At 69.2% G+C, this 56108-nt stretch carries 55 protein-coding genes; 36 read left to right on the top strand and 19 right to left on the bottom strand.

The genetic code is table 11. The annotated features are described in order from the left end of the window. Nucleotides 1-39: 39 nt before the first annotated feature. On the bottom strand, nt 40-933 hold the full coding sequence (locus IEZ15_RS26450; RefSeq protein ID WP_189279673.1) for a phosphatidylinositol-specific phospholipase C: 894 nt from the start codon (nt 931-933) through the stop codon (nt 40-42). Between the two features lie 129 nt (nt 934-1062). Here IEZ15_RS26450 and IEZ15_RS26445 point away from each other — a divergent pair, with 129 nt between their 5' ends. From IEZ15_RS26445 to pstB, 12 genes are all read left to right on the top strand, one after another. After that, nucleotides 1063-1473 carry an HIT family protein gene (locus IEZ15_RS26445; protein ID WP_189279672.1) on the top strand — a complete coding sequence of 137 codons (411 nt, stop codon included), beginning with the start codon at nt 1063-1065 and terminating at the stop codon, nt 1471-1473. Between the two features lie 381 nt (nt 1474-1854). Beyond that, entirely contained in the window at nt 1855-2778 is a 924-nt protein-coding gene (gene mshD / locus IEZ15_RS26440) for a mycothiol synthase (RefSeq protein WP_189279671.1), read from the top strand. A gap of 90 nt (nt 2779-2868) precedes the next feature. Further along, nucleotides 2869-3279, top strand: coding sequence for a GntR family transcriptional regulator (locus IEZ15_RS26435; RefSeq protein ID WP_114245740.1), 411 nt, complete (start codon nt 2869-2871; stop codon nt 3277-3279). Then, nucleotides 3276-4172, top strand: a complete 897-nt coding sequence (locus IEZ15_RS26430; protein WP_189279670.1) for an ABC transporter ATP-binding protein — start codon at nt 3276-3278, stop codon at nt 4170-4172. Before IEZ15_RS26435 ends, IEZ15_RS26430 begins: the two co-directional genes overlap by 4 nt. Then, entirely contained in the window at nt 4169-5167 is a 999-nt protein-coding gene (locus IEZ15_RS26425; RefSeq protein ID WP_189279669.1) for an ABC-2 membrane transporter-related protein, read from the top strand. Before IEZ15_RS26430 ends, IEZ15_RS26425 begins: the two co-directional genes overlap by 4 nt. A 276-nt stretch (nt 5168-5443) precedes the next feature. After that, the gene (locus tag IEZ15_RS26420) at nt 5444-7699 is read left to right on the top strand and encodes an RNA degradosome polyphosphate kinase (RefSeq protein WP_189279668.1); all 2256 of its coding nucleotides are present in this window, start codon (nt 5444-5446) and stop codon (nt 7697-7699) included. Continuing rightward, a complete protein-coding gene (locus IEZ15_RS26415) occupies nt 7686-8681 on the top strand; it encodes a CHAD domain-containing protein (protein WP_229846129.1) in 996 nt (331 codons plus the stop codon). The genes IEZ15_RS26420 and IEZ15_RS26415 overlap by 14 nt, the downstream gene beginning before the upstream one ends. An 11-nt stretch (nt 8682-8692) precedes the next feature. Beyond that, nucleotides 8693-9091: an NUDIX hydrolase gene (locus IEZ15_RS26410; protein WP_229846128.1), complete on the top strand. Its 399-nt coding sequence runs from the start codon at nt 8693-8695 to the stop codon at nt 9089-9091. Between the two features lie 241 nt (nt 9092-9332). Further along, on the top strand, nt 9333-10469 hold the full coding sequence (gene pstS, locus IEZ15_RS26405) for a phosphate ABC transporter substrate-binding protein PstS (protein ID WP_189279666.1): 1137 nt from the start codon (nt 9333-9335) through the stop codon (nt 10467-10469). 184 nt (nt 10470-10653) lie between these two features. Further along, the gene (gene pstC / locus IEZ15_RS26400; RefSeq protein WP_114245734.1) at nt 10654-11649 is read left to right on the top strand and encodes a phosphate ABC transporter permease subunit PstC; all 996 of its coding nucleotides are present in this window, start codon (nt 10654-10656) and stop codon (nt 11647-11649) included. Continuing rightward, nucleotides 11646-12731 (top strand): phosphate ABC transporter permease PstA, encoded by a 1086-nt coding sequence (gene pstA, locus IEZ15_RS26395; protein WP_114245733.1) that lies wholly within the window; start codon nt 11646-11648, stop codon nt 12729-12731. The genes pstC and pstA overlap by 4 nt, the downstream gene beginning before the upstream one ends. 28 nt (nt 12732-12759) lie before the next feature. Next, entirely contained in the window at nt 12760-13536 is a 777-nt protein-coding gene (pstB, locus tag IEZ15_RS26390; protein WP_114245732.1) for a phosphate ABC transporter ATP-binding protein PstB, read from the top strand. Between the two features lie 269 nt (nt 13537-13805). Here the strand turns inward: pstB and IEZ15_RS26385 are convergent, their stop codons facing one another. Further along, nucleotides 13806-14804 carry an inorganic phosphate transporter gene (locus IEZ15_RS26385; RefSeq protein ID WP_114245731.1) on the bottom strand — a complete coding sequence of 333 codons (999 nt, stop codon included), beginning with the start codon at nt 14802-14804 and terminating at the stop codon, nt 13806-13808. Nucleotides 14805-14809: 5 nt separating this feature from the next. Beyond that, nucleotides 14810-15430 (bottom strand): DUF47 domain-containing protein, encoded by a 621-nt coding sequence (locus IEZ15_RS26380; protein ID WP_114245730.1) that lies wholly within the window; start codon nt 15428-15430, stop codon nt 14810-14812. Between the two features lie 199 nt (nt 15431-15629). Here IEZ15_RS26380 and IEZ15_RS26375 point away from each other — a divergent pair, with 199 nt between their 5' ends. Further along, nucleotides 15630-15968, top strand: a complete 339-nt coding sequence (locus IEZ15_RS26375; RefSeq protein WP_093899729.1) for a metal-sensitive transcriptional regulator — start codon at nt 15630-15632, stop codon at nt 15966-15968. 74 nt (nt 15969-16042) lie between these two features. Here the strand turns inward: IEZ15_RS26375 and IEZ15_RS26370 are convergent, their stop codons facing one another. Further along, on the bottom strand, nt 16043-16237 hold the full coding sequence (locus IEZ15_RS26370; protein WP_114245729.1) for a hypothetical protein: 195 nt from the start codon (nt 16235-16237) through the stop codon (nt 16043-16045). A gap of 99 nt (nt 16238-16336) precedes the next feature. Next, nucleotides 16337-17293, bottom strand: coding sequence for an SCO4651 family lipoprotein (locus IEZ15_RS26365; RefSeq protein WP_189279665.1), 957 nt, complete (start codon nt 17291-17293; stop codon nt 16337-16339). A 133-nt stretch (nt 17294-17426) separates the two neighbouring features. Between IEZ15_RS26365 and IEZ15_RS47195 the strand changes: the two genes are divergently transcribed. Both IEZ15_RS47195 and IEZ15_RS26360 read left to right on the top strand, forming a co-directional pair. Next, nucleotides 17427-17612, top strand: a complete 186-nt coding sequence (locus IEZ15_RS47195) for a hypothetical protein (protein ID WP_373302623.1) — start codon at nt 17427-17429, stop codon at nt 17610-17612. A gap of 66 nt (nt 17613-17678) precedes the next feature. After that, complete coding sequence (locus IEZ15_RS26360) at nt 17679-19313, top strand: FAD-binding oxidoreductase (RefSeq protein ID WP_189279664.1); 1635 nt, start codon at nt 17679-17681, stop codon at nt 19311-19313. Between the two features lie 102 nt (nt 19314-19415). On the opposite strand, the gene IEZ15_RS26355 is transcribed toward IEZ15_RS26360, so the two are convergent. The 6 genes from IEZ15_RS26355 to IEZ15_RS26330 all read right to left on the bottom strand — a co-directional run bounded on the left by IEZ15_RS26355 (nt 19416) and on the right by IEZ15_RS26330 (nt 27660). Continuing rightward, complete coding sequence (locus IEZ15_RS26355; RefSeq protein WP_114249185.1) at nt 19416-20147, bottom strand: phosphatase PAP2 family protein; 732 nt, start codon at nt 20145-20147, stop codon at nt 19416-19418. A 328-nt stretch (nt 20148-20475) separates the two neighbouring features. Continuing rightward, nucleotides 20476-21441, bottom strand: a complete 966-nt coding sequence (locus IEZ15_RS26350; protein WP_269812586.1) for a bifunctional lytic transglycosylase/C40 family peptidase — start codon at nt 21439-21441, stop codon at nt 20476-20478. 156 nt (nt 21442-21597) lie between these two features. Further along, nucleotides 21598-22194 (bottom strand): hypothetical protein, encoded by a 597-nt coding sequence (locus tag IEZ15_RS26345; protein ID WP_189279663.1) that lies wholly within the window; start codon nt 22192-22194, stop codon nt 21598-21600. Then, nucleotides 22191-24548, bottom strand: a complete 2358-nt coding sequence (locus IEZ15_RS26340) for an alpha/beta hydrolase (RefSeq protein WP_229846126.1) — start codon at nt 24546-24548, stop codon at nt 22191-22193. Before IEZ15_RS26340 ends, IEZ15_RS26345 begins: the two co-directional genes overlap by 4 nt. 842 nt (nt 24549-25390) lie before the next feature. Next, nucleotides 25391-27262, bottom strand: a complete 1872-nt coding sequence (locus tag IEZ15_RS26335) for an alpha/beta hydrolase (protein ID WP_189279661.1) — start codon at nt 27260-27262, stop codon at nt 25391-25393. Further along, a complete protein-coding gene (locus IEZ15_RS26330) occupies nt 27259-27660 on the bottom strand; it encodes a hypothetical protein (RefSeq protein WP_189279660.1) in 402 nt (133 codons plus the stop codon). Before IEZ15_RS26330 ends, IEZ15_RS26335 begins: the two co-directional genes overlap by 4 nt. Before the next feature lie 264 nt (nt 27661-27924). Between IEZ15_RS26330 and IEZ15_RS46795 the strand changes: the two genes are divergently transcribed. Beyond that, nucleotides 27925-29208, top strand: a complete 1284-nt coding sequence (locus IEZ15_RS46795; RefSeq protein WP_189279659.1) for a WD40 repeat domain-containing protein — start codon at nt 27925-27927, stop codon at nt 29206-29208. Here IEZ15_RS46795 and IEZ15_RS26320 read toward each other — a convergent pair. The 3 genes from IEZ15_RS26320 to IEZ15_RS26310 all read right to left on the bottom strand — a co-directional run bounded on the left by IEZ15_RS26320 (nt 29150) and on the right by IEZ15_RS26310 (nt 31709). Further along, nucleotides 29150-30229 carry a serine hydrolase domain-containing protein gene (locus IEZ15_RS26320; RefSeq protein ID WP_229846124.1) on the bottom strand — a complete coding sequence of 360 codons (1080 nt, stop codon included), beginning with the start codon at nt 30227-30229 and terminating at the stop codon, nt 29150-29152. The genes IEZ15_RS46795 and IEZ15_RS26320 overlap by 59 nt on opposite strands. Before the next feature lie 622 nt (nt 30230-30851). Beyond that, on the bottom strand, nt 30852-31217 hold the full coding sequence (locus IEZ15_RS26315) for an iron chaperone (protein ID WP_189279658.1): 366 nt from the start codon (nt 31215-31217) through the stop codon (nt 30852-30854). 9 nt (nt 31218-31226) lie between these two features. Continuing rightward, complete coding sequence (locus tag IEZ15_RS26310) at nt 31227-31709, bottom strand: ATP-binding protein (protein WP_189279657.1); 483 nt, start codon at nt 31707-31709, stop codon at nt 31227-31229. Between the two features lie 196 nt (nt 31710-31905). Between IEZ15_RS26310 and IEZ15_RS26305 the strand changes: the two genes are divergently transcribed. Genes IEZ15_RS26305 through IEZ15_RS26295 form a run of 3 tightly spaced genes read left to right on the top strand, consistent with a single transcriptional unit; the run spans nt 31906 to nt 33159 of the window. After that, a complete protein-coding gene (locus IEZ15_RS26305; protein ID WP_114245716.1) occupies nt 31906-32757 on the top strand; it encodes a helix-turn-helix domain-containing protein in 852 nt (283 codons plus the stop codon). Between the two features lie 11 nt (nt 32758-32768). Then, the gene (locus IEZ15_RS26300) at nt 32769-32960 is read left to right on the top strand and encodes a DUF397 domain-containing protein (RefSeq protein ID WP_229846123.1); all 192 of its coding nucleotides are present in this window, start codon (nt 32769-32771) and stop codon (nt 32958-32960) included. Next, a complete protein-coding gene (locus tag IEZ15_RS26295) occupies nt 32953-33159 on the top strand; it encodes a DUF397 domain-containing protein (protein ID WP_189279656.1) in 207 nt (68 codons plus the stop codon). Before IEZ15_RS26300 ends, IEZ15_RS26295 begins: the two co-directional genes overlap by 8 nt. Nucleotides 33160-33229: 70 nt before the next feature. Here the strand turns inward: IEZ15_RS26295 and IEZ15_RS26290 are convergent, their stop codons facing one another. Both IEZ15_RS26290 and IEZ15_RS26285 read right to left on the bottom strand, forming a co-directional pair. Further along, complete coding sequence (locus IEZ15_RS26290; RefSeq protein ID WP_189279655.1) at nt 33230-34450, bottom strand: sensor histidine kinase; 1221 nt, start codon at nt 34448-34450, stop codon at nt 33230-33232. After that, nucleotides 34447-35103, bottom strand: a complete 657-nt coding sequence (locus IEZ15_RS26285) for a response regulator transcription factor (RefSeq protein ID WP_189279654.1) — start codon at nt 35101-35103, stop codon at nt 34447-34449. Before IEZ15_RS26285 ends, IEZ15_RS26290 begins: the two co-directional genes overlap by 4 nt. A 171-nt stretch (nt 35104-35274) precedes the next feature. Here IEZ15_RS26285 and IEZ15_RS26280 point away from each other — a divergent pair, with 171 nt between their 5' ends. Genes IEZ15_RS26280 through IEZ15_RS26265 form a run of 4 tightly spaced genes read left to right on the top strand, consistent with a single transcriptional unit; the run spans nt 35275 to nt 38856 of the window. Further along, nucleotides 35275-35802, top strand: a complete 528-nt coding sequence (locus IEZ15_RS26280) for a hypothetical protein (protein ID WP_189279653.1) — start codon at nt 35275-35277, stop codon at nt 35800-35802. A 2-nt stretch (nt 35803-35804) separates the two neighbouring features. After that, nucleotides 35805-36941, top strand: a complete 1137-nt coding sequence (locus IEZ15_RS26275; RefSeq protein ID WP_189279652.1) for a peptidoglycan-binding protein — start codon at nt 35805-35807, stop codon at nt 36939-36941. Next, nucleotides 36938-37666: an ABC transporter ATP-binding protein gene (locus tag IEZ15_RS26270; RefSeq protein ID WP_189279651.1), complete on the top strand. Its 729-nt coding sequence runs from the start codon at nt 36938-36940 to the stop codon at nt 37664-37666. Before IEZ15_RS26275 ends, IEZ15_RS26270 begins: the two co-directional genes overlap by 4 nt. Then, nucleotides 37663-38856, top strand: coding sequence for an ABC transporter permease (locus IEZ15_RS26265; RefSeq protein WP_189279650.1), 1194 nt, complete (start codon nt 37663-37665; stop codon nt 38854-38856). The genes IEZ15_RS26270 and IEZ15_RS26265 overlap by 4 nt, the downstream gene beginning before the upstream one ends. Before the next feature lie 160 nt (nt 38857-39016). On the opposite strand, the gene IEZ15_RS26260 is transcribed toward IEZ15_RS26265, so the two are convergent. Next, the gene (locus IEZ15_RS26260; RefSeq protein ID WP_189279649.1) at nt 39017-39382 is read right to left on the bottom strand and encodes a hypothetical protein; all 366 of its coding nucleotides are present in this window, start codon (nt 39380-39382) and stop codon (nt 39017-39019) included. 103 nt (nt 39383-39485) lie between these two features. Here IEZ15_RS26260 and sigJ point away from each other — a divergent pair, with 103 nt between their 5' ends. Then, nucleotides 39486-40385 carry an RNA polymerase sigma factor SigJ gene (gene sigJ / locus IEZ15_RS26255; protein WP_189279648.1) on the top strand — a complete coding sequence of 300 codons (900 nt, stop codon included), beginning with the start codon at nt 39486-39488 and terminating at the stop codon, nt 40383-40385. A gap of 194 nt (nt 40386-40579) precedes the next feature. Here the strand turns inward: sigJ and IEZ15_RS26250 are convergent, their stop codons facing one another. Further along, on the bottom strand, nt 40580-42703 hold the full coding sequence (locus tag IEZ15_RS26250; protein ID WP_189279647.1) for a serine/threonine-protein kinase: 2124 nt from the start codon (nt 42701-42703) through the stop codon (nt 40580-40582). Nucleotides 42704-43145: 442 nt separating this feature from the next. On the opposite strand from IEZ15_RS26250, the gene IEZ15_RS26245 reads away from it, so the two are divergent. The 8 genes from IEZ15_RS26245 (at nt 43146) to IEZ15_RS26210 (ending at nt 51548) form a co-directional block, all read left to right on the top strand. Continuing rightward, entirely contained in the window at nt 43146-43385 is a 240-nt protein-coding gene (locus tag IEZ15_RS26245; protein WP_189279646.1) for a hypothetical protein, read from the top strand. Nucleotides 43386-43392: 7 nt separating this feature from the next. After that, entirely contained in the window at nt 43393-44019 is a 627-nt protein-coding gene (locus IEZ15_RS26240; RefSeq protein ID WP_114245707.1) for a ribonuclease FAU-1 family protein, read from the top strand. A gap of 284 nt (nt 44020-44303) precedes the next feature. Then, nucleotides 44304-44612, top strand: a complete 309-nt coding sequence (locus IEZ15_RS26235) for a DUF8827 family protein (RefSeq protein WP_018101695.1) — start codon at nt 44304-44306, stop codon at nt 44610-44612. Nucleotides 44613-44791: 179 nt separating this feature from the next. Beyond that, nucleotides 44792-45667: a DUF8175 domain-containg protein gene (locus IEZ15_RS26230; RefSeq protein WP_189279645.1), complete on the top strand. Its 876-nt coding sequence runs from the start codon at nt 44792-44794 to the stop codon at nt 45665-45667. After that, the gene (locus IEZ15_RS26225; RefSeq protein WP_189279644.1) at nt 45657-47027 is read left to right on the top strand and encodes a hypothetical protein; all 1371 of its coding nucleotides are present in this window, start codon (nt 45657-45659) and stop codon (nt 47025-47027) included. The genes IEZ15_RS26230 and IEZ15_RS26225 overlap by 11 nt, the downstream gene beginning before the upstream one ends. Continuing rightward, a complete protein-coding gene (locus IEZ15_RS26220) occupies nt 47024-48574 on the top strand; it encodes an SCO6880 family protein (RefSeq protein WP_114245704.1) in 1551 nt (516 codons plus the stop codon). The genes IEZ15_RS26225 and IEZ15_RS26220 overlap by 4 nt, the downstream gene beginning before the upstream one ends. 42 nt (nt 48575-48616) lie before the next feature. Beyond that, on the top strand, nt 48617-50035 hold the full coding sequence (locus tag IEZ15_RS26215) for an ATP-binding protein (RefSeq protein ID WP_114245703.1): 1419 nt from the start codon (nt 48617-48619) through the stop codon (nt 50033-50035). A 1-nt stretch (nt 50036) separates the two neighbouring features. After that, nucleotides 50037-51548: a type IV secretory system conjugative DNA transfer family protein gene (locus IEZ15_RS26210; RefSeq protein WP_189279643.1), complete on the top strand. Its 1512-nt coding sequence runs from the start codon at nt 50037-50039 to the stop codon at nt 51546-51548. A gap of 24 nt (nt 51549-51572) precedes the next feature. Here IEZ15_RS26210 and IEZ15_RS26205 read toward each other — a convergent pair whose 3' ends face one another. Further along, entirely contained in the window at nt 51573-52133 is a 561-nt protein-coding gene (locus IEZ15_RS26205; protein ID WP_189279642.1) for a GNAT family N-acetyltransferase, read from the bottom strand. Between the two features lie 149 nt (nt 52134-52282). Here IEZ15_RS26205 and IEZ15_RS26200 point away from each other — a divergent pair, with 149 nt between their 5' ends. From IEZ15_RS26200 to IEZ15_RS26185, 4 genes are read left to right on the top strand one after another with little or no spacing between them, the layout of a single operon-like run. Continuing rightward, nucleotides 52283-53221, top strand: coding sequence for an ABC transporter ATP-binding protein (locus IEZ15_RS26200; RefSeq protein WP_189279641.1), 939 nt, complete (start codon nt 52283-52285; stop codon nt 53219-53221). Continuing rightward, nucleotides 53218-54027, top strand: coding sequence for an ABC transporter permease (locus IEZ15_RS26195; RefSeq protein WP_189279640.1), 810 nt, complete (start codon nt 53218-53220; stop codon nt 54025-54027). The genes IEZ15_RS26200 and IEZ15_RS26195 overlap by 4 nt, the downstream gene beginning before the upstream one ends. 31 nt (nt 54028-54058) lie before the next feature. Beyond that, on the top strand, nt 54059-55333 hold the full coding sequence (locus IEZ15_RS26190; protein WP_229846122.1) for a sensor histidine kinase: 1275 nt from the start codon (nt 54059-54061) through the stop codon (nt 55331-55333). After that, entirely contained in the window at nt 55330-55995 is a 666-nt protein-coding gene (locus tag IEZ15_RS26185) for a response regulator (protein WP_189279639.1), read from the top strand. The genes IEZ15_RS26190 and IEZ15_RS26185 overlap by 4 nt, the downstream gene beginning before the upstream one ends. Nucleotides 55996-56108 lie beyond the last annotated feature (113 nt).

Genomic DNA, 56108 nt, shown 5'->3' with positions numbered 1-56108 from the left:
ACGATTCGAAAGAAACGCAAGCGCCGCATCCGTCAGGTCTCAGACCCCCGGGTTGTGCCGGATCAGTGACTCCACCAGGCCCGACCGGGTGGCGGGGAAGTCCAGCGGGACGATGCCGAGGCCGGTCCAGCCCGCCGCCTCCGAGCCGTCCAGGAACGACCGGACCTGCGGGTTGAGCCGGTCCGCGTTCCAGCGCGGCGGCATCAGGGCGGCCGTGCTGACGTAGTTCATGTACAGCTTCCCGGGCTGCTGGGCCGCCTTTCGGAACTGCGACTCGATCTTCGGGTACTTGGCGAACGGCTCCGCCATGTAGTCGTCCTGGATGTCGAAGAGCGCGGAGTCGGCGTAGCGGACACCGGGCAGCCCGCCGTTGTCGGCCAGCAGCACGACCTTGCCGCGCGCCTCGCCCAGCGAAGGCAGCGCCGGGTCGATACGGAACAGCGGCCGCCAGCCCCTGCCGTCGAGGTAGTCGTCGAAGATCGCCCGGAACGTCGCATCGCTCTCCTCCGAGTACTCCTGCTTGACCCGCATCAGCACGGTCTCGGTGGGGTGAGCCGCCAGGAAGTCCCAGCAGGCGCCCAGCACATCGCCGAACATCAGGTTCTGGTACGAGGCGCCGTGATGGATCGCGAAGGAGTCACCGGTGACCCGGCACCGCACGTCGAGGAAGCGCAGCCCGCTGTTCAACTGCTCGGCGATCGTGGTGTTCTGGCACTCGGTCCAGGGGCCGCCGTAGCGGGCGCCGGAGTCGTGCGAGCCGGGGATCGTGAGGCGTCGCAGCGCGGTGGCGTCGGGGATGGCGCCCATCCAGTCCTGGGTGGCGAGGACTTGGCGGGACCCGGCGGTGGCGGGTGGCGCGCCCACGAGGACGGTGGCGGTGGCGGCGAGGGCGCCGGTGAGGAAGTTCCGGCGGGTAGCGGTGTACGGGCTCATGCGGGGGTGCCTCCGTCTGCCGTGGGGGGTCAGCCCTGGGATTATGACGGGTGCACGTCACTACTGGAACAGGGCGGCCGGGATGGAGAGGTACGGCCTCGGAGGCGGACCGGTGCGATCATCGGCCGGATGACAACCTGTGTCTTCTGCCAGATCGTTTCTGGCCGACTGCCCTCCCACCGCGTCCTGGAGGACGATCACACCGTGGCTTTCCTCGACATCGCGCCGGCCTCTGAGGGCCACACCCTGGTCGTCCCGCGCGAGCACGCCCGGGACATCTGGGAGATCTCCGAGGCCACGCACGGGCACGTCGCCCGCATGGTGCACCGAGTCGCCGCTCTGCTGAACACGGCCCTCGCCCCCGACGGCGTGAACATCGTCCATTCCACCGGCGAGGCCGCCTCGCAGGAGGTCTTCCACTTCCACGCCCATGTGGTGCCGCGCCGGCACGGCGACAACCTGCACCCGATGTGGAATTCCCGGCCGGCCCCGGGCCAGGATCTCGAACAGGTGCTGGCCCGGGTCACCGCGGTTCGATGAGGGCACTCGCAGGCTGACCGAAACACACGGCGGGGCGGTGGGCCCGCCGGCCCACCGCCCCTCTCACCCGCGTACGGGAGTTACCGGATGACCGTGATCCGGTCCGTCGCCGGCGGGGCCGGCGGCGCGGCGGCCGTGGAGTGGGGTGTCGCTGACATCGGTCCCCTTGCGAGTTCAGCGGGAGGTCTGAGAGTGGTGGCGAGTCTGGAGACTTCGTGCCGCAGCCTGGAGTGACGCGCGTAGCGCGACAGATGTTCGGGGTTACGAACCGGTTGCCATGCGGTCGGCGGGCAGCAGCTCGTTGCCCAAATTGTTCGACGCCCGCTCGAAAGCCCGTCGCCCTCGCCCCCCACCCACCTCACCCCCCGTACGCTCGTACACATGACGACTGACGTACCTCTCCCCGCCCCCGGACGCGAGATCCAGACGCTCGAAGTACTCTCCCCCGAGCAGGCCGGAGCCGTGTCCGACCTGCTCGCCGAGGCGGCCCGGTCCGACGGCAGGCAGGCCGTGTCCGAGCAGGGGCGGCTGCAGCTGCGGGGCGGGCGGCGTGAGGGAGTGCGGCATCTGCTGCTCACCAGTGGGCCGACCCTGGTCGGGTATGCGCAGCTGGAGGACACCGACCCCGTCGAGGCGCCGGCCGCCGAGCTGGTCGTACATCCGGCGTACCGCGGGCAGGGGCACGGGCGGGCGCTGGGTGCGGCGCTGCTCGCCGTTACGGGCAAGCGGCTGCGGGTGTGGGCGCACGGCGGGAAGTCCGCGGCCCGGCATCTCGCGCAGGTCCTCGGCCTCTCCCTCTTCCGCGAACTGCGTCAGCTGCGGCGCCCGCTGAGCCCGCTGGACATCGCGGAGCCGGTGCTGCCGCCCGGCGTCACCGTCCGCGCCTTCGTGCCCGGCGAGGACGACGCCGCCTGGCTCGCGGTGAACCGCGCCGCCTTCGCCCACCACCCCGAACAGGGTTCGCTGACCCAGCGCGACCTGGACGACCGCAAGGCGGAGCCCTGGTTCGATCCGAAGGGCTTCTTCCTGGCCGAGCGCGACGGCGAGCTGATCGGCTTCCACTGGACGAAGGTGCACGCCGATGAACACCTCGGCGAGGTGTACGTCGTCGGCATCTGGCCCGACGCGCAGGGCGGCGGACTCGGCAAGGCGCTCACCGCGATCGGGCTGCGCCACCTGGCCGCCGAGGGGCTGCCGACCGCGATGCTCTACGTCGACGCGGACAACAAGGCGGCCCTGGCCGTCTACGAGCGGATGGGCTTCGCGACGCACGAGGTGGACCTGATGTACCGCACGGAGTCCTGAGCAGCCACAACTCGCCCGGGGGCGGCGTCGCTTGACGCCGCCCCCGCTTTACGCCACCATTCCACTACTTGATTAGTGAAAGGGGTGAACATGGCAGAGTCCGCAGCGGTCGAATACCGCATCGACCGGCGCAGCGGCGTCGCCACGTACCTCCAGATCGTCCAGCAGACCAAACAGGCCCTCCGCCTCGGCCTGCTGGAGCCCGGCGACCGGCTGCCCACCGCACGCGAGGTCGTCGAGGCCACCGCCATCAACCCGAACACCGTGCTCAAGGCCTACCGGGAGCTGGAGCGCGAGGGCCTCGTCGAGGCCCGGCGCGGGCTCGGCACCTTCGTCACGCGGACCCTCGGCGGCGCTGCGGCCGCCGACGACGCGCCGCTGCGCGCCGAGCTCGCCGACTGGGCCCGCCGGGCCCGCGCGGCCGGACTGGAGAAGGACGACGTGAGCGCGCTCTTCACCGCCGTACTGGACAAGACTTTCGAGGGGGATCAGGCCGGATGACAGGCGCTGCGATCGAGGCCACCGGCCTCGGCATGAAGTACCGGGGCAGGGATGGGGGCTGGGCGCTGCGCGACTGTTCGTTCCGGCTGCCCGCCGGGCGCGTGTGCGCCCTCGTCGGGCCCAACGGCGCGGGCAAGTCCACGCTGCTCGCCCTCGCGGCGGGCTTCCTGCGGCCCGCGGAGGGCACGGTACAGGTGCTGGGCGGGGCACCCGGGGAGGCAAGGGCCAAGATGGCCTTCGTGGCCCAGGACAAGCCGCTGTACCCGCAGTTGACGGTCGCCGCGACGCTCTGGGCGGGCGCCGAGCTGAACCCCGCCACCTGGGACCAGGACACCGCCGAACGCATCGCCGGGGAGCTCCCGCGCGACGCCGGGGTCCGCAGCCTCTCCGGCGGCCAGCGCACCCGGCTCGCACTGGCCCTCGCCCTCGGCAAGCGGCCCGAACTGCTGCTGCTGGACGAACCGATGGCCGACCTGGACCCCCTTGCCCGCCACCAACTGATGGGCGCGCTGATGGCCGAGGCCGCCGAGCACTCCACCACCATCGTGATGTCCTCGCACATCCTCACCGAGCTGGAGGGCGCCTGCGACTACCTCCTGCTCGTCGACGGCGGCCGGGTCCGCCTCGGCGGCGAGACGGACGACCTCCTCGCCGCGCACACCCTGCTCACCGGTCCGGTACGGGACACCGACCCGCACACCGTCGTCGAGTCCCGCACGGCGGGGCGTCTGCAGACCACACTCGTACGGAGGCAGGGCCCCGTGGACACCACCGTCTGGGAGGCCACCGAGCCTTCGCTGGAGGAACTGCTGCTGGCGCATCTGCGGTCGCCGGAAGCACCCGCGCTGCTGACGCCGAGCGCCGAGGCCGGCAAGGAGGTGGCTGCCGTATGAGCGCCATCGGTCTGCGTGCGCCCGTCGCACCCGCCGCCGGGCTGCGGGGCCCCGTCCGCGTCCTTCTCCGCCAGCACCGCCGCTCCCTGTGGGTGGCCGGCGCACTCCTGGTGCTGGGCATCGCCATCGTGGTCGGGCTCCGGATCTGGGTCGCGGTCGCGAGCTCGGACGAGCTCTGCGCCGACGGCGACATCACCCGCTGCGGCGACGACACCTACCAGCCCACCTACGCCCGCGCCGCCGCCGAGGGATATCTGTCAGGCGGTGGGACCGTCGTCCTGCTGCTCGCCGCGCTCATCGGCGTCTTCGTCGCCGGACCGCTGATCGCCCGCGAGCTGGAGAGCGGTACGTTCCGGCTCGCCTGGGCCCAGTCGGTCTCCCCGGCCCAGTGGCTGGCGGCCCGGCTCGCCCTGCCCGCGGCTCTGGTGACCGCCGGGACGACCGTGCTCGTCCTCGTCTACCGATGGGGCTGGTCGGGCTTGCAGAGCAAACCGTACGCCTCCGGACTGGGCTGGTACGAGAACGGTATCCATCCCGCCCTCGGCCCGACCGCCGTCGCCTACGCCCTGCTGGCCCTGGCTGTGGGCGCCCTGTGCGCCGTGGCCGTACGCCGTACCGTCCTGTCCATGAGCCTCACAGCCCTCGTCCTGGGCACGGTCATGCTGGGGTTCGGCAAGCGCCGCTACGAGCTCTGGCCGACCACCCGCTTCTTCGGCGACGACGGGCCGGGCAGTGACGCCTGGCACATCGAGTCGGGCATGCTCACCGCCTCCGGCAAGGAGATCTACTGGAAGGACTGCTTCAAGGCCGGCACGACGGTGCCGGAGGACCCCACGAGCTGCCTGCGCAACCAGGGCGGCATCACGTACTTCGCCGACTACCACCCCGCCTCGCATTTCTGGCCGCTCCAGCTCGTCGAGACCGGCATCCTGCTCGCCCTGGCCGCGCTCGCCGTCGCCCTCGCCTTCCGGGTGCTGCGCCGCCGCCACGGCTGAGACCGCTTCCAGGCACTGTGTCCGGGCCCTCCGGGGGCCCGGACACTGCTCATATGACCAATCCGCCCACGGCACACCGCTTCCTGCACGTCATGTCGCCGTTACCGGCCATTCAGAAGGGCTTGCGACCCTCTCAAAATGCAGCCAGCTGTGCCGACCCCCCACAACGGGAGAAATCCCGGTGGAGACCGTGCGAACCACACGAACCGTGAGTTTCCCGCGATCTCCGCACTCTCCGGCGCGCCCTCGGAGCCTTCGAAGCGGAAGAATAGGGCCATGAGCCAGCAGCCCAGCTCCGAGGTCCCGGTCCGGCCCGCCGTGCAGCCGTCGGTCGGCTCGCTCGCCGCGCACCGGCCGCACGCCGTCGCCTCGTCGGCGTCCAACAGCGCCATACTGTCGACCCGGGCCGACCTCGATCCCGACATCGACGCCGACGTCGACGCGTACGAACCCGACGTCGACGGCAGCGAACTGCCCCACGGCCGTTTCCTGGACCGGGAACGCAGCTGGCTCGCGTTCAACGAACGGGTGCTCGAACTGGCCGAGGACCCGGCGACGCCCCTCCTCGAGCGGGCCAATTTCCTCGCCATCTTCGCCTCCAACCTGGACGAGTTCTTCATGGTCCGGGTGGCCGGACTGAAGCGCCGTATCGCCACCGGCGTCGCCACCCGCTCCGCCTCCGGACTCCAGCCCCGCGAGGTCCTCGACCTGATCTGGACCCGCTCGCGCGAACTCATGGCCCGGCACGCCGCCTGCTACCAGCAGGACGTCGCCCCCGCCCTGTCCGACGAGGGCATCCAGCTGATCCGCTGGCCCGAGCTGACCGAGAAGGAACAGGCCCGCCTGTTCACCTTCTTCCGGCAGCGCGTCTTCCCCGTGCTGACCCCCCTCGCCGTCGACCCGGCGCACCCCTTCCCGTACATCTCGGGTCTCTCACTCAACCTCGCCGTCGTCGTGCGCAACCCGGTCAGCGGCCACCGCCACTTCGCCCGGGTCAAGGTGCCGCCACTGCTGACCCGCTTCCTGGAGGCGTCGCCGCAGCGGTACGTGCCCATAGAGGACGTCATCGCCGCCCACCTCGAAGAGCTCTTCCCGGGCATGGAGGTCCTCGCCCACCACATGTTCCGGGTCACCAGGAACGAGGACCTGGAGGTCGAGGAGGACGACGCCGAGAACCTCCTCAAGGCCCTGGAGAAGGAGCTCATGCGGCGCCGCTTCGGCCCGCCGGTCCGCCTGGAGGTCGAGGAGTCCATCGACCCGTACGTGCTGGACCTGCTGGTACGCGAGCTGAAGGTGTCCGACGCCGAGGTCTACCCGCTGCCCGGACCGCTCGACCTCACCGGGCTCTTCGGCATCGCGTCCCTGGACCGGCCCGAGCTGAAGTTCCCCAAGTTCATCGCGGGCACCCACCGCGATCTCGCCGAGGTCGAATCCGCCTCCGCGCCCGACATCTTCGCCGCCCTGCGCGAACGCGACGTGCTCCTGCACCACCCGTACGACTCGTTCTCCACCTCCGTCCAGGCGTTTCTGGAACAGGCCGCGAGCGACCCCGACGTCCTGGCCATCAAGCAGACCCTGTACCGGACTTCGGGCGAATCCCCGATTGTGGAAGCCCTCATAGACGCTGCCGAATCCGGCAAGCAGGTCCTCGTACTCGTCGAGATCAAGGCCCGCTTCGACGAGCAGGCCAACATCAAGTGGGCGCGCAAGCTGGAGGAGTCCGGCTGCCATGTCGTCTACGGGCTCGTCGGCCTCAAGACCCACTGCAAGCTCTCGCTCGTCGTCCGCCAGGAGGGCGACACACTGCGCCGCTACGCCCACGTCGGCACCGGCAACTACCACCCCAAGACCGCCCGGCTGTACGAGGACCTCGGCCTGCTGACCGCCGACCCCCAGGTCGGCGCGGACCTCTCCGACCTCTTCAACCGACTCTCCGGCTACTCCCGCCGCGAGACCTACCGCCGCCTCCTGGTCGCCCCGAGGTCTCTGCGCGACGGGCTGATCGCCCGTATAAACAAGGAGATCACGCACCAGCGGGCCGGGCGCAGCGCCTACGTCCGCATCAAGGTCAACTCGATGGTCGACGAGGCGATCATCGACGCCTGCTACCGGGCCGCGATGGCAGGCGTACCGGTGGACATCTGGGTACGCGGCATCTGCGCGATCCGCCCGGGCGTCCCCGGCCTCTCCGAGAACATCCGGGTCCGCTCGGTACTGGGCCGCTTCCTCGAACACTCCCGGATCTTCTCGTTCGGCAACGGCGGCGAACCCGAAGTGTGGTTCGGCAGCGCCGACATGATGCACCGCAACCTCGACCGCCGGATCGAAGCACTGGTCCGGGTCACCGACCCCGCCCACCGCGCCGCGCTCAGCCGGCTCCTGGAGACCGGCATGGCCGACACCACCTCCTCCTGGCACCTCGGTTCCGACGGGAACTGGACCCGGCGCGCCACGGACGCGGACGGCCAACCGCTGCGGCACGTACAGGAAATGCTCATTGACGCCCGGAGGCGCCGGCGTGCGACGCCATGACCACCAGACGACGCAGGCGGACCTTACGGCAGGAGCGGTGCTCGCGCCCTACCTGCAGGAACAGGCCGCCGAATTCCTGCGCAGCCTGCGCCTGCACCACGAGAACAGCGCCCCCACGGACGCCGGAACCCACGCCGCCGAGGAGGCCGCCGGTGCCCTGCGCCGCTCGTCCCGCCGGATCGGCGGCACGCTGCACACCTTCCGGGCGGCGCTGGACCCGGCCTGGGCCGAGCAGCTCCGCACCGAACTGGCCTGGCTGTCGGGCACCCTGGCCCGGGAGCACGCCTACGCGACCCGGCTGAACCGGCTCCTCGAAGCTCTCCACGCCCTGTCCGGCACCTCACTGCCCACCGCCCGCACCGGGTCCCGCTCCGATGCCGCCGGTGACAAGGAGCGCGCCGCCCTCGGCGTCGGCGCGGCCCGCGCCGGGGCGCTGCTCGAACGACAGCTGACCCTCGCCCGGACCCGCGCCCACTCCGCGGCGCTCCAGGCGCTCGGCTCCTCCCGCTTCCATGCGGTGGCCGACGCCGTCGCGCTGCTCGCCTCCGAGGTGCCGCTCGCCGCGGCAGCCACGGCTCCGGCCGAGGAGATGCTGCACGGGCCCGCCGACCGGGCCGAACAGCAGCTGCTCGGTGCGGTGGCCGCGCTCCCCCCGAACGGGGCGGTCGAGCCGTACAACGAGGCTCAGGACGCGCCCTGGCACCGGACCCGGCTGCTGCTGCGCCTGCACCGGTACGCCCACGAGGTGGTACGGGGCGCCCCCGATCCGGTCCTGGTCGCGCCGGGGCACGCGCTCGATACGCACCGGGATGCATCGGAGGCGGCCGCGGCAGCGGCATCGGCGGCCCGCACGCCCCGGATCGCGCCCGCGACCGCGTACGCCCTGGGGGTGCTCCACGCCGATCAGCGGCACGAGGTGGAGGCGGCGCGCAGTGTGTTCCGGGAGAGCTGGCCGTACGCGACGGCGGTGATCGCACCGTGAGGAGCGGGCCTGTGCTCGCCGCGGGGTGCGTGCTGTGGCGCCGGTCGGACCTCTCCGGCGAGCTGGAGATCTGTCTGGTCCACAGGCCCCGTTACGACGACTGGTCGCATCCGAAGGGCAAGCTGAAGCACGGCGAGTCCGCGCTGGACGGCGCCCGGCGCGAGGTCCTGGAGGAGACGGGCCACCACTGCGCACCGGGTGCCCCGCTGCCCACGGTCCGGTACGCCGTGAACGGCCGTCCCAAGGAGGTCGCCTACTGGGCGGCCGAGGCGACCGGTGGCGCCTTCGTACCGAACGCAGAGGTCGACCGGGTGAGCTGGCTCTCCCCGGCGGCGGCCCGTACCCGCCTCACCCGGCCGCACGACCGGGATGTGCTGGACGCCTTGCTCGCCGGCCTGCCGAGCGCCTGACCGGGACGGGGATCAAGCCCGTCCGGCGTCGAGGACGTAACCCTCGCCCCGGACGGGGCCCCAGAACCGCACCGTACGACACGGTTCACCTCCCGTTCACCCTCCCCCGTAAACGGCTTCACCTGTTCTGCCTAACTTCGGCAGTGCACGGTGCGCGGCGCAACGCCAAAGCACCCACCACATCGCACGCCGTCGTAGAACGAAAAAGACCTCGGCGGCTCCTGGAAGGAACACCCGAAAAGTGAAGCTTCAGCGCAAGAACCGGCTTCGTGCCACCGCGCTCGGTGCCCTCGCCGTCTCCGGCGCCCTGGTCCTCACGGCGTGCGGTTCGGACAACAACAGCGACGGGTCCACCGGCGGCAACGGCGGCAAGACGAGCGCCGCGTCGGACATCAAGTGCGACGACGCCAAGGGGCAGCTGCTCGCTTCCGGCTCCAGCGCGCAGAAGAACGCCATGGACCTCTGGGTCAAGAACTACATGGCCGGCTGCTCGGGCGTCGAGGTCAACTACAAGTCGTCCTCCTCCGGTGAAGGCATCGTCGCCTTCAACCAGGGCACGGTCGGCTTCGCCGGTTCCGACTCGGCGCTGAAGCCCGAAGAGGTCGCCGCGTCGAAGAAGATCTGCAAGGGCGGCCAGGGCATCAACCTCCCGATGGTCGGCGGCCCGATCGCCATCGGCTACCACCTGGAAGGCGTCGACAGCCTCACGCTGGACGCCCCCACCCTCGCCAAGATCTTCGACGGCAAGATCAAGAAGTGGAACGACCCCGCGATCGCCAAGCTCAACAGCGGCGCGAAGCTCCCGGACAAGGCCATCCAGGCCTTCCACCGCTCCGAGGACTCCGGCACCACGCAGAACCTCGGCAAGTACCTGGGCGCAGCCGCCCCGAGCGACTGGAAGTACGAGGCCGAGAAGAAGTGGCCGGCCCCCGGTGGCCAGGCCGCGTCCGGCTCCTCCGGTGTCGCCGCCCAGGTGAAGCAGGTCGACGGCGCGATCGGCTACTTCGAGCTCAGCTACGCCACCTCGCAGTCGATCTCCACGGTCGACATCAACACCGGTGGCTCCACCCCGGTCAAGGCGACCCCGGAGAACGCCTCCAAGGCCATCGCCGCCGCCAAGATCAAGGGCACCGGCAAGGACCTGGCGCTCGACCTCGACTACACCACCAAGGCCGAGGGTGCGTACCCGATCGTCCTGGTGACGTACGAGGTCGTCTGTGACAAGGGCAACAAGGCCGAGACCCTGCCCACGGTCAAGTCCTTCCTGAACTACACCGCCGGTGACGACGGCCAGAAGCTCCTCACCGACGCCGGTTACGCGCCGATCCCGACCGAGATCAACGCGAAGGTCCGCGAGACCATCGCCTCCCTCTCGTAACCGAGGAACGCAGCCGGGGCACGCAGCCCGAAGGCACGCAAGCACCACCCAGCAACACCCGTAGCAACGTCAGCAACACCTGGCGGGCCGGTCCGGTGCACCCCTCCGGACCGGCCCGCCACCACCCATCCGGTGCACCGCCGCCAGGGGAGCCCACGGCTCCCCCACACAGACCGGAAAGACCATGGCTTCCACCACACCGATAGACACGCCGCCGGCATCGCCGGTGGCGCGCGAGCGCGCCAGGCCGAAGACCGGGCGCGCGGGCGACAAGATCTTCCTGGGCCTCTCAAGGGGCTCGGGCATTCTGCTGCTTGTGATCATGGCGTCGATCGCCGTGTTCCTCACCTACCGCGCCGCACTCGCCGTCTCCAAGGACGAAGGCAACTTCCTCACCACCTTCGACTGGAACCCGGCCGGCGACCCGCCGGTCTTCGGCATCGCGGTGCTCCTCTTCGGCACGATCGTCAGCTCGATCATCGCGATGGCCATCGCCGTCCCGGTCGCTGTCGGTATCGCCCTGTTCATCTCGCACTACGCGCCGCGCAAGCTGGCCGCGCCCCTCGCGTACGTCGTCGACCTGCTCGCCGCAGTGCCGAGCATCGTGTACGGCATCTGGGGCGCCCTCTTCCTGGTCCCGTACCTGGAGGGCCTGAACCTCTGGCTCGACCAGTTCTTCGGCTGGACGTACCTCTTCGAGAAGACCGAGGTCGGCGTCGCCCGCTCGCTCTTCACCGTCGGCATCCTGCTCGCGATCATGATCCTGCCGATCGTGACCAGCGTCAGCCGCGAAGTCTTCCTCCAGGTCCCGAAGATGAACGAGGAAGCCGCCCTCGCCCTCGGCGCCACCCGCTGGGAAGTCATCCGCCTCTCGGTGCTCCCCTTCGGCCGCTCGGGCGTGATCTCCGCCTCGATGCTGGGACTGGGCCGTGCGCTCGGCGAGACGATGGCCGTCGCCACGGTCCTGTCGCCGAGCTTCGTCATCTCCGGGCACCTGCTCAATCCGGGTGGCGGAACGTTCGCCCAGAACATCGCCGCGAAGTTCGACGAAGCCGACGCGTTCGGGCGCGACGCCCTGATCGCCTCCGGCCTCGTGCTCTTCATCCTCACCCTGCTGGTCAACGGCGCGGCCCGGCTGATCATCGCCCGCCGCAAGGAATACTCGGGGGCCAACGCATGAGCCAGGCAGCCAACACCGGCATCCAGAAACGCCCCACCCCGATGGCGCCCACACGCAAGACCAGCCTCAGCAGCCGGGCCCTGCCCCGCTGGGCCCCCCTCGCCTTCGCGGCCGTCGCGATCGCGCTGGGCGTGGGCACCGGCGCGGCGGCGGGCTGGCACAGCCACACCCAGTGGGGACTGTTCTCCGCCCTGCTCTTCGTCGTCATCTCGTACGTCACGACGACGGTCGTCGAGAACCAGCGCCAGGCCAAGGACCGCCTCGCCACCAGCATCGTCTGGGTGTGCTTCCTCCTTGCCGTCGTCCCGCTGTTCTCGCTGATCTGGACCACGGTCAGCCGCGGCGCCAAGATCCTCGACGGTTACTTCCTGACCCACTCCATGGCCGGTGTCCCCGGCATCGAGGCGGGCGGCGGCGTCTACCACGCGCTGATCGGCACCCTGGAGCAGGTCGGCCTCGCCACGCTGATCTCCGCCCCGATCGGCCTGCTGACCGCCGTCTACCTGGTGGAGTACGGCAAGGGCGCGCTCGCCAAGGCCGTCACGTTCTTCGTCGACGTGATGACGGGTATCCCGTCCATCGTCGCCGGTCTCTTCATCCTGTCGATCATGCTGATGGCGCAGCTCCAGCCATCCGGCCTGATGGGTTCGCTGGCCCTGTCGATCCTGATGATGCCGGTCGTGGTCCGCTCCACCGAGGAGATGCTCAAGCTCGTCCCGAACGAGCTCCGCGAGGCATCGCTCGCCCTCGGCATCCCGAAGTGGCGCACCATCCTGAAGGTGGTCATCCCCACCGCGATCGGCGGCATCACCACCGGTGTGATGCTCGCGATCGCCCGGATCGCCGGCGAGACCGCGCCGATCATGCTGCTGGTCTTCGGCAGCCAGCTGATCAACACCAACCCCTTCCAAGGTGCACAGTCCTCGCTCCCGTTCTACATCTGGGAGCAGTACAAGATCGGCAGCGAGCCGTCGTACGACCGTGCCTGGGCCGCCGCTCTGGTCCTGATCGCCTTCGTCATGATCCTCAATCTGGTGGCCCGCGGCATCGCCCGCTGGAAGGCCCCGAAGACCGGCCGCTGACCGCGGCACGAAAGAAGCAGTGATTCAGATGGCCAAGCGCATCGACGTCAGCGGCCTGTCCGCCTACTACGGCTCCCACCTCGCCATCGAGGACATCTCGATGACCGTGGAGCCCCGCTCCGTGACCGCCTTCATCGGCCCGTCCGGCTGCGGCAAGTCCACCTTCCTGCGCACCCTGAACCGTATGCACGAGGTCACCCCCGGTGGCCGCGTCGAGGGCAAGGTGCTGCTGGACGACGAGAATCTGTACGGGGCGAACGTCGACCCGGTCACCGTGCGCCGCACGGTCGGCATGGTCTTCCAGCGTCCGAACCCGTTCCCGACCATGTCGATCTTCGACAATGTCGCGGCGGGCCTCAAGCTGAACGGCTCGTACAAGAAGAACGAACTGTCGGACATCGTCGAGAAGTCCCTGCGCGGCGCCAACCTCTGGAACGAGGTCAAGGACCGGCTGAACAAGCCCGGCTCCGGTCTCTCCGGCGGCCAGCAGCAGCGCCTGTGCATCGCCCGCGCGATCGCGGTCGAGCCGGAGGTGCTGCTGATGGACGAGCCGTGCTCCGCCCTGGACCCGATCTCCACCCTCGCCATCGAGGACCTGATCGGCGAGCTGAAGGAGCGCTTCACGATCGTCATCGTGACGCACAACATGCAGCAGGCGGCCCGTGTCTCGGACCGTACGGCGTTCTTCAACCTCGCGGCGGTCGGCAAGCCCGGCAAGCTCGTGGAGATCGACGAGACGGAACGCATCTTCTCCAACCCGTCCGTTCAGGCAACCGAGGACTACATCTCGGGACGCTTCGGATAGTCACCCGGCAACGGGGCTGACGTGGGCCGGGGGCGTGGGTGGTTACGCCCGGTGGTGGGTTTCCACCGGCGAACCGCGTCACCCCTCCGGCGAACCGGCCTCGTCCCCAGACTGCCTTGAGGTGCTGCATGGCGGTGCCACCGCAAGGCGAAGGGGCCGCCCCCACTCCCCGCAGAGGGAGTGGGGGCGGCCCCATTTCCGTACAACCACGATCGCGCCGGGCAAAGGACGAAGCGGCCACCGGACGACCCCGGCAACCCCACCGCCCGTCACCCGAACAGCAGCACCACAACCCCGTAACTTCCGGCAGCGACCAACCCCGCGGCCGGCATCGTGATGAACCACCCCAGGATGATGTTCTTGGCAACACCCCACCGCACCGCGTTCACCCGCTTCGTGGCGCCCGCACCCATGATCGCCGAGGTGATCACATGCGTCGTGGAGATCGGCGCGTGAAACAGGAACGCCGAGCCGAACATGATCGACGCGCCCGTCGTCTCCGCGGCGAACCCCTGCGGCGGGTCCAGCTCGATGATCTTCCGGCCGAGCGTCCGCATGATGCGCCAGCCACCCGCGTACGTGCCCAGCGAGAGCATCAGCGCGCAGACGAGCTTCACCCAGACCGGAATCGGGTCGCTCGGGCTCTCGACATCGGCGATGACCAGGGCCATCACGACGACACCCATCGTCTTCTGCGCGTCCTGCAGACCGTGACCGAGCGCCATGCCGGCGGCCGAGACCGTCTGGGCGATCCGGAAGCCGCGCTTGGCCTTGTGCGGGTTGGCCTTCCGGAACATCCACATGATCGCGACCATCACCAGATAGCCGACGACCAGGCCGATGACCGGCGAGACGAACATCGGGATGACGACCTTGTCGAGCACCCCGTCCCAGTGCACCAGCGTCCCGCCGGCGAGTGCCGCACCGACCATGCCGCCGAACAGTGCGTGCGAGGACGAGGACGGCAGCCCGAAGTACCAGGTGATGAGGTTCCAGATGATCGCACCGACGAGCGCGGCGAAGAGGATTCCCATCCCCTTGTCCCCCTGGGGGGTCGCGATCAGACCCTCACTGACGGTCTTGGCGACACCGCTGCCGAGGAATGCACCGGCAAGGTTCATCACCGCGGCCATCGCCAGTGCCGCACGTGGTGTCAGCGCACGGGTGGAGACGGACGTGGCGATGGCATTCGCCGAGTCGTGGAAGCCGTTCGTATATGTGAAGCCGAGCGCGACACCGATGGTCACGATCAGCGCAAAGGTGTCCACGTGGTTCAGGACTCCTTGACCGCGATGGTCTCCACCGTGTTGGCGACATGCTCGAACGCGTCGGCGGCCTCTTCCAGCACGTCCACGATCTGCTTGAGCTTCAGCACCTCCATGGCGTCGTACTTGCCATTGAAGAGATGGGCCAGCAGCTTGCGGTGGATCTGGTCGGCCTGGTTCTCCAGACGGTTGACCTCGATCCAGTACTCGGTGAGGTTGTCCATCGTCCGCAGACCCGGCATCGCCTCGGCGGTCAGCTCGGCCGCCCGGGCCAGTACCTCGATCTGCTGCGCCACACCCTTGGGGAGCTCTTCGACCTGGTACAGCACGACCAGGTCGACGGCCTCCTCCATGAAGTCCATGATGTCGTCGAGCGACGATGCGAGGTTGTAGATGTCCTCGCGGTCGAACGGCGTGATGAAAGAGGAGTTCAACTGGTGGAAGATCGCGTGGGTGGCATCGTCCCCCGCGTGCTCCGCTGCCCGCATGCGCTCCGCGATCTCGACTCGGGAGGCAGAGTCCGCCCCGAGCAGTTCCATCAGGAGTTTCGAGCCCGTGACGATGTTGTCCGCGGATGCGGAGAACATGTCATAGAAGCTCGTCTCCCTGGGGGTCAGACGAAAGCGCACGTGGGGTCCTCGGGGTGCTTTGGATTCGGTCAGGCTGATGCTAGGTGCATCATCCGGCCACGGCTAACGGGCATTCTTCAGTGTCGCGCATCGGGCACTGTGATCAGCACGGGCCCCCGGTCACGTTTCGGCAGAATTAGTTAGGATATACCCACCAGGGGTATATAACGGCAGGGTAGAGGGAAAACGGGAGGCAGCAATGACCACCACCGAGGCCGCGGAGACGGAACCGGTCGTCACCGACCACGACCGGGGTATTCACGGCTATCACCACCAGAAGGCCGAGCACCTCAAGCGGCTGCGCCGGATCGAGGGCCAGATCCGCGGTCTGCAGCGCATGGTCGACGAGGACGTCTACTGCATCGACATACTCACCCAGGTCTCGGCGTCCACGAAGGCGCTCCAGTCCTTCGCGCTCCAGTTGCTGGAGGAGCACCTGCGGCACTGCGTCGCCGACGCGGCGGTCAAGGGAGGCGACGAGATCGACGCGAAGGTCGAGGAGGCCACGAAGGCCATCGCCCGCCTGCTCCGTACCTGATACGGGGAGATGCCTGGTGCCGGCGGGAGATGCCCGGTGCGGGGCAGGGCCTGGTGCGGGGCAGGGCCCCGCACTCACCCCCGGGGGTCGGCCTGCCGGGGGACGGCGGTTCGTTCGGTGATCACCCGGACGTTCAGCACCTCGTCGATACGGTCCGCACTGAGCCGTTCCCCGATCGCGGCCGACGCGGCGATCATCAGCTCACCGCAGAGCTCGATCTCGGCGAGGGCCACATGGTCAGATACGGTCCGCGTGCCGAGCGTCACCACGTCACTCACCTCTCACTGCCGTCGCCGACTTCCTAGCGTAGGGAGCGGACCACACGCCGCGCATGGCACGGACGGACCATTTCGCGCCCGCCGGCATGCCTACGCCCCCGCCTTCGTCCGTGCCCTCGCCCGTGTGCCGCCCGGCTGTCTCTGCCGGATCTTCCCGGTGTAGATGTCGCGATCGTCCGGCAGTCGTACGGAGACCGGTACCCCGAATCCGTACAGCAGCGTCGTCGACACCACCTCCACCGCCGGCCCCTCGTTGGCGAAGCTGAACCGGTGGCGCACCTTGCGCAGCCGCCCCTGCTCGTCCAGATACGCGTCGAACGGCACCGTGTCCGTGCGGAACCCTTTCGCCGCCGCGGCCAGTGCCCCGCGCGATTTCGGCGAGGCCTCGCGCGCCGCCCGGCCGATGTCCGAGATCCCCCGGTAGTGCCGCACGGCCACCCCGGCGAGCTCGGTCCTTCCTACGTACGTCACCTGCCGCGCCCCGCGCAGCAGTTCGGCGGCGGCCATCGGATCGGTCACTCCACCGGTGACCAGATTGCCGTCCTCCAGGGTCGTCGTGTCGATCCTGACCCATTTGTCCGCGGGCACTCCGGCGCCGCGGTTCATCATGTAGAGCGCGCCGGGGGCCAGCAGCTCGGTGATGGGACGGTGCCTGTCCTCGCCGGCGGCGTCCTCGGGCAGCGCGACCTCGAGCCGGCCCACCTGGTTGCGGAAGTCGTACGCCCCCCGGCCCCTGATCGTCACCCGCGTCCCGCCCGCCGCGGTCTCCATCGACGTACGCACCTCGGCGCTTCCGGCGACGGACCGGGCCCCGGCCCCGGTCGCCGTCCCGGTCCCGGTCCCGGTCCCATGCACCGTCCCCGCGAGCACCGCGGCCGCGCGGTGGACCACGTCGAGGGAGTCGGCCCCGCCCCGTTCATCGGCCATGGCACGGTCGTCGCCGCCACCGCCGCCCGAGCATCCGGCGGTCGCCGCCATCACGCCCACCACGGCAAGGGCGCAGACAGCGCGCACCCCGACTCCGGACCTGTGCTGCTGCACCACCATCGCCTGCCAACCCCCAACGCCGTACCGCTTGCCCGAGCCCCCCATCCGTTCCGCATAACGACAGCCCGTGTCCCCCGTCACGCCGCTCCCGTACGCCACACCGCCGGGTGGCCGTGCCCAGTACCGTGGACGGGTGTATGTCCAACACACCGATGAGATCCCGCAGACTCCCCCCACCTCCACGTCCTCCGGGCACGAGCCCACGACCGTGGATCGCGGCTCGTTCTGCACCGCCCGCTGCAGCTGCGGCTGGTCCGGGCCGGCCCGCCGCTCCCGGGACCGGGCCCGCACGGACGCCGCGGAACACAGCGCGTCCTGACTTCCTCTCCACTCTCCCGACCTCTCCCCCACCGACCGGCCCTGAGCGTCACGACCCGGAGGTCCGATGAACCTGCCGCCCCTGCCCGACCGGCGCACCCTGCTCACCGCGGGCGCCGCGGCAGCACTCACCGGCGTCACCGCGACCGCCTGCAGCGGCGCATCCGGCTCCGGTTCCGCAACCGGCGACGGGGGCAACTCCTCGGGCCCGTCAGGCACCATGGGCGGCACCACTCCTGCCTCACGCGCCTCGTCGGTCCCGTCGAAACCCTCGCCCTCCGGCCCAGCGAACTGGTCCGCCCTGGCCAAGAGCCTCGACGGCACCCTCGTACGCCCGCAGGACGCGGCCTACCCGACCGCCCGTCAGCTCTACAACACCCGCTTCGACGGCCAGCGGCCCGCTGCCGTCGCTTACGTCAGGCACGGGGCGGACATCCGCGAGTGCCTGGCCTTCGCCCGCCGCACCGCCACCCCCGTGTCCATCCGCAGCGGCGGTCATTCCTACGCCGGCTGGTCGAGCGGCAACGGACGCCTCGTCCTTGACGTCTCGTCACTGTCCCGCGTCAACAGGAACGGCACGATCGGTGCGGGCGCCAAGCTCATTGATGTCTACCAGGGCCTCGCCCGCCACGGCCTGACGATCCCCGGCGGCTCCTGCCCCACGGTCGGCATCTCCGGCCTCACGCTCGGCGGCGGCCACGGTGTCGCCTCCCGTGCGTACGGTCTGACCTGCGACAGCCTCACCGCGGCGACCGTCGTCACGGCCGACGGCAAGACCCTCACCGTGGACGCCAAACACCACCCGGACCTCTTCTGGGCGCTGCGCGGCGCGGGCAACGGCAACTTCGGCGTGGTCACCGAGCTGACGTTCCGTACCCGCCCGGCCCCGCAGACCGTCACCGCGTACATGTCCTGGCCGTGGTCGCGCGCCCGGGCCGTCATCCAGGCCTGGCAGGAGTGGGGACCGTCCCAGCCCGACGAGATCTGGTCCTCGGCGCATCTCGCCGCGGGCCCGGGCGGCGGCCGCCCGACCGTTTCGGTGGCCGCGTTCAGCCTCGGTACGTACGGCGACCTGCAGAACGCCGTCGACCGCCTCGCCGACCGGATCGGTGCCCCGGCCTCCTCCGTCTCGCTGCGCCGCCGCAGCTACCAGGAGTCGATGCTCGTGTACGCGGGCTGTTCGGGCATCACCGACGCCCAGTGCCATCTGCCGGGCACGACGCCCGGCCGCACCCCACAGGGCACGCTCCAGCGCGAGACGTACGCCGCCGCGTCCGACTTCTACGACCGCTCCCTGTCCCCGGCGGGCGTGAGTGCCCTGCTCGACCGGGCCGAGGCATTCACCCGGATTCCCGTCACCCAGGGCGGAGGCGGCGGCTCCATCGCGCTCACCGCACTCGGCGGGGCGATCAACCGGGTCTCCCCGCAGGCAACGGCCTTCGTTCACCGCCGCTCACGCGTACTCGCCCAGTACATCGGTGCCTGGAGACCCGGCACAACGGGCAGCACCCAACAGGACTGGCTGAAAAAAACCCACGCGGCGATGCGCCGGTACGCGTCCGGAGCGGCGTACCAGAACTACACGGACCCGACGCTGACCGACTGGCGCCGGGCCTACTACGGCTCGGCGGCCGACCGTCTCACCCAGCTGAAGAAGCAGTACGACCCCGGCCGCCTCTTCGCTTTCCCGCAGGCTCTCTGACCGACGTACGGTGATGCCCGTGACGTACGGTCACGGGCATCACGAATGGCCACGGGCTCGACGTCCGGCCACAGCACCGGCACCGATGGTCCCGGTCGCCTCCTACGCGGCCAGGCCCTTCTCGCCGTCCCCGCCGCCCGTCCGCGGCCGCGGCTCGGGAATCCCGAACGCCCCGGCCCGCCCGTCCGCCGTTGCCGACGGCTCCGGCCGGCGCGACCGTACGAGCCACCCGAGCCGGTCCGAACGGGAGACGGCCGCCACCAACGGGGTCAACAGCATCATCGCCAGCGGGGCGAGCAGCAGAGCGGCTGCCGTGCCGAGCGCGAACCCGCCGATGACGTCGGTCGGGTAGTGGACACCCATGTAGATCCGGCAGAAGCCTTCCAGCAGGGCGAGCGCGATCGCGGCGATGCCGAACTTCCGGTTGGCCACGAAGAGCCCGACGCCCAGAGCCATCGCCATCGTGGCGTGGTCGCTCACGAAGGAGAAGTCGTTCTTCCCGTCCACCAGGACATCCAGCCCCTGGTGATCCCGGAACGGACGCGGCCGCTCCACGAAGCCGCGGATCGGGATGTTGATGAGCAGCGCGATCCCGGCGGCGAGCGGCGCCCAGACGATCCCTGCGACCGCGGTCACCGAATCATCGGCCGTGCCGCGCCGACGGACGCTCCACCAGCACCACAGGACCACCAGGGCCATGCCGAGCATGATCCCGTACTCGCCGACGAACTCCATGACCCGGTCGAACCAGGTGGGAGCGGACTTCGCGAGTCCATTGATGTCGTAGAGCAGGCTGACGTCGGGGTTCGACCCATCCAGTGCGAGTCCAGCCATCTGCTGCGGCCCCTTGCCTTGTCTGCTGCCGCGGTCCACACCCATGTGCACCGCTTTGACGAACCCCCGTGTCGGTTCGATCACTGCGTGGATCGGTAAATCGGTCATACGTGGATCAGTACTGCGTGGCGGCTCTGTCCGTGAGGTCTTCCCCGAACAGCGCCGCATGGTCAGTGCACCACTGTCCGGTCCACCCAGGGAACGACGTGCCCTGCGCGTACGTTCCACTCTCCACCGAATGATCACCATGACGTTATCGAAGAGTGACTCATCGTCGCAGCTCAGGGCCCAGGCTTCACGGAGAGTTCCGGCCACCGCCGTCCCGGCGTCATGCCGCCGGGAGGGCGGTCGGAAGGGCCGCGGCCCCGTCCTTGGTCACGCGCGTCGCCCCGAAGTAGTCGGGCGTATCGATCTTGTCGAACCGGATCACGGCCCCGGTGTACGGAGCGTTGATCATGTACCCGCCCCCGACGTACAGCCCCACGTGGTGAATGGCCCGCGAGTTGTTCAGATCGTCCGAAAAGAACACCAGGTCACCCGGGAGCAGCTCGTCCCGCGAGGGGTGCGGCCCGGCGTTGTACTGATCGTTCGCCACCCGGGGCAGCTCGATGTCCACGGTGCGGTACGCGGCCTGGGTCAGCCCCGAACAGTCGAAACGCCCGCCCTGCTCGGCCGTACCGTTGCCGCCCCACAGGTACTTCGTACCGAGCTTCTTCTGCGCGAAGTAGATCGCCCCGGCCGCCTGCTGCGAGGGCTGCACCCGTCCGACGGGCCGGGCGAAGCTCTTCTCCAGGGACCGGATGATGGTGACGTAGTTCTGCGTCTCCTCAATGTCCGGAACCCCGCCCGACCGGATCACCCGGTACGCACCGGCGTTGTACGCGGCCAGCATGTTGTCGGTCTGATCCCCCGGCACCTTCTTCACGTACCCGGCCAGTTCGCAGTCGTACGAGGCCGCGGACGGAATCGCATCGGCCGGATCCCATACGTCCCGGTCCCCGTCCTTGTCCCCGTCGATCCCGTGACCGGCCCAGGTGCCCGGGATGAACTGGGCGATGCCCTGAGCGGCGGCGGGACTCTCGGCCCGGGGGTTCCACCCGCTCTCCTGGTACAGCTGGGCGGCCAGCAGGGCCGGGTTGATGGCGGGGCAGAGGTTGCCCCACTTCTCCACCAGGGGCCGGAATCTCGCGGGCACGGCCCCCTTCGCCAGCCCGACGGCTCCGCTGCTGCCGGAACTGACGAGTCCGGCAGCGGCGGAGTACGTACCGACGACGAGCAGCGCCACGAAGCACATGGCCATGCCGACGCCGATGCCACCAACCACCCAGAATTTCCGCACCCCTCAACCATCCCCCATCAGAGCCGGGTTCATGAGCGGTTTCGCGGGTGTGTACGAATCATCCGGGTTATCAACGACGCTGATCGGCCACTTCGGCGCATTGACCGATCATCAGGAGGCTCCGGTGGACCAGTAGTCGGAGTGCACGTTGGGGCGCGGAAGGGGGTAGACCCCTTCGTAGGCAGGCCCGTTCGGCTTGGAGGTGGAGTCGGCGACCTTCGACTCCTTCACGCAGGGGCTGTCCGCTTCGAAGAAAGCCTGCCCCTTGCCGCGGAAACTCACGCTGATGCCGAAGCCGGCCTTTGTCTGTGCGTAGACCGCCGGGAACTCCTTGTCGTTGTTCTTCGCCTTGATGCGGTAATCGCTCTTGCGCCAGAACTTCTCGACCTGGTCCAGGAAGCTCTGCCGGCGCTCCGCCGACACGATGGTCATCACGGTGCGCCTGCGCGTCACATCGCAGCTGCCGGTCGTCGTCGGGCCGTGCGCCCACTGCACCTCGGGGTCGATCTCCTTCAGTACGGCGTCGAGCATGCCGTCGGACCGTTCGGCGGCCTCCTGCATGTCCATGCCGCTCTCCTTGGTGCTCTTGGTGCTCTTCGTGGTCCCGGCGCTCGCGCTGCCGCTCGATTGTCCGCTGTCGTTGCCGCAGCCGGACAGTGCGAAGCCGAAAGCCAGGGCCGCCGCAACGATCTGGAGCCTTCGCTTCATCGCTGTTCCTCCATCTTGAGCCTGTCGGAGTGCCCCGACACGATCAGAGCGATGCTGTCCGCCGACATGGCGTCCCGTACCGGATCGAAGTAGTTGGAGTGCGCGTCGAAGCTCACACCGCCGGTGCTGATCACGGGCTGGCCGGGGGCCACCGGGAACCGCGTGGCCCCGAAGGCCTTGCTCGCCGGGTCCTTGCCGAACCAGAGATCGTCGTCGCCCGGGTCGGCCAGGTCTCCGCCGAGGTAGGCACCGGCGGGGCCTCCCAGAATCATCCCGATCGCACCCACGACGACCTGCGTCTTGGACGGAAGCTTGGTCACCGGGTCGTTGGCCGCGGCACCGACGAAGACATGCCCGCTGCCGACACCGAGGTCCACGGCGCGGTCCACGCCCACCCCCGGACTGCCGACCAGAATGATGTCGTCCACCCCCGGAATACCACCGTCGCGCTGCGTCGCAGCACCCACGGTACGTGAACCGTAGGAGTGCCCGATGGCCGTGATGTGCGGGTCCTTGTTCTGATTGGTGGCCGCGATGCCGCCCATGAAGTCGCTGTAGGCCACGCCGCCCTTCTCCGCACGGCCGGTGCCCGCGACCGCCAGGCTCTGCAGCCCGTCCGGCGTCTGCGGTGCGTCGTACCCCAGCCAGACGATCGACGCGGTGGACGAGTCGTAACCCTGGGCGCCGATCGCCGTGTCACGGGCACGCTTGAGATCGTTCTTCGCGAATTCCTCGTCGAGGGAAGTGTTCAGCCCCGGCACATAGGCCGACACGTTCTTCGAGGTGTCGGGGTTGCCGTAGGAGACGATGGCCCGCCCGTTGCCCTCGTCGCTGATGCCGATGAGGTACATCGGCGGCTTGCTCCCCTCCTGCAGCTGCCGGTCGATCTCCTTCAACGCCGCCAGCTGGTCCTTCGACTTGGAGTCGGTCTTCCCCTCCAGCTTCGAGATCAGGTCCGGGAGGTTCTTCCGGTTGGCCGTGTCCCTGTCCGCCACCGGGATGCCGTCCAGATTGCCGATCTTGTCCGGGGACAGCTCCAGGTACTGATCGCGTTGTTGCTGCGTCAGCCCGTTCCACCAGTCCTTGCGTTGGGCCGCAGTCGCATTGTGCGGAATTCGGGCGTTGAGGTAGTCGCGCTCCGCGTCCCGTACCGCCGCCTCGACGCGGCTACCGGAGCCGGGCAGCCCGGCGACCGCGCCGCCGCCCCCGCCGGATGCCTTGGTCATGTCCCAGGCGGCGGCTACGTACTTGCCCTTGTCCCACTTGTCACCGGCGCCCCGTGCGGCCTGGGCGTACTGGTCGGCGATGCCCTTGGCGGTGTCGACGGGGTGGGAGACCGTGTCGACGACACCGCTGACGTCGCCCCACAGGCCGCCGTCGCCGACGACGCCGGTGAGGAAGTTGCCGTCCGAGGGGCGGGAGGAGTTGGTGTCCGAGTTTTGTCTACCCGCGTCGACCTGCGTAGAAGAACCGCCGGAGGCGGATTCGGAGGAACCGCCGGATGAACCGCCGGAGGTGCCGGAGCCGCCGGTGCTGTCTGTGCCGCCGGAGCCACCGGAGCCACCGGAGCCGCCGGAGCCACCGGATGAGGCGGAGCCGCCGGATGCGGCTGACCCGCCGGATACGTCAGATCCCCCCGATGCGGTGGACCCACCGGATGTGTCCGAGCCGCCGGACCCCGTGCCCCCGGTCACGGTCGCGCCCTCGGATCCCGCACCGCCGGCGGAATCGGATCCGCCCCCGGTTGAGGTGCCACCGCCGCTGCCCGTGCCTGTGCCCTCGCCGGCGACCACGTCGACATCGGGTGCCGGGCAGGCGCTTCCGGTCAGCTGGCAGATGGCGTTACGGATCTCCCCGGTCAGCTGCCCGCCGATGCCTGTCGCCACGAGCCCGCCGATGAGGGCCACGACCACGAGGATCATGCCCAGGTACTCCATCGCGGTCTGACCGGCGTCCCGACGCCACTTGATCATCCGCGCGATGTTGAACGGCCGGTGCTCGGCGCGCTGTTCAGGACTGAGCCCGAACCATTCGCGCGAACCGGCCCGGAACAACAGGACGATGACGACGACCGGCATCACCAGTTGCGTCACACCCTGCCCGCCGGTGTCCTCGCCCATTGTCGCCAGGGCGCCAAAGATGAGCCAGGCGTGTACGGCGAGGAGCCCGCGCCAGATCCAGACGCCGCCGGTCCGCATGTACAGCGACAGCACGAATCCCGTGACGCCGGGCAGTGCGGCGTACAGCACCATGCCCAGCAGGTGACCGTCCACCGCATCGACGGACGAGGCCACGACCAGCGCGTCGATCGCACCCACGACGGTGACGACGAAGAGCAGTCGTACGAGAATCATCACCGCTTGCAGAGGGCGCGACAACGACTGTCTGCCCGGACGGGCGGCGGCAGTGCCTATATCGGCACCACCCGGTACCGCTAATTCTCGTATGCCAGACACGACGGGTCTCCCAGCTTTGTGAGTGGGCGCAGCGACAGTTCCCCCGGTCTCTGTATGCGACCACACCAACACTGGGTGCGGCATGGGCCCCAGGACCCAATGCCGGACTCAAAGTCCCAGGCAGCCAGCCCGTCCTTTACCCCACCAACTGGCCGGATATGGGCTGTTGGGGCTACTGACGTGCCGTCAGGGAGTTCCGGCGGACCAGAAGTCTGAGTGGACGTTGGGGGCTGGTACTGGCTCCCCCACATGCCCCTCCTCGCCAGGGGCCAGGGTTGGTGGTGCAACCCTGGACTCGTCAACGCACGGCGTAGCCACTTCGAAGAACGCCTGGCCGCCTCCTCCGATGAGGAGCCGCACTCGGAATCCATCCGGCGTCTCAAAATAGGTTGCAGGACTCGCCGAGTTGGCATTCACCCCGAGTTGACGATAGCCAGAACCCTTCCACCCTCGCTCCACAATTCCGAAGAAGCCCCCTCTCCTCGCTACAGAAATTACAGTCAAGACCGCACGCCGTCGAGAGACATCACAGCTCCCTTCCGTGGATTCCCCATGAACCCAGTGAACCGGTGGCTCAATTTTTGCAAACGTATCATCGAGAATCTCATCCGCCCTATTCGCAGCCTCTTGCATATTCATATTTGCATCACCTCTACCATTACTTGAAACCTGCGAGTCATCAACAGATTCACACCCCGACAAGAGAAAAAACACCGAGACCAGAAGAACGGGACACATTTTCACCTGGGACGCTCCCGTTGAATTTCTTCCGACTTCCCTGAAACGATTCTTGCGATATTGTCCGCCGACATCTGATCCTTGGATGGGTTGAAATAATTGGAGTGCGCTTCCACTAGATCATGGCCTCGCGCAAACGGGTGCGGGCCATCACTCACAGCGAACCTATTTGCTCCGAATTCTTGGTGCGCCGGGTCGGTCCCGAACCAGGCTTCGCTTTCATTGACCTGCGCGTTCTGTGCCGAGTAGCCAGCAAATCCACCGGCGATACCCCCCGCTGCGCCACCGATGACAGCGCCTACTGGGCCTGCACTCGCCCCCAGCACAAAGCCCGTCGACGCCCCGCCAGCGACACCAGCCCCGATGCCGCTCGCTTCCTTACTATTGGGCAATTTTGTAACTGGATCATTTTCAGCCGCCCCCACGAAAACGTGATCCTTTCCAACACCAAGCTCGTTTGCGGATCGCGCCCCTGTCCCTGGGCTGCCTACCAGAACGATGTCATCAGCGCCTGGAATACCATCTCGCTCTTGAGCGGCCAGGCCGACCGTCAGGGATCCATACGAGTGGCCAATGGCCGTGACATGAGGATCCCCGTACCGGTTCGTCGCAGAAATTCCAGCCATGAATCTGTTGTATGCGACAGCACCAGCCTCAGCATTCCCCTCTCCCATTACATCCAAGTTCTCGAGGGGATCGCTAACTGACGTTTGCGGCGCATCATATCCAAGCCAAACGATCGCAGCACTCGGGGACTCTGGGTTTATTTCTTTCGCCCCGATGGCCGTATCCCTTGCCCGTTTCAAGTCACTCTTCGCGAACTCCTCATCCAAGGAAGTGTTCAACCCCGGCACATACGCCGAAACATTCCGAGCCGTATCCGGGTTCCCGAACGAGACAATCGCCCGCCCATTCCCCTGATCCCCAATACCGAGCAGAAACATCGGAGGCTGCCGCCCCTCCCGCAACTGCCGGTCGATCTCCCGCAACCCCGCCAACTGCGTCTCCGACTTCGCGTCGTCCCGTCCCTCCAGCTTCCCCATCAGCAGCTGCAGGTTGTCCCGGTTCGCCGCATCCCTCACCACGGCCGGAATGCCGTCCAAGTTGCCGATCTGGTCCGGGTACACCGCCAGGTACTCCTCGCGCTGTTCGTCCGTCAGGCCGGCCCACCAGGCCTTCCGCTCAGCCGGTGAGGTGTCGCGGGGGATGCCGTCTCTCAGGTAGCCGCGTGCCGCGTCCCGTACCGCGGCCGCGTCGCCCGCCGCGTCGGTCCACGTGGCGTCGGGGACCTTCAGGCCCTCTTCGGCCCTCAACCGGCGCAGGATGCGGGCGTACCGCCAGTCGGTCTCGGCCGCCGTCCGTACGGCCTTCGCCACCCGGTCCGCGATGTCCTGCGCCTTCGCCACGTTCGGGTTGGGCGCGACCAGACCCGAAGACGGCAGGAGGCCCGGCAGAGAACCCACCGACGCCGTCCCGCCCGGCAGCGGCTTTCCGTCGATCAGGCCCTCGCCCGCCGCCGGATACGTCACCGAACCGTCCGCGTGCACGGTGAACTTCAGGGACTCCGCATCGTCCAGCGCCTCCCGCAACGCCCGTTGCTGGAGGCGCAGCTCATGGGCCAGGCTGTTCAGCGTCGTACGGAGCAATCCGCACTCCGTGTAGACGTATTGCAGGTTCCGGCTCATCTGCTGCAGCCGACCGACCGCCGCCTCCGCCGCCGCACCCCGCTGCGTACCGCGCAATCCGGTCAGGAGTTGCGTCTCGATGCGGTCCCGGCCCGCGTCGGCACGGTTGCTCGCCCTGCCCCACCCGTCGGCCGCACCCTCCAGTTCGCCGCACTTCAGGTCGCGCAACTGCGCCCAGGTGAGGGTCATCGCACCTCACCCCGACCCGACGACGCCACCGGCTCGAACGACGCCTTTACTGTCTCGTTCGTCTCGCCCTGGGCCCGGGCGACGGCCCTCAGCTTCCCGGCCAGCGCCCCGCACTCCCCCCGCGCGACCTCGAACCGTCGCACCCACGACTCCCGTACCGATCCCAACTCCGCCAGCGCGATCAGACCTCCGGTCCCCGCGAGCAGGCCCTCGTGCGCTGTCTCCAGTTCCGACTTCACCGGGCCGAGGTGCGTACACATCCCCTCCGCACCACCGGCGGCCCGTAACCAGACCCCGTCGCTGTGCTTCAGTACGTCCCCGCCGCCACCCGCCTCGCCCGCCAGATCGCTCAGCCGCTGCCGGCCCCCTGGCTGTCCCACCACTGCCACTCCGGCCACCCCGCTCCGTCCTTGATCGTGGAGCGGCACTGTGCCAAATCCCGTGACGGCGACACGCCGAGCCCACAGGCGACTCAAGGCGTCAGGCCCCCGCAGGCCCCGCACACCAGGCCCCGCATTTCACCCGAACGGGCTACCACCATGCCGCGCCCGAGCCCCTCGGCCGGATCCCGCCAACGGTGTGGTCACCCCATGTCATCGACTTCTAGAGTGAGTTGGCAGACAAACGCGCGGCACACGCCAACACGGGGAACGGGGCACGGAGTGACGCGAGTCGTAGGCGTGCACGGCGTGGGCAAGCAGCTCATGGGCAGCGAAATGTTGCGCAGCGATTGGTTTCCGGCCCTCTCCGACGGGCTCCGGCACGCCGGCCAACACGCCGTCCCGCGCAGCGACTTCACCATGGCGTTCTACGGGGATCTGTTCCGGCCACCGGGCCGCACCCTGGCGGTGGGCGACCCCATGTTCACCGCGTCCGACGTCACGGACGGCTTCGAACTCGACCTGCTCCTCGCCTGGTGGCAACACGCAGCCGACATCGACCCCGCTGTGCCCCCGGCCACCGGTTCCACAACCCTCGCCCGTTCCCCCCGCGCCGCGCAGACGGCGTTACGGGCCCTGCAACGGTCCCGGTTCTTCGCCGATGTCTCGTTGCGGGCGCTGGTCTTCGATCTGAAGCAGGTACGCCGCTACCTCCTCGACCCCGACCTGCGTACCGCCGCCCGCCGGCGGGTCCAGGAACGGATCGGCCCCGGCACCCGTGTTGTGGTCGGCCATTCGCTCGGCTCCGTCGTCGCGTACGAGGCCCTGTGCGCGATGCCGGGACATCCCGTAAAGGCGCTGGTCACTCTTGGTTCGCCGCTGGGCATGCGGATGGTCTTCGACCGGCTCCTGCCCCGTCCTGGTGACTGGCCCGGCAGCTCCCGCCCCTGCCCCGGCGACTGGCCCAGCAGCCCCGGCCCCAGCGACCGGGCGGCCCGCCTCTCGACCACCCCACCGGTTGGGTCCAAGGTCGTCTGCGCTGGTGACGGCAGTCGGCCGTATGCCGTCACCAGCGACAGGGACAACACGGTGCGGGTGTGGGACCTGAGCACCGGCCGGCCCATCGGTGAACCGTTCACGTTCCAGGGCGGTCCCGTGAAGGCAGCCGCCTGCAGCGAGCTCGACGGCCGACCCGTTGTCGTCACCCTCACCCCGGGCGCGTTGCAGGTGGTGGACTTGACCACCGGCCGACGCGTCGGCCCGCCCCTCACGCGACGGTGCGCCGCCTGGCTACGCTCGCGGAGGCAGCCAGGCGGTGCCCTCGGGGTCGTCGCTTCAACCTCCCCCGTCGGCCCGGCGCCGCTGACCGAGGAAATGCAGCTGCCGCTGAGACTGGCCCCGGCTGACGAGGTTGTGCAGCGACGAGACAACCCAGGTCAGAGCGTCGGCATATGCAGCGAGCCGCGAGACCCTGCATCAGCTCAGCGCCGTCGCGGGACGCGGCTGTTCAGTTGCCGACGAGGGCGTCGTGGATGGCCCACCCCATGTCGCCGGCGCACCAGCTGATGTTGCCGAGGACGGCGACGTCCAGGCCCTGCTGCGGGTAGTGATAGAGGCGGGCACTGGCCCCGTCCTCCTCGCCCGTGTGGCCCCAGCGGACGATGGTTCCTTCGTCGTCGAGGATGTGGGTGAGGCCGAAGCCGTACATCCACCGGTAGCCGCGGACCTTCTCCTCACGCTCGTCGACCTGCGGGGTCAGCGCCAGTCGTGTGGTCTCCTCGTTCAGCAGCCGCCCGTGGCGCAGTGCGTGGGCGAAGGCCGTCAGATCGGCGGCGCTACAGGTAGCCCCTCCGTCGGCGGCGGCCCCGGGGGTGGTCGCGTAGTGATTGGTCCGGTACGGGGTGGGGCTGCCGGCGGTGGTGAGGTATCCCTCGGCGATGTCCGGCCCCAGGTCGTCCAGGGCCGGGAATCCTGCCGCGCTCATTCCGGCACGGGCGAATACGTCGTCGGCAATAACCTCCTCGAAGGAGCGGCCGGTCACCGATTCGATGAGCAGGCCGAGCAGGATGTAGCCGGCGCCGTTGTACAGATGACGCTCCCCGGGAAGGAAGTGGGGCTGCTTGCCGGCGAACAGTGACAGGTAGTCCTTGTTGCTCCGCAGCAGGTAGAGCGGGTGGGAGGAGGTCAGGGCGGCCCATTCGGCCTCCCAGTCGGCGCTGCCCTCCTCGAACCAGTCGCCGATGCCCGCCGTCATCGTCAGGGCGTGATGGACCGTGACACGCGGATCGAGCTGGGGCATGTGCTCTTTCACGAAGCCCACCAGCGCGTCGTCGAGGCGGACCTGCTTCCGCTCGACGAGCTGCAGGACGGCCACCGCTGTGAACATCTTGGACACCGACGCCACCCGGAATCGCGTGTCGCACGTGTTCGGTATGGACCACCGCCGTGACGCCATCCCGAACGCGCGGGTGAATACCGGCTCCCCGTGACGCGTGACACGGACCGTGCCGGAGAACCCCTTCCCCTGCGCCACTGCGGAGATGGCCTCCTCCAGGTAAGCCGGATCGAGTCCGTCAGCCCTCGTCACGATCGTCACCGCAGACCCCTCACAGAAGAAAACTCACCCGTCATCGGTAATGATGATCGACACCAGTCCGCCTGCGAGCAACCGATTTACCCTGACCACACGAGCCGCGGCGAGAGCGTCGCCCAACTCGCGTCGGCCGCCGATCCGTTGACCGTGACGTACATTCCGTCACCTCGCGGATCGCGTGTCGCCGGTATCCCCTCCGGCCCCACGGTGGAGCAAGCCACAACGCTGCCCTCCGAGCCCGCGACCGCCCTCAGTCGCCCCCGCCATCATGAGCAGATGACGACATGGGCCACGCAGAGGCGAGGATCCGTGAACGGGGGCCATGCGTGAGCCGGCGGACGTGGCGGTGGTGGGGACCGGAGCCGTCGGCCTCGCGGTTGCCGTCGGTGACGGATCGCAGGTGGCGCGGCCGGTGGTCTCAGGCGCCGGATTCCCAGTCGGGTGGGGCGGGATCTCCACGCCGAGGCCAACGAACGGTTCGACGAGCGCGTCGTACTGCTTGGGCGTGAGGTTCTTACGCTTCAGGATGTAGAGGTACTCATGGCACCTTCCTACGCGATCGCGCGACGCACCGCCATTGAATTTCCGTCGGTCAAGGGCGTGATGGCGCACCCGCTCAGCAGACCGCGCCCGGCTCCGCCGCCGTCGCCCGGAGCAGATCCCGCACCAGGTCGTAGTCGATCGCCGCCGTCTTACGGAAGCGCAGGCAGCCTTTCCCCATGTCCTGCCCGGCCAGGCGCTCCGCGAAGGCCTCTCGCACGTCGCTGCGCATCAGGTAGAAGGAGATGTACTGCTTCTGCGAGGCGAACGCGATCTCCGCAGTGCCGTCCCGCTCGTACGCGGGCATCCCGTACGCCATGACCTCGTCGAACCCGGCCAGCTCCGCCCGGCACAACTCCCGCAGCCTCGTCAGGGCGTCCCTGCGCTCCTCGGGCACCTCGGCCAGATACCCGGCCACGTCCTTCGCCTCGCTCCGCACCATGCAACGAGGCTATGCCCGTCCCGTACATCTGTCGCCCGGCCCGCGCTCCCCCTCGTCCTCCCCCTTGGCCGCGCACTCCACCCAGAGCAGCTTCCCGCCCTGCCCCGGCAGCCCACCGCGCATGGGGTACGCGCCCCAGCTCTCCGCGTAGAGGGTGACGAGATAGAGCCCCCGCCCTCGTTCGGCGAGCTCCGCCGGGGCCTCGGCGGTCCACCGGAAGGGGGCGGGGATGTGCGGGTTGGTGTCCCAGACGCTCAGCCGGATACGACTGCGCCCGGCATCGCGCAGGCGCAGGGAATACGCCCCCGAGGAGTGCAGGTAGGCGTTGGTGACCAGCTCGCTCGCCAGCAGTTCAGCGGTCTCGGTGAGTTCGCGCATGCCGTGTACGCGCAGGATGGTGCGGAGGGTGGCGCGGGCCACGCCGGGGGCGCGGGGATCCTGCGGGAGTTGGAGGGTGTACGTCCAGGGCGGGGATACCGTGGCACTGACCATGGAAGTCTCCGTTCACGGAGGGAAGTTGAATCATGGGTTTCCGGTTACCCGGTGACGAGGCCGCTCCGTCGAGCGGGGTACTTCCGAGCGGGTGGCCTGAGTCACAGACTAAAGCGCAAAATGGAATGCATTCCATGAAGTTCATGAATTACATGACAGATACCCTCGTGTGGGTGACCAAGCCGGGGAGCGAGTGATGTCATCCAGCACCGCACCGACAGCCCGCCGCCAGCGGCTGGGAGCAGAACTCCGAAAGTTGCGCGAGCGTGCCGGAATCACCGCAACCGAGGCCGCCAAGCTCCTCGGCGGCAACCAGGCTCGCATCAGCAATATCGAAGCCGGCCGGTATGGCGTCAGCGCTGAGCGGGTGCGCACACTGTCCTGCCACTACGACTGCTCGGACCACGAATTGGTCAACGCTCTGGCCGCCATGACCGGCGACCGCAAGCGCGGCTGGTGGGAGGAGTATCGCGAGATACTCTCCACCGGCCTGCTGGACTTGGCGGAACTGGAGCATCACGGGACCGCGCTGCGCACCTCACATACAGCCGGACTGCCCGGCCTGCTCCAGACCACGGACCACGCGCGCGAGGTCTTCCGCCAGGTCGTTCCCGCCCTTCCGCCTCCGGAGATCGAGCACCGCCTGTCTTTCCGCATCAAACGTCAGAGCGTCATCTTCCGGAACAACCCGACCCCTTACAGTGCGGTCATCCACGAAGCCGCCCTACACATGGGATTCGGCGGACCAGCCGTGGCAAAGCAGCAGTTGGTCCACCTGCTGACCACGAGCGAGCGTGAGCGCGTCACGATTCGAGTGATCCCGTTCAAGGCAGGTGGTTACCCAGGAGCAGGCCAGCCCATTTACTACGTCCACGGCTCCGTGCCGCAGCTGGACACCGTTCAGCTGGATCAGGCACACGGCATCGTGCTCCTGGACGCCGACGCCCAACTCCGCAAATACCGCCAAGTCTTGGCCCGACTGGAGTCCCTCGCCTTGGACGTTGCCGAGTCGCGCAACCTGATACACGCCATCACCCAGAACCTGTGAAGGGATCCGAGTTGCCGAATCACATGTGGCAGAAGTCCTCGTACTGCGGCGAGGGCGAGTCCTGCGTACACATAGCCGCCCCCGCCCCCGGCACGGTCTGCCTCACCGAGAGCGGCGACCCCACCGGAGCGATACTCCGCACCACACCCGCCGCCTGGGCAGCCCTCGTACGCACCCTCAAGGAGAACCACCCCGATGGCTGACGTCCCAGCCGGTTCCTCCAGTTGGCAGAAGTCCTCCTACTGCGCGCAGGGCGAAGCCTGCGTGAACGTAGCCACCCTCGCCCCCGGCACGGTCTGCCTCACCGAGTCCGGCGACCCCACCGGAGCGATACTCCGCACCACACCCGCCGCCTGGGCCGCCCTCGTACGCACCCTCAAGGAGAGGCGCACCCATGGCTGACATCCCACCGGCCTCACCTGGATCCGCGCCGCGAATCCCGCCACCGTCCTGATTCCGGAGCGTCAAACTCTCAGGTGCCCGGCCCCGGGGGGCCTGTTCCAGGTGCGGTGGGCAGTTCGACACGGACGGTGAGGCCGCCGCCGGGCCGAGGGGTGGCGGTGAGCTCGCCGTGGTGGGTCAGGGTGATCGCCCGGACCACGGCCAGTCCCAGCCCGGAACCGTCGCTGCGGTGTTCCCGACCGCGCTGGAACGGTTCGAAGAGGGCGGGGAGTTCGTCAGGGTCCAGCACCGGGCCGGTGTTGCCGACCTCGATGAAGGCAAGGCCTCCGACGGTGCCGGTGGTCAAGGTCGCCGCACCGTCACGATGGTTGTGCCGCACCGCGTTGGCCAGCAGGTTCAGTGCGATCTGCCGCAGCAGCGAGGGGTCGCCCGCGACCGGGGCGGGCGTTGGATCGGCGGTGATCCGGATGCCCGCCGTCCGGGCCTCGTCGGCCAGGTCCGCCAAGGCGTCCCTGGCGGCGTCCTCGAGGTCGGCCGGATGCGGCGTCAGCTGCCCGCTCTCGCCACGTGCCAGTGTCAGCAGTGCCGCGATCAGCCGTTCACTGCGCGCGTTGGCGTCCAGCGCACGCTGGACGGCGGGTCTCAGGTCGGCCGGGACCCGGCCTTGGGCGAGTGGGATCTCCAGGGCGGTGCGCTGGAGGGTGAGCGGGGTGCGCAGTTCGTGCGAGGCGTGGGAGGTGAAGCGGCGCTGGGCGGTGAAGCTGCGGTCCAGGCGGTCGAGCATGGCGTCGAAGGTGTTGCCGAGTTCGCGGACCTCGTCGCGCGGGCCCGTCAGGCCGAGCCGTTCGTCCAGGGTGCTGCCGGTACTGATCCGCCGGGCCGCCGCGGTGACCTGGCTGAGGCGGTGCAGTGAGCGGCTGCTGCCCCACCAGGCGAGCAACCCGGCGAGTACGGTGAAGACGGCGAGCAGCAGCAGAGAGCGCAGCAGCAGATCGCTGAGGACGGTGTGCTGAAAGTCCTCGAAGTCCTGGGCGGGACTGGTGAGCACGGCGGCCACGGAGGAGCCTTGCGGCGTGGCGGTGGGGCTCGACTCCGTCCGGGCGGGGTCCACCACACTCGCGGGCTCGACGAGGTGGCGGTTGTCCTCCAGGAGTTGACGGGCGCTCAGCCAGTTCAGCAGGAGCAGCCCGCAGCCGAGGACTGCGAAGACCGCCGTGGTCATCAGGGTCAGTCGGCCGCGCAGGGGCAGCCCGTGCAGCGAGAGGCGGCGACCGGTCCGGGCGCGGCTCACAGCCGGTACCCGTAGCCGGGGTCGTTGGTGATCAGTGGCGGTTCACCGAGCTTGCGGCGCAGCGAGTGCACGGTGACCCGGACGGCAGTGGTGGCCGGGTCCAGCGCCGCGTCCCACAGGCTGTCCCGCAGCTGCTCGGTGGGGACCGGGGCGCCGTCCGCGGCCAGCAGCAGTTCCAGCACACCGAGCTCCTTGGGTGTGAGCTTCAATGGCCGGCCGTCGCGTTCGGCGACCCTGCGCACGGTGTCCAGGTTGACGCCGTGCCTGCTCAGCACGGTGGCACTGCTGCCGGCAAGGGAGCGGCGGCCCAGCGCGCGCAGCCGGGCTATCAGCTCCAGGTACGAGAAGGGTTTGGCCAGGTAGTCGTCGGCGCCCTGACCGAGGCCGTCGACCAGGTCGGCGAGGGCACCGGCGGCGGTGAGCATCAGGATTCTGGCCGGGTAGCCGGCTGTGTTCAGGGCCCGGCAGACGGCGTCCCCGCTCAGGTTGGGCAGGTTCCGGTCCAGGAGCAGGACGTCGTACTCGGCGGCGGCCGTCATTTCGAGCGCGCGGGCGCCGTCGTGGGCGACCTCGCAGACCATGCCCTCGGCGCGCAGGCCCTCGGCGAGCATCGCGGCCAGGTCCACCTCGTCCTCGACGATCAGCACTCGCATTCTGTTCCACTCCACTCCACTCGCTGCACTCTGCCCCGTCCTGCCCGGCCCTGGTCAACGATGCCTCGGCAGGCGTTAGCCAGCGGTTAGGCACACACTCACCCGTGCGTAACTCGTCGGTCCGTAGGAATGGCGGAGGTCGATGTCGACGTACAGCAGGGAGAGCAGGAAATGCGTACCAAGACCGTACGGACCGTACTGGTGGCGACCGCCGTGACGGCGGCGCTGGTGATGACCGGCTGCTCCTCACAGGACACGGCGCCCAGCGTGGCCGGGGGCGACGGCGCGGAAAAGAGCAAGCCGCAGGACGACAACGCGGTCCGGCGGGCCTGGGTGGACTGCATGCACAAGCAGGGGCAGACCAGCGTCGAGCAGGACAAGGACGGCGACATCACCTTCCCGGCCGCCGGTGTCGACAGTCCCGGCTCGGCCAACGGCCTCGACGCGGCGAGCAAGGTCTGCGACGCCAAGGTCCCCGGCATCCACCAGGCCCAGCAGAAGGGCAACGAGAAGGCCGTCGAACAGGCGCGCGCCTTTGTCGCGTGCGCGCGGAAGAACGGCTACGCGGACATCCCTGACCCCGACCCCAAGATGGGCATCCTCAACTTCACGGCGAAATCATTCGACTCCGCCGCGTGGGAGGCCATCCAGCCGGCCTGCGGCAAGCTCCCGATGCCCGGCTACTCGATCGGTCAGTGATCATGAGCCGCACTGTTGAGACCACCGCCCCCGGCGGCACCTCGCCCGCCCCCGCGCGAAAGAAGCGCCGTAAGGTCGTCGTCGCGCTCGTCCTGGTCGCCACGCTCGGCGGCTCGGGTGTGCTCGCCGCGATGCGCCCCTGGGAGCACCGCGGCACCGCCTCCGCGCAGCCGTCCGTCAGCCACGGCACCGTCGCGGTGCAGAAGGGCTCGCTGTCCACCGGCATCCAGGTCGGCGGCGCGCTCAGCTACAACACCCCGACTCCCGTCATCGCTTCCGGCCACGGAACCATCACCGCCCTGCCCGCCGTCGGCGCCGTCGTCAAGGCGGGAGCGAAGTTCTACGAGGTCGACGGACGGCCCGTGGTACTGCTCACCGGGGACCGGCCGATGTGGCGCGACCTCGGCCCCGAAGTCAGTGACGGACCCGACGTCGAACAGCTCAAACGCAACCTGATCAAGCTCGGCTACGCCGACGGACTCGGCCTGACGGCCGACCAGAAGTTCACCCCTGCCACCGTCACCGCTGTCAAGCGCTGGCAGAAGGCCCTCGGTGAGAAGCAGACGGGGACGGTCACGCTCGGCAGCGTCGTCATGTTGCCGCAGGCGGCCGTGCGAGTGCAGCAGCTCGGCGCACAGCTCGGCTCGGCCCTCGGGGCCACCGCGGTCATGACCGTGACCGGCACCGACCTGGTCGCCACCGCGCAGCCCGCCGACAACCAGCTCTCCCAGTTCAAGCCCAACGGCCGGGTGACGGTCAAGCTGGCCAACGGCAGCACCATCAACGGACACATTCGCTCGCTGGTCCGCGGCGGTTCCGGCAACGGCGGGGACAACGGCTCGGACGGCTCCGGTGGCGCGGACAAGACCACCGTCACCATCGCGCTGGACCACCAGCGGCAGGCCAAGCAGGCCGGGCCCTCCTCCGTGACGGTCACCGTCGTCGGCGAGACCGTCAGCGACGCGCTCATCGTCCCCGTCACCGCGCTGCTCGCCCTGGACGGCGGCGGCTACGGAGTCCAGGTCGTCAGCGGCGCCACCACCCGGCTGGTCAGGATCCAGCTGGGACTGATCGCCGACGCCAGGGCCCAGATCACCGGGGACGTCCAGGCCGGCGACCAGGTGGTGATCCCGAAATGACGCTCGATCAGCCACACGGCAGAGCCACCGTGCTGGAACTCTCCGGCATCACCAAGGAGTACCCGGGATCACCGCCGCTACGCATCCTGCACGGCATCGACCTCACCATCGAAGCCGGAGAACTCCTCGCCGTAGTCGGCCCCTCCGGCTCCGGCAAGTCCACCCTCCTCGCGCTGCTCGGCTCCCTCGACCGGCCCACCGCGGGGAAGCTGCACTTCGAAGGACGCGACCTGTCCGCGCTCTCCGACCCCGAACTGGCCGCCCTGCGCGCCCACCGGATCGGCTTCGTCTTCCAGCAGTTCTTCCTGCTGTCCGGGCTCACCACCGTCGAGAACGTCGCCACCGGCCTCCTCTACAGCGGCGTCCCCGCATCGCTCCGACGCGCCAGAGCCGCCGAAGCCCTGAGCGAGGTGGGCCTCGGACACCGACTCCGCCACCACCCCGACCAGCTCTCCGGTGGCGAGAAGCAGCGCGTCGCCATCGCCCGCGCCCTCGTCGGCCGCCCCGCACTGCTGCTCGCCGACGAACCCACCGGTGCCCTGGACAGCGTCTCCGGCGCCGCCGTCGTCGAGCTGCTGTGCACCCTGAACGCCAACGGCACCACGGTCGTCGTCATCACCCACGACCGCGAGCTGGCCGCCTCCTTCCCCCGGCGAATCGCCCTCCACGACGGCCGCATCGACTTCGACGAACGCGGCCCGCACCCCGCAGGAGCTGTCCGATGACGTCACCCCTGCGACGCACCCGGCTGCGCCCGACGGACATGCTGCGCCTCGGCCTGATCGGACCACGCACCCGCAAGATGCGCTCCGCCCTGTCCGCGCTCGGCATCTCCCTGGGCATCGCCGCCGTCATCGCCGTGACCGGGATCTCCGCCTCCAACCAGGCACACCTGCTGGAGCGCCTGGACCGGCTCGGCTCCAACCTGATCACCGTCGCCCCCGGCAACGGCGCCGACCAGAAGCCGGTGCCGCTGCCGCCCACGGCCGAGAAGATGCTCGCCAACATCGCCCCCGTGCAACAGGTCACCGCGACCGGGGCCACCAAAGCCCAGGTCTACCGCAACGACCTGGTCCCGCCGCAGCAGACCAGCAGCCTCACCGTGCTGGCCGCCCGGCTCAACCTGCTCGACGTCCTGCACGCCACCCTGCAGAGCGGGCGCTGGCTGGACAAGGCGAGCGAGAACCTCCCGGTGACCGTGCTCGGCGACCAGGCCGCACTCCGGCTCGGCGTGACCGCGCCCGGCGAACGGGTCTGGCTGGGCGGACAGTGGTTCGTCGTCACCGGAATCCTGGCCCCGAACGAGCTCGCACCCGAGCTCGGCACCGCCGCCCTGGTCGGCTGGCCCCAGGCCACCGCCCACCTGGGCGCGGACGGCACCGCCGCCATGGTCTACCTCAGGGCCCACCCCGAACGCGTCCCTGACGTACAGACCGTTGCCGGAGCCACCGCCGACCCCGCCAACCCGAGCACGGTCGCCGTCAGCCGTCCCTCCGACCTGTACACGGCACGGGCCGAGACCAAGAACTCCCTCACCGGACTCGTCCTCGCCCTCGCCGCGGTCGCCCTGCTCGTGGGCGGCGTCGGCATCGCCAATACCATGGTGGTCGGAGTGATGGAACGCCGCGGCGAGGTCGGGCTGCGCCGCGCGCTGGGTGCCCGAGGCGGCCAGATCGCCGTCCAGTTCCTGATCGAGGCCGTGCTGATGGGCCTCATCGGAGGAGTCGGCGGGCTGTTCCTGGGCGGCCTCGCGGTCTACGGCTACGCCCTCGCACAGGGCTGGCCCGCCTCCATCCCGCTCTACACGGTCCTCGCCGGACCGCTGGTGTCGGTACTGGTGGCGGCCTTCGCCGGAATCTACCCGGCACTGCGCGCAGCCAGGGTGTCCCCGACAGACGCCCTGCGCTCGGCCTGACCGACGGCGCCGGAGCCGCCGGCCGGGCCCGGCCACGCGGCGGCAACGGTCCTGGCGGATTCACCAACGCCCGCCCCACCCGGCCCGTCCGCCCGGCCCGTCCCCGGCCTGATCCGCCGGACAGGCTGCAGTTGATCCCGGTATGCCCCCGTATCGGACTTCAGCGCCGTGCCAGCGCCAGCACGCTCAGTCCGAACATCAGGACGCCCAGGGGGAGATGGACCGACGGTATGTGCGCGATGCCGAGCACGACCTGGACCGAGGCGAGGACAAGGAAGCCGGACGCGTGCCGGACGGGCCGGGGCGAGCCGCCGCCCGGCTTCCACGCCAGCACCGCCGCGAGCACATACAGCATCGTCGCCCCGTACATCACGCGGGCTCCGACACCGTGCAGTGTCTCGCCGTAGGACGAGGTCAGCAGCAGTCCGGCGGAGACCGCTTGAAGGAAGATGGTCAGGGTCTGCAGGGTGATCGCGATCTGCAGAAACGAGAAGCGGTGCTGCTGTGCCGTCGCCTGGGTTGCCATGCCACGGTCCCCTTTTCCGCCCGAGGGGGCAGTAGATCGATAAGGTCTCACCAGCCCGACGACGCGGGGCTGCGAAAGGTAAGGCGAGGAGGCGGTCGGGAGCATGGGGAGGGCTGGGACGAGCGCCGATGAGATAGCCGGTGAGCGGCGCCAACTGATCAATGTCGCCTACCGGTTGCTCGGTTCGCTGGCCGAGTCCGAGGACGCCGTGCAGGAGGCCTACGCGCGCTGGTACGCGCTGCCACGAAGTCGGCAGGACGAGATCGTGTCCCCCGGCGCCTGGCTGACGACGGTGACCGGCCGCATCTGCCTGGACGTGCTCGGCTCGGCGCGGGCCCGGCGTGAACGCTATGTCGGCGCGTGGTTGCCCGATCCGCTGCCCGACCACACCGAGTGGGACCACGGCCATGACACCGACCCCGCCGACCAGATGGTCCTGGACGAATCGGTGACCATGGCCTTCCTCGTCGTCCTGGAGTCGATGACACCCGCCGAGCGGGTGGCGTTCGTCCTGCACGACGTCTTCCGGTACCCCTTCGCCGAGATCGCCGACATCCTCGGCCGGACCCCTGCGGCCTGCAAGCAGCTCGCGGCCTCCGCCCGGCGGCGGGTGAGCGTCGCGCGGGCTCCGGTGACGGCGGCCGGTCAGGCCGACACGGTGCGGCATGTCAAAGAGGCATGGGAGACCAAGGACATTGCGGCCCTCGTCGACCTCCTCGACCCGGCCGCCGTGATGACCGCCGACGGCGGCGGCGTGGTCGGTACCGTCCTACGCCCGATCGAAGGCGGTGCACGCATCGCCCAGTACATGGTCGCCATCGCCGACAAGGCCCCGGGGCTCGAACTCCTGGAGCGGTCGGTCAACGGTGTGCCGGGCCTGGTGGCCCACCGTGCCGGCGCCGTCATGACCGTAGCCTCGTTCGATGTCGTCGACGGTCGCGTCACCCGGATCTGGGCGGTCCGCAATCCGGAGAAACTGCGGCCGTGGGTGCGGGACGGCTGAGCAGGGGCCTCACTGGACCTCGACAGGACCAGGGACTTCATCCACAACATCGCCCGCGACCTGTGCAGGAACCCACCGTTGCCTGGCCCTGGCAAGCGGTCCCACCGCACCGTGCGCCCATGCCTGACCGATACCAATGGGGAGCTTTCAGTCTGGAGCCGCAGGCCGTCGGGCCGGCGGGGGAGGCGGGGGAGCTATGTCGGGCTGTCCTCGACAGCAGCCTTCAGGGCGTGCACGTTGTGGTCGAAACTGCCGACGTACACGACCCCGTCGACCGCCGCCGGCGATGATTGGACCCTGCCGCCGGTGGCGTAGGCCCATTTCTTGTTCCCGGTGACCGCGTCCAAGGCGTACACGTTGTGGTCAAAGCTGCCGATGTACACGACTCCGTCGGCCACCCTCGGCGCCCCTTCGACCGTGCCGCCGGTGACGAAGACCCATTTCTTCTTCCCGGTGACCGCGTCCAAGGCGTACACCCTCTTGCTGCTGCTCCCGACGTACACGACCTTGTCGGCCACCGTCGGCGACGACCCGACCGTGCCGCCTGTGGCGTAGGCCCATTTCTTTTTCCCGGTGGCCGCGTCCAAGGCGTACACCCTCTTGCTGCTCCCGATATACACCACCCCGTCGGCCACCGTCGGCGACGTGAAGCGCCAGTCCTCCGGCGTGTGGTCCCACGCGTCGTCCCTGTCGAATCCCCAGTCACTTGCGCGGCGTGTCCATTTCTCGCCCCCGGTGGCCGCGACCAAGGCGGTCACGGAGTTGTAGCCGGCGATGTACACCACCCCGCCATCCACCGCCGGCAACTCGAGTCCGGAATCGCAGGAGACGGCCCACCTCTCGTTCCCGGTGGCCGCGTCCAGGGCGAACGCCTTACTGTTGCCGCCGATGTACACGACCCCGCCGACCACCGTCGGCGACGCTTCGAGCTTGCTGCCGGTGGGGTAGGCCCATTTCCTCTCCCCGGTAGCGGCGTCCAGGGCATACACGCTCCCGTCGGTGCTGCCGACGTACACCACCCCGCCGGCCACCGTCGGCACCCCTTCGACCTTGTTGCCGGTGGAGTAGGCCCATTTCCTCTCCCCGGTAGCGGCGTCCAGGGCATACACGCTCCCGTCGGTGCTGCCGACGTACACCACCCCGCCGGCCACCGTCGGCGACGACGTGACCGCATCGCCGGTGGTGTATCGCCACCGGAGCCGCGGGTCGAGGGTCTTGCGGTCGACGGGGGTCTTGTGGTCGGCGGGGGTGTTGTGGTCGGCGGGGGTGTTGTGGTCGAACAGAGTGAAGGCCGCGGCGGCGATGCCTGCACTGGCGACAGCGCCGATGCCGAGCCGCAGCGCTGTGCGGCGGCTGATGCGCCGAACCGGGGTCGACGTGCCTGCGGCCGGTCCTGGCCCGAACACCGGCGTTCGGGCTGCGCCGATGCCGACACCGGTGAGCGGGGTGGTGACGGTTTCCGTGTCCGCGCCGGACAGATGGGATTCGGCACGGGATGGTGGGGTTGCGGTGGATAGTCCGCGGAGGCGGTCGCGGACCTCGGCCGCTGATGCGGGGCGGTCGTCGGGGTCCTTGGCGAGGAGGGCCATCACCAGGTCGTCCAGGGCGGTGGGCACACCGGGGCGAGCATGGCCCGGTGGCTCCGGGGCCGTGTTCAGGTGAGCGGCCATCATCGCGACTGGCTCGGTGGTCCGGAAGGGGGTGCTTCCGGTGAGGAGTTCGTGGAGCACACAGCCCAGGGAGTACAGGTCGGAGCGGGCATCCGCGGGGAGATCGCCGAAACGTTCGGGCGGCATGTAGGCGAGCGTGCCGATGACCTTGCTCGACTTGTGTGTGGACGCCATGTACCGGGCGATGCCGAAGTCGAGGATCTTGATCCGGTCGTCCGGGGTGAGCATGAGGTTCGCCGGTTTCAGGTCCCGGTGCACGATCCCGGCTGCATGGGCGGCCTGCAAGGCTTCGGCGGTCTGTGCCGCCCAGTCCACGGCAGTGGGCACCTGGGGTGGCCCGTCCTCGCGGAGCACCATGTCCAGGTCCCGCCCGGTGAGGAACTCCATCACCAGGTAGAGGGTGCCGTCGTCGGGGTCCTGGCCCAGGTCGAAGACCGTCACCACGCCCGTGTGGTTCAGCCCGCCGGCGGTTCGGGCCTCGCGGAAGAACAACTGGGCGCCGGAGGTGTCGCGCCGGTCGTGCGGCAGCAGCTTGACCGCGACGCGGCGCTCGATCAGACGATCGCGGCCTTCCCAGACCTCCCCCATACCGCCCCGGCCGACGAACGCGACCAACTCGTAACGGCCGCCAAGAACCCGCAAAACCACCCGCGCCCCCGCTCGGCCGACCGTCAATCCACACTCGCCGCGCCGGCCCCGTCTTTTCGGGACCGCACCGATGATCCCACCACCACCATCCAGCGGCAGCAAGACGGAATCGACTGTTACCTCGGCATTACACAGCGCCGACTCGCCCTCGCAATCACGGACTACGGCGGCAGATCGGCTGTGGCCGACACCGGCGCGCGCGCAGGCTCCCGGCGTGATCGATGGCGGGAGCGGGCGGGTCATTGACAAGCGCTTCGAGCCGGTGGAGCGGCTGGGTAGCAGCGGGATGGGCACGGTCCGGCGAGCTCGGGACCTCGTGTTGCATCGAGAGGTCGCGGTCGAGCAAGTCTGCCCGCTCACTGCGGAGCCGGCCCCCGAGAGCTCCGCCGCCTCACGGGTGCCGCGCGAGGCCCGGACGCCGGCTCGGCTCAGCCACCGTCGCATGGTGACGCTCCATCACGTCATCGACGAGGGCGAGGGCTCCTACCCCTGGCTGCTGATGGAGCCGGTACCGGGCCGCAGCCTGGCGGAGCTGCTGGACGAGCCGGGGCGGCGTTCCTGTGCGCGGTACTGCTCCGGGCCACCGCGGCAGAGCCCATCGGAAGGCCGACACCGCTCCTTCGGCGGTGACTCGTCCCTGACCTGCCTGGCCACGTGTCCACCCGCTCCACTGCGGGAATGATCAACGGATGAACAACGACCCGGGCCGGATACTCCGCTGGAACTTCTTCATCGGCGGACACCTGAGCGCCTCGGTGCCCGTACGCCTCGTAGAGCGCACCGAGGCGGGCCAGCTGGTGTGGATGGAGACCGGCACACCGATGTGGCGTACGAAACTTCCGCGCGGGACACACCTGCGGGACATCGCCCCGCGCGACCGCCCGCCCGCCGGATATCCCTTGGTCGCCGACCGGTGGCCCATGGGCAGCGCGCTCTTCTATCAGCCGACCGGTGCCGCGCACTCCGTCCTCTGGCTCTTCGGCCGCAGACAGAAGTTCCGTGGCTGGTACGTAAATCTGGAGCGCCGGGTCCACCACGGCGACGACATCGACATCACCGACCACGAACTCGACATCAACGTGGCCCCGGACCGGAGCTGGCGGTGGAAGGACGAGCAGTCCTTCGCCGAGAAGACCGGTGACCCTGCCTACTGGTCGGCCGACGAAGCGTCAGCCATCCGAAGCGAGGGCACCTCGGTCGTACGGCTCGCCGAGGCCGGAACGTTTCCCTTCGACGGCACCTGGTGCGATTTCCGGCCGCCGCCGACCTGGACGACACCACCCCGGCCACCCGTCCCACGCCACCCCCTGCTCTGACCAGCCACTGCGCTGACCAGCCCTGCCCAAGAGTCTCGGCCAGGGTGGCGGGATGACAGTCATTGCCCGGGGTCACCCTCCGTGATACACAGAGTAACCATACGTATTCGGTCATACACCGATTCGATCCGCAGGTCAGGGCGGTCGGACCGGTCAAACGTGCGAGATCCGGGTAAAGAGAGCCCTCAAGTCGTCGTACGAAAGCAGTTTCATCAGCGAAGATAGAGAGCGACCCGTGTCGTATGGCAGGGGCAATGAACTACCCAACAGGGGCGGTGACTTACATGATCCTGGCAGCTGAAAAGGGCGACATCACCACCATCATCGGCGGAATCGCCCCGAACTGGGGGCCGTTCGGGACCTTGGGCAACGAGGCCCGCGTAATGATCGAGGTCGTGATGGCCATTGCCATCCTGCTCTGCCTCGGCATCGCGGTCTGGGGTGCGGCAAAGCAGCGCATCGGCGCCACGGCACTGCGTGACACCTTCAGCGCGGAGCAGGGCAAGGGGCTGATCGTTGCCGGTCTGACCGGTGTGTTCATCATCGGATCGCTGGGCACCTTGTTCACCATCGTCTACGGGATGGCCGTCTGACCGGCTGTCATCCCATGTCAGGGGCAGTCCCGCCCACTCCCACACCATCCGTCCGTCGTGCCCACCGGCAGAGGTTACGTTTCCCTGATGTCGAGTCACCACACCGCGTCCACGCGGGAACCCGCACGGCTACCGTCGTACTACCCGGTTCAGGAAACGGTTGAGGGGGCGTACGCGGCATGAGCCTCGACGACGAGAACGGCTACGGCAGCGGTTCAGGTCGTACGGACGATGGATACAGCACCATCGGCGGTACGCGCCAGACCCGTACCCGCCTCCCCGACGGCGAGGGCAGCGACGGCTACAGCACCCCCCGCCGCCCCGCCCGCAGCTCCCGCTCCCTTGTCACGGTGGTCGGCGTGGTCGTCCTCCTGATCGCGGCTATCGCGTTCGCGAACATGGGCGGAGGCGGCAAGGACGGCAGCGGAGGCGGCTCGGGGAACGGGGGCAGCAAGCCGGATTCGTCGTCCACGGCGGCCACGGGTACGAAGCCGGTGACGGGGAAGAACGGTTCGATTCCTTCGGGGTTCGCCCATGACGAGCAGGGGGCGCAGAGCGCGGCGGCGAACTACTCCGTAGCGCTCGGCTCAGCCGACATGTTCGACAGAACCCGTCGTCGCGTGATCGTCACCGCCGTATACGCCCCTGCGGTCGCCGCTGCCCGCCAGGGTGACCTTGACAAGGTCTACTCCGGTCAGGACTTTCTCACCAGCATCGGGCTGAATGCTGACGGCACTGCACCTTCCGGTCTGACCTTCATCTCACGTTCCAACCCGGCCGGCACCAAGATTGTGAAGTTCAACGGCGACACTGCAAGCGTCGCCGTTTGGTACTCAGCCCTGTTCGGGCTGGCCGGTGAAGGTTCCAAGAACCCCGTCTCCGAGAGCTGGTTCACCAACACCTTCGACCTGGCATGGATCGACGGGGACTGGAAGATCACCGACTTCACCCAGAAGGACGGCCCCACCCCCGTAGGCCGTGACCAGGCTGCTTCCCCCGCCGAGGAAATGGCCAACGCCGTGGAAGAGTTCGGAGGGTTCACGTATGCCCGGTAAACGACCCAGCCGAGTCCTTTCACTCGCAGCGGCGGCTACCAGTCTGCAGGTCGCTCTCGTCATGCTGGCCAGCCGAGCATTCGCTGAGCCCTCGCCGAGCCCGAAGCCCAGCGCAAGCAACAACGCATGCGACCTGATCCGCGGCCCCGCCAGGGACTACTGCGAGGACGGCGACGCAGGCGCCCCCAAGTCCGATCCCTCCACCACCCTCGACAACTCCCTGGACCCCCTCTCCTCCCTCGCCCGCGGTTGCGCCGACGCCGCCGCATGGATCATCGGCAAGCTCAGCGAGGCCGTGAAGCAAACCGCGAACGTCGACTTCACCGACGAGACCTTCCGGCAGCAGTACGCGATCGTGTTCGCGGCCTCCGCCATCCTCACGCTCGTCCTGTGGCTGTTCGCCGTCGCCAAGCGCGCCATCCGTGGTGTCCCGCTCACCACCGCGATCTCCGAAGCCGTCGGATTCCTCTGGCTGACAGTCATCGCCTCAGCCTTCACCCCACTCGTCCTCTACGTGGTCGTATCCGCCACCGACGGCGTCAGTGACGTGATCGCCTCGGCCACGGGAAACAAGGCCGACGTCTTCTTCGGGTCGTTCGCCGAAGCGCTCAAGAAGGGCTCCGACATCGGCGGCGGACCGATCATGCTGATCGTCGTCTCACTCGTCTCGATCCTCGCCGCGGGCGTCCTCTACCTGGAGCTCGTCATCCGCGCAGCCCTGCTCTACGTGGGCGCCCTCCTCGGCACCGTCGTCTACGCGGGGCTCGTCGACAAGAACATGTGGGGCCACGTGCGCCGCTGGGCGGGCATCATGATCGCGGTGATCATGGTGAAACCGGTCATCGTCATCGTGCTGGGGCTGGCCGGCGCGCTCTCCGGGGACGACGGGCCGAACGCGTTCTCCTCCGTCGTGTCCGGTCTCGCCATCATCCTGCTCGCGATCTTCGCCTCCGCGATGATCTACCGGTTCGTCCCCGGCTTCGGCGACGAGATCCAGGGCGCCCGCACCAACCGCAAGCAGGCCACCGACGGCTCCCAGGCCGCCGCGATGATCAGCTCCCCTGCCGCTCTCGTCTCCCAAGGCATCAAGACCCACAGCAGCCGCAGCGGCCAGAACAGCGGCGACAGCGGCAACGGCGGGGCCAGGCCCGCCAACGCGGTCAGCGGCGGTGTCGCCGCCCACAGCTCCCGCAACTCCGGCGGCGGGAGCGGAGTCGGCGGCGGATCTGTCCCCTCCGCCGCACCTCCGCCCCGCAGCGGATCGGGGCCGACCTCCGGCACCCCCCACGGCAGCCGCTCCCCCCGAGGTGGCGGATCAGGCAGTTCAGGTAACAACAGCACGGGAGGTGGAGGGCGTTGACGACTCAGTCCCACACGATCGCGCCCCGCCGTACGTATCTCATCGGCCGGGCCCGGCCGAACGCGATCGTCGGCAAGAACCGCGAGACCGGCGAGATCGCGCTGATCATCGCCGGTGCGTTCTTCGGCATGATGAGCGGACTGCTCGTCCCCTACCTGGCCCCGCGGATCGTGCTGCTCGCGGGCTTCCCCCTCCTCGCCCTCGCGATCGTGTATCTCCCGTACAAGCACCGCACCCTGTACAAGTGGTTCGAGATCAACCGCAGCTACAAGCGCACCCTGCGCCGCGGCACGACCTACCGCTCGGCCGCCATGGAGGCGGGCGTCGGCGCCGACGGGCGTGAGGTCGAGATCGGGCCGCCCCCCGGCATCGGCCGGATCAACTGGCTCGCCGCCCCCTTCGGCCCGGACGAGATCGCCGTACTCCTGCACGCCGACCGCCGCACCGTGACCGCCGCGATCGAGATCGAGGGCCCCGGCGTCGGGCTGCGCGACAGCGAGGACCAGGAAGCGCTCGTCGACCGGTTCGGCACGCTGCTGAAGCATGTCGCCAACGGCGACGGCTTCGTGACCCGTATTCAGATGCTCGCCCGCACCCTCCCCGCCGACCCCGACGCCCACGCCAAGGACGTCGCCCAGCGCGGCGACAAGTCGTCCCCGGGCTGGCTGCAGGAGTCGTACGACCAGCTGCAGTCCATGGTCTCCACCTCCAGCGAGCAGCACCGCGCCTACCTCGTCGCCTGCATGCACTACACCCGCGAGCTGGCCGCCGAAGCCAATGCCATGGCGCGCGCCGCCCGCCCCCAGGCCGGCCGCAAACTGGACCGGGACGCGGGTCTCGCCGTCGTCATGGCGCGCGAACTCACCGACATCTGCGCCCGCCTCGCCGAGGCCGACATCCGGGTGCGCCAGCCGCTCGGCCAGAGCCGGCTCGCCTCCCTCGTGCATTCGATGTACGACCCCGACCACCCCATCGACCACATCCAGGCCATGACCAAGCGCAACGCCTGGCCCGCCGAACTGGACGCGGTCGAACCGACGTTCCTCCAGGCCAAGACCCGCGAGTCGGTTACCCGCGCGCCCTGGTGCCACTCCACGGCCTGGGTGAAGGAGTGGCCGATGACGCCCGTCGGCGTCAACTTCCTGGCCCCGCTGCTCGTCCACACGCCCGATGTGATCCGTACGGTCGCGGTCTGCATGGACCTCGAACCCACCGAGGTCGCCATCGAGCGGATGCTCACCGAGAAGACCAACGACGAGGCGGAAGCCAGCCGTCAGGCCAAGATGAACCGCACCGTCGACCCGCGCGACATCGCCGCACACGGCCGGCTCGACCAGCGGGGTGAAGATCTCGCGAGCGGCGCGGCCGGAGTGAACCTGGTGGGGTACATCACCGTGTCTTCGCGATCACCCGAATCCCTGGCCCGCGACAAGCGGACGATCCGGGCCTCGGCCGGAAAGTCGTATCTCAAACTGGAGTGGTGCGACCGCGAGCACCACCGCGCCTTCGTGAACACCCTGCCGTTCGCCACCGGCATCCGTCGCTGACCGCAAACAACCGAGAGAAACGAGAGGGAGGTCGGTCACGCCATGCGAGATCCGCTGTCCGCGCTGTCGGACGCCTTCACCGCCTTCCTCTTCGGGAAGGTGGAGACGACCAGGCTGCCCGTCCGTACGTCGACCGGACAGGCCCAGGCCGTCTACCTGCCCACCGCGGCCCCGGGCCTCGGCGACTCCGGCGTGATCATCGGCCGCGAGGTGTACTCCGGCAAGGGCTACATCTACGACCCCTTCCAGCTGTACGGACAGCAGCTGCCCGCCCCGCACTGGCTGGTGCTCGGCGAGTCCGGCAACGGCAAGTCCGCGCTGGAGAAGACGTACGTGCTCCGACAGCTCCGCTTCCGCGACCGCCAGGTCGTGGTCCTGGACGCCCAGGGCGAGGACGGCGTCGGCGAGTGGAACCTCATCGCCCAGGAGCTCGGCCTCACCCCGATCCGCCTCGACCCGACCTCCGCGCTCAACGGCGGCATCCGGCTCAACCCGCTCGACCCCGCGATCACCACGACCGGCCAGCTCGCCCTGCTCCGTACGATCATCGAAGTCGCCATGGGGCACGGCCTGGACGAACGGTCCGGCTTCGCGCTGAAGGTCGCCCACGCGTACGTCAACGAGACGATCACCGACCGGCAGCCGGTCCTGACCGACATCGTCGACCAGCTGCGCCACCCGGAGCCCGAGTCCGCCGAGGCGATGAACGTCGACATAGATGACGTACGGGCCTGGGGCCTGGATGTCGCCCTCGTCCTGGACCGCCTGGTCGACGGTGACCTGCGCGGCATGTTCGACGGACCGACGAGCGTCGGCATCGACCTCGACGCCCCGCTGATCGTCTTCGACCTGTCCCACATCGACCGGAACTCGATCGCGATGCCGATCCTGATGGCGATCGTCGGCGTCTGGCTGGAGCACACCTGGATCAGGCCCGACCGGAAGAAACGCATCTTCCTGGTCGAAGAGGCCTGGCACATCATCAACTCGCCCTTCGTGGCCCAGCTCTTCCAGCGGCTGCTGAAGTTCGGGCGCCGACTGGGTCTCTCGTTCGTGGCCGTCGTCCACCACCTCAGCGACGTCGTCGACGGCGCGGCGGCCCGCGAGGCCGCGGCGATCCTCAAAATGGCATCGACCCGCACGATCTACGCCCAGAAGGCGGACGAGGCCAGAGCCACGGGACGCGTGCTAGGCCTGCCCCGATGGGCGGTCGAGATCATCCCGACCCTCACCCCCGGCATCGCGGTCTGGGACGTCAACGGCAACGTCCAGGTGGTCAAACACCTGATCACCGAGGCGGAACGCCCCCTGGTCTTCACCGACCGCGCGATGACCGAGTCCTCCGCGGCCGACCTCCTCCCGGAGGACGTACGCGCCGCCGAGCTGGAGGCTGAGCAGCGCGCGGCACGGATCGAGCACCAACAACGACTGAACGAGTCGTCCGAGTCAACGGTGGCATGACATGGCAGGGCGCGGCGAGGTACGTACCGGCGGCAACGGAGGCGGCGGGGGCATCCCGGACGGCCTGCTGATCGGCCTGCTGGCCTTCCTGCTCGGGCTGACGCTGCTGGCGTGGACGGCCACCGGCCTGGCCGGACTGTTCACGCACGGCGCCTGGCCGGAGGGGGTCACCCTCGCCGAGACCCCCCTGGCGATACGACAACTCGTCAGCACACCGCACGACATCCCGGCCGCCTGGCCGAACACCCCGGCGGGCGAGCTCTCCGGGTACGGACTGTTCTGGGGCCTGTTCATAGGCGAACTGATGGTGCTGCTGGTACTGACGGTCTTCGTGATAGGGGTGGTGACCCGCTGGCGGCTGGTACGGGCGCAGCAGCGCAGCGAACGGTACGGGGACAAGGACATGCCCGTACCGTCCCAGCGGCAGGAGCCCCGGCCCGAGGCCCAGAACCCGCAGCAGACGGAGCCGCAGCCAACGCCGGAGCCGGAGCCTCGACCGACGGCCCACTCCCCGGAGGCCGCGCCCGCACCCGCACCCGCACCCGTGGAGCACACCCCGCCCGAGCCCGCGCTCCCCTCTCCCCGCACCCCCCTCGTCGTCTACGGACCGGCCGCCACCCGCCGCCCCGCCGTCATCCAGGCGGTCCAGGAGGCCGACGGGCCCGCGCTCGTCGTCACCTCCGACCCCACCGTCTGGGCCGAGACGAAGGACGCCCGCGCCAAGCTCGGCCCGGTCCTCGTCTATGACCCGGGCCACCTCTGCGACACCCCGGCCCGCCTCCACTGGTCTCCCACGGCCGGCTGCGAACAGCCCGAAACGGCCACCGCCCGCTCCGCCGCGCTTCTCGCCCCGGTCCGGCCGCAGGCCCGGATCGACGCGACGACGGCCGACACCGCGGAAACGCTCCTGAAGTGCTGGCTGCACGCCGCCGCCATCGACGGCAGGCCCTTCCGCCAGGTCCACCGCTGGGCCCTCGGCGGCAGCGCCCACGAACCGGTGCGCCTGCTCCGTACCCACCCCAAGGCAGCCTCCGGGCTCGCCGGCGTGCTGGAGTCCGCACTCACGGCCCATCCCGAACGCCGCGAGATGGCACAGGAATTGACGGTACGGGCCTTCGCCGCGCTCTCCTCGGTCCACATCCGCGAGGCCTGCACACCGAACCGGGCCGATTCGCTCGTGCTGGAATCTTTCGCGGGCGAGGGGGGCACCCTTTATGTGGTGGGTGAACCGATCGAGGATCCCCGCTCGGGTCCCGGAGCGATGCCCCTGCTCACGGCACTCGCCTCACACGTGGTCGAGCACGGCCGCCGCATGGCCGCACGGTCAACCGACGGTCGGCTCGACCCACCAATGACGCTCGTACTCGACGACGTCGCCGCGGTGGCGCCCCTGCCCCGGCTCCCGGAGCTGCTGTCGACCGGCCAGGCCCAGGGTCTGCCGACCCTGGCCCTCCTCCGCTCCCCTGAACAGGCCCGCGCCCGCTGGCCCCAAGACCTCACCGGCTCACGGTAGCCGGGCGAACCCGGCACCACGCACCTACACCGGACGCCCCACCGCATACTCCAGCTCCCGCGCAGACGGGTCGCCCGGCACAGGCACCGACTCCCCGGTGGCCACGAACCCGATCCGCCGATAGAGCGCCGCAGCCCGCGCATTGTCCTCGTGCACATACAGCCGCACCCGCTCGATCCGCGGCTCCACCAGCGACCACGCCCAGTCCGCCCCGGCCCGGAACAGCTTCTCGGCCAGGCCCTCGCCCCGTGCCTCGGGCCGTACGAACACACCGACCACATGCGCCTGGTGGACATCGGCCGCCTTCCCGAACCGCACCTCCGCGTCCGGCCGTTCGATCAGCACGGTGACACTGCCGTCCCACCGCCCGTCGGGCGCGACGGCGACGAACTGCCGCACTTCACCGCTCCCGGCCTCGGACGCGCCGAGCGCCCGGTCCTGCCAGAACGCGTCGGGCCGAGCCGCGCCCTGCGCGTACGTCTCCAGAAAGGCCACCGGCGCAGCCGGGTCCTGCAGCGCCGCCAGTCGCAACTCCTTGACCAGGGGCCATTCATCGGCGCGTACGGCTCGGATCACATGTTCCATCCGCCGATCCTTCCCTTCCCGACCCGACCCGCGCAAACGACATTCACGGCCCCCGACCGCCCCCGCGTCGTACCCCGGTACTACACGCACCGCCACATCCCTCCCCAGGTCCGACGCCCGCTGCAGGCCCCCTCCGTAGCGTCGACCGCATGATCAGGGCATACGAACTCACCAAGAGGTACGGAGACACCACCGTCGTCCAGGACCTCGACTTCACGGTCCGGCCCGGCACCGTCACCGGATTCCTCGGCCCGAACGGTGCCGGGAAGTCGACGACGATGCGGATGCTGCTCGGCCTGGACTCCCCGACCCGTGGCCGCTCGACGATCGGCGGACGGGCGTACGCCGCCCACAGCGCACCACTCAGCGAGGTCGGCGCGCTCCTGGAGGCCCGCTCCGTCCACCCCGGCCGGACCGCGTTCAACCACCTCATGGCGCTCGCCCACACCCACGGCATCCCGCGCAGCCGCGTCGAGCACGCCCTCGACCTGGCGGGCCTGACCGCGGTCGCCCACAAACGGATCAAGGGCTTCTCGCTCGGCATGGGCCAACGCCTCGGCATCGCCGCGGCACTGCTCGGCGACCCGGCCACCCTCATCCTGGACGAACCGGTCAACGGCCTCGATCCGGAGGGCGTGCTGTGGATCCGCAACCTGCTCAGATCCCTTGCCCAGCAGGGCCGTACGGTCTTCGTCTCCTCCCACCTGATGAGCGAGATGGCACTCACCGCCGACCATCTGATCATCGTCGGCCGCGGCCGGCTCCTCGCCGACACGACGGTCGCCGACTTCGTGGCCACGGCGGGCGGCACCTCGGTCAAGGTCGTCACCCCGCAGGCCCACGCCCTGCGCGAGCTCCTCACCGGCCCCGGCATCGAGATCACCCCCGGCCCTGCCACGCCCCCCGACAGGCTGGAGGTCCGCGGTACGGACGCGGCACACATCGGCCGCACCGCCGCCGCCCACGCCATTCCCCTGTACGAACTCACCCCGCAGACCGCCTCCTTGGAACAGGCCTTCATGGACCTGACCCAGGAGTCGGTCGAATACCGGATCGCCACCCCCGAACCGACCGGAGCCCTCGCATGACCGCCGCAGTCAGCCACCCGGGCCGACGCCCGAATCAAAACCCCTGCCGAGTCACGACCACCCGGGTCCTGCGCTCCGAATGGCACAAACTCCGCTCCCTGCGCTCCTCCTGGATCACTCTGATCTCGGCGTCCGTCCTCGTTCTCGCCATCGGCCTGGTCATGGGCGCGACGTACACCTCCGGCGGGGGCGACTCCGACGTGGACACGGTGGTCCTGGTCCTCTACGGCTCGGTGCTCGGTACGTTGTGCACCGTGGTGCTGGGCATCCTGGTCACCGCGGGCGAGTACTCGACGGGCCTGATCCGCGCCTCGCTCACTGCGGTCCCGCGCAGACTCCCGGTCCTTTGGGCGAAGGCGGCGGTGTTCACCGTCACCGTCTTCGTGGTCATGTTCACCACCGCTCTGCTCACCTTCGTCGTCGCCCAGCTCTTCCTCCACGACACCGACCAGGCGGCCTCGCTCAGCGACCCGGGCGTATTCGGCGCGGTCGTCGGCAACTCCGTCGGCATCACCCTGCTCAGCCTGGTCGCGCTCGGGCTCGGCGCCCTGATCCGCTCGGTTCCGGGCGCGATCGGCGCCTTCGTCGGAGGCGTGATGATCCTGCCGGAGGTCCTCTCCATGCTTCCGTACGACGTGGTGAAGAGCACCGTCAAGTACTTCCCCACCCAGGCGGCGGGCGCCCTCGGTTCGGCAACGCCGCTCCCGGGCGAGGCCCCCGTGGACGGTGCCCTGCTCGCCCTGTGCCTCTGGGCCGGGGCGACCTTGTGCGCGGCCGCCCTGCTGCTGCGCCGACGCGACGCATGACGCCGGGGCGGCCGGCGGCGAGGATGGACGGGTGACGGGCGAACACAGGGACCGGGCTTCGGGCACCACCGCGCTGACGGGGTACATCCAGCGCCTGCTCCAGCGCGTCCGCGCATTCGACCTGCGCCGACCGATGGTCTGGAACGGGCTGCTCACCACGTTCTGGGTGATGTTCGCCGTACTCGACTTCACCTCCGGCGGCTGGCGCACCGTGGCCCGCGATCCGCGCGCGCCCGAACCACTGGTTCTGCTGATGAGCGTGGCGTTCTCCGCACCGCTGCTGTGGCGCCGCACGCATCCGCTGGCCGTGCTGGCTTTCATGGCCCCGTTCTCCCTGGCCAATGTCTGGACAGGGGCGATCGTCCAGGCCGCCTACCTGCAGGAAATCGCCGTCTTCAACATCGCACTACGGCTGCCCACGCGGGCCCTGGCGTGGGCGGGCGCCGTGGTGACCGCCCCGCTCGTGGTCGGCATGCTGCGCTTCCCGCACGGCTGGGACGTCCTGTTCGTCCCCCACCTCTGGGCGTTCGCGTTGGTGTCCCTGCTGGGGATCGTGGTCCGCACGCGCAAGGAGTACACGGAGGCCCTGGTCGACCGCGCCCACCGGCTGGAGCTCGAACGCGACCAGCAGGCCCGGCTCGCGGCAGCCGCCGAACGGACCCGTATCGCCCGGGAGATGCACGACATCATCGGCCACAACCTGTCCGTCATCACGGGCCTCGCGGACGGCGGCGCGTACGCGGCGGCCAAGAGCCCGGACCGGGCCGCCCAGGCCCTGGAAGCCATCGGCACCACGAGCCGCCAGGCCCTCACGGAACTCCGCCGCCTGCTCGGCGTCCTGCGCGACCACCCCGCCGAGGCCGACCGCACCCCGCAACCGACCCTCGACGACATGGACACGCTCCTCACCGGCGTGCGAGCAGCGGGCCTCCCCGTACACCTGCACATCCGCGGCAGGCCCCCGTCGTACCCGCCCACCGCTGGACGCCAGCTGACGGTCTATCGAGTGGTGCAGGAAGCCCTGACGAATACGCTGAAGCACGGCGGTACGGACCCGTCACTGACCGCGGAGGTCACGCTCACCTACCGGGCGACGGAGCTGGAGGCCCTGATCACGGACACGGGCACCACCGGTGCTGAACCCGAAGGCAGCGGGCAGGGAATCACCGGAATGCGCGAACGGGCATCCCTCTACGACGGAACACTCGAAGCAGGCCCACTCCTGCCGAAGGCCATCGCCACAGATTCAGCCGCGGGCGGCTGGCGAGTTCGGCTCCGACTCCCCCTGGAGGACACACCCTCGTGACGACCGTGCTCATCGCGGACGACCAGCCGATGCAACGTTTCGGCTTCCGCATGCTGCTGGAGAGCCAGGACGACATGACTGTCGTCGGCGAGGCCGCCAACGGCCACGAGGCCCTGAGCCTTGTCTCCCGGCACCATCCGGACGTGGCCCTGATGGACATCCGAATGCCACTCCTGGACGGCATCGAAGCCACCCGACGCATCATCAGAGCCGGTGCCCGTACCCGCGTCCTCATCGTCACGACGTTCGACCTCGACCGGTACGCGTACGACGGCCTCCGCGCCGGCGCCAGCGGCTTCCTCATCAAGGACGCACTGCCGGAGGAACTCCTCTCCGGCATCCGAGCTGTGGCAAGCGGCGACGCAGTGGTCGCCCCCAGCCTCACCCGCCGTCTTCTGGACGCGTATGTGCAACACCTGCCGACCGTTCCCGGCGGCCCTTTCACCCTGGACGCACGCATCGCGACCCTCACCGAACGGGAAAGACAAATCCTCACGGTCATCGGCCAGGGCTGGACCAATACGGAGATCGCCGAACGGCTCCACCTCGCCGAATCAACGGTGAAAACACACGTCACGCGCATCCTCGCCAAAACGGGATCCCGCGACCGCGTCCAGGCGGTCATCCTGGCCTACGACACCCATCTGGTCACCCCCGCCTGACAGCAAAGAGGGGTGAACGCAGAAAAGCCCCGTGCCACAAGGGCACGGGGCTTTCCCGTAAAAGGAGTTCGGCGGCGTCCTACTCTCCCACAGGGTCCCCCCTGCAGTACCAT

Origin of the sequence: Streptomyces atratus, assembly GCF_014648655.1 — a bacterium.
Lineage (GTDB): Bacteria > Actinomycetota > Actinomycetes > Streptomycetales > Streptomycetaceae > Streptomyces > Streptomyces atratus.
Note: the sequence above shows the minus strand (reverse complement) of the source record. Positions and strands in the feature narration are given on the sequence as shown.

Bases quoted from the DNA above. Each gene is read 5' to 3' on its own strand.
- IEZ15_RS26225 (WP_189279644.1), top strand. From the start codon at position 45,657: ATGCCCGGTAAACGACCCAGCCGAGTCCTTTCACTCGCAGCGGCGGCT.
- IEZ15_RS26295 (WP_189279656.1), top strand. From the start codon at position 32,953: ATGGCTGACGTCCCAGCCGGTTCCTCCAGTTGGCAGAAGTCCTCCTAC.
- IEZ15_RS26340 (WP_229846126.1), bottom strand. From the start codon at position 24,548: ATGATTCTCGTACGACTGCTCTTCGTCGTCACCGTCGTGGGTGCGATC.
- IEZ15_RS26430 (WP_189279670.1), top strand. From the start codon at position 3,276: ATGACAGGCGCTGCGATCGAGGCCACCGGCCTCGGCATGAAGTACCGG.
- mshD (WP_189279671.1), top strand. From the start codon at position 1,855: ATGACGACTGACGTACCTCTCCCCGCCCCCGGACGCGAGATCCAGACG.
- pstA (WP_114245733.1), top strand. From the start codon at position 11,646: ATGAGCCAGGCAGCCAACACCGGCATCCAGAAACGCCCCACCCCGATG.
- IEZ15_RS26205 (WP_189279642.1), bottom strand. From the start codon at position 52,133: ATGGAACATGTGATCCGAGCCGTACGCGCCGATGAATGGCCCCTGGTC.
- IEZ15_RS26195 (WP_189279640.1), top strand. From the start codon at position 53,218: ATGACCGCCGCAGTCAGCCACCCGGGCCGACGCCCGAATCAAAACCCC.
- IEZ15_RS26420 (WP_189279668.1), top strand. From the start codon at position 5,444: ATGAGCCAGCAGCCCAGCTCCGAGGTCCCGGTCCGGCCCGCCGTGCAG.
- sigJ (WP_189279648.1), top strand. From the start codon at position 39,486: ATGGGGAGGGCTGGGACGAGCGCCGATGAGATAGCCGGTGAGCGGCGC.
- IEZ15_RS26305 (WP_114245716.1), top strand. From the start codon at position 31,906: ATGTCATCCAGCACCGCACCGACAGCCCGCCGCCAGCGGCTGGGAGCA.
- IEZ15_RS26315 (WP_189279658.1), bottom strand. From the start codon at position 31,217: ATGGTGCGGAGCGAGGCGAAGGACGTGGCCGGGTATCTGGCCGAGGTG.
- IEZ15_RS26270 (WP_189279651.1), top strand. From the start codon at position 36,938: ATGACGCTCGATCAGCCACACGGCAGAGCCACCGTGCTGGAACTCTCC.
- IEZ15_RS26275 (WP_189279652.1), top strand. From the start codon at position 35,805: ATGAGCCGCACTGTTGAGACCACCGCCCCCGGCGGCACCTCGCCCGCC.
- IEZ15_RS26245 (WP_189279646.1), top strand. From the start codon at position 43,146: ATGGTGACGCTCCATCACGTCATCGACGAGGGCGAGGGCTCCTACCCC.
- IEZ15_RS26230 (WP_189279645.1), top strand. From the start codon at position 44,792: ATGAGCCTCGACGACGAGAACGGCTACGGCAGCGGTTCAGGTCGTACG.
- IEZ15_RS26265 (WP_189279650.1), top strand. From the start codon at position 37,663: ATGACGTCACCCCTGCGACGCACCCGGCTGCGCCCGACGGACATGCTG.
- IEZ15_RS26360 (WP_189279664.1), top strand. From the start codon at position 17,679: ATGAACCTGCCGCCCCTGCCCGACCGGCGCACCCTGCTCACCGCGGGC.
- IEZ15_RS26435 (WP_114245740.1), top strand. From the start codon at position 2,869: ATGGCAGAGTCCGCAGCGGTCGAATACCGCATCGACCGGCGCAGCGGC.
- IEZ15_RS26210 (WP_189279643.1), top strand. From the start codon at position 50,037: ATGGCAGGGCGCGGCGAGGTACGTACCGGCGGCAACGGAGGCGGCGGG.
- IEZ15_RS26445 (WP_189279672.1), top strand. From the start codon at position 1,063: ATGACAACCTGTGTCTTCTGCCAGATCGTTTCTGGCCGACTGCCCTCC.
- pstC (WP_114245734.1), top strand. From the start codon at position 10,654: ATGGCTTCCACCACACCGATAGACACGCCGCCGGCATCGCCGGTGGCG.
- IEZ15_RS26350 (WP_269812586.1), bottom strand. From the start codon at position 21,441: ATGTGCTTCGTGGCGCTGCTCGTCGTCGGTACGTACTCCGCCGCTGCC.
- IEZ15_RS26215 (WP_114245703.1), top strand. From the start codon at position 48,617: ATGCGAGATCCGCTGTCCGCGCTGTCGGACGCCTTCACCGCCTTCCTC.
- IEZ15_RS26365 (WP_189279665.1), bottom strand. From the start codon at position 17,293: ATGGTGGTGCAGCAGCACAGGTCCGGAGTCGGGGTGCGCGCTGTCTGC.
- IEZ15_RS26345 (WP_189279663.1), bottom strand. From the start codon at position 22,194: ATGAAGCGAAGGCTCCAGATCGTTGCGGCGGCCCTGGCTTTCGGCTTC.
- IEZ15_RS26285 (WP_189279654.1), bottom strand. From the start codon at position 35,103: ATGCGAGTGCTGATCGTCGAGGACGAGGTGGACCTGGCCGCGATGCTC.
- IEZ15_RS26425 (WP_189279669.1), top strand. From the start codon at position 4,169: ATGAGCGCCATCGGTCTGCGTGCGCCCGTCGCACCCGCCGCCGGGCTG.
- IEZ15_RS26235 (WP_018101695.1), top strand. From the start codon at position 44,304: ATGATCCTGGCAGCTGAAAAGGGCGACATCACCACCATCATCGGCGGA.
- IEZ15_RS26450 (WP_189279673.1), bottom strand. From the start codon at position 933: ATGAGCCCGTACACCGCTACCCGCCGGAACTTCCTCACCGGCGCCCTC.
- IEZ15_RS26335 (WP_189279661.1), bottom strand. From the start codon at position 27,262: ATGACCCTCACCTGGGCGCAGTTGCGCGACCTGAAGTGCGGCGAACTG.
- IEZ15_RS26355 (WP_114249185.1), bottom strand. From the start codon at position 20,147: ATGGCTGGACTCGCACTGGATGGGTCGAACCCCGACGTCAGCCTGCTC.
- pstB (WP_114245732.1), top strand. From the start codon at position 12,760: ATGGCCAAGCGCATCGACGTCAGCGGCCTGTCCGCCTACTACGGCTCC.
- IEZ15_RS26280 (WP_189279653.1), top strand. From the start codon at position 35,275: ATGCGTACCAAGACCGTACGGACCGTACTGGTGGCGACCGCCGTGACG.
- IEZ15_RS26310 (WP_189279657.1), bottom strand. From the start codon at position 31,709: ATGGTCAGTGCCACGGTATCCCCGCCCTGGACGTACACCCTCCAACTC.
- IEZ15_RS26240 (WP_114245707.1), top strand. From the start codon at position 43,393: ATGAACAACGACCCGGGCCGGATACTCCGCTGGAACTTCTTCATCGGC.
- IEZ15_RS26260 (WP_189279649.1), bottom strand. From the start codon at position 39,382: ATGGCAACCCAGGCGACGGCACAGCAGCACCGCTTCTCGTTTCTGCAG.
- IEZ15_RS26200 (WP_189279641.1), top strand. From the start codon at position 52,283: ATGATCAGGGCATACGAACTCACCAAGAGGTACGGAGACACCACCGTC.
- IEZ15_RS26375 (WP_093899729.1), top strand. From the start codon at position 15,630: ATGACCACCACCGAGGCCGCGGAGACGGAACCGGTCGTCACCGACCAC.